The organism is Ensifer aridi (genome assembly GCF_002078505.1).
In the GTDB taxonomy this organism is placed as follows: domain Bacteria; phylum Pseudomonadota; class Alphaproteobacteria; order Rhizobiales; family Rhizobiaceae; genus Sinorhizobium; species Sinorhizobium aridi.
Map to the genome: position 1 here is coordinate 348045 of NZ_LUAV01000016.1, position 57233 is coordinate 405277.

The following is a 57233-nucleotide window of genomic DNA, read 5'->3' on the forward strand; positions in this document are numbered from 1 at the left end:
ACCGATACGCTGGCGCTCGCCCGGCGCAAGCATCCGATGGGGCCGAATTCGCTCGATGCGCTCTGCCGCCGCTACGGTATCGACAACTCCCATCGCGCCAAGCACGGCGCGCTTCTCGACTCCGAACTGCTTGCCGAAGTCTATATCGAGATGATCGGCGGGCGCCAGGCTGCGCTCGGCCTCGTCACGTCGGAGATCGGCGGTCTGACGGTCGAAGCCGACGACGGACCGATCATCGTGATGCAAAGAGAGCGACCCCTGCGGCCGCGGCTGACGGAAACCGAACTCGCGGCACATGCCGCGCTCGTCTCGAAGATCGGCGTCAAGGCCATATGGGTAAAGTATAGCGGCTAACTTCCTTACCAGTTCGCGCAAGAAGTGACGCTCAAACAAAAAGCCCGGCTTCGAGCCGGGCTTTTTTGTCGTCTGTCGGGCCGATCAGTTGGCCGTGCTATTGGTGTTGGCGACCTGCGCGCGGACCTTTTCCTCGGCCATGCGCTGGGCGAACATCTGTGCGAAATCAATCGGATCGATCATCAGCGGCGGAAAGCCGCCGTTGCGGGTCGCGTCGGCCACGATCTGGCGCGCGAACGGGAAGAGCAGGCGCGGGCACTCGATGAAGAGCAGCGGCAACATGTGCTCCTGCGGGAAACCGGCAACGCGGAACACGCCGCCATAGGCGAGCTCGACGTTGAACAGGACCTTGTCGCCGTCCTTCGCCTCGGCATTCAACGACAAGACGACGTCGAAGTCGTTCTCGGCGAGCGGGTTGGCGTTCACGTTGACATTGATGTTGATCGACGGGGCACGGTCGCGGGCCTGCAGAGAGCGCGGTGCGCCGGGGTTCTCGAAGGAGAGGTCCTTGACATACTGGGCCAGGATATTGAGCGACGGGCTCTGCTGGGCGCCGCCGTTGCCGTTGGATGTGGTATCAGTCGTCATAAGAGTGTCCTCGGACTTCGAATTGGTGAGGCCATCTAGCATTTCGGACCTGGGCTTACAACCCTGGTGGCCGACAGCGCCGCGCGTCTTATCGGGCGCGCAAAAGTCGCTGTAGCACTTTGAATTGCTGCATGTCTTGTCCTTAAATCGAGGTCAATTTGAGGAGACATGCAGCAGGCACTGCGGGGCGGAAAACACGCCCAGCTCGTCCGTCTCCGCTGCATTATAGACCCGATTGGAAACGGCATCAGGAAAAGTGTAGACCTGCAAGCCGCTCGCATCGAAGGAATTCACGCGACGCGGTTCAAGTCTTTGTTTCCATGGATGCCGTCGTCGGCAAACCGCCGCGCATTTTTCGGCGCCATGCGTCAGTGGGAAAGGCGGTTCGGGGGCGGCGAGTCGTCCCCGTCCTTTTCCTTGCGGGAGAACTCGTCCTCGTCGAGATCGATGACGGGCGGCCCTCGGTGCTCCTCGCGCCGGCTGCTGCTCGAATAATAGAAGCCGGTTCCCGTGGTGAAGATCGTCAGCCGTGTGCGCAGGAAAGCAGCGACGGCACGTCTCACCGGCGGCAGAAACAGCAAGAGACCGATCACGTCGCTGATGAAACCCGGCACGATCAGGAGAATCGCGGCGAGAAAGATCAGCGCCCCGCCGAGGACGTCCATCCCGGGATCGTTCCCCATCCGCGCTGCCTCCTGCACGCGTCGGAGCATGCCGATGCCCTGGACGCGCAGGAGCACGACACCGGCGACGGCGCTCAGGAAAACAAGCAGGAGCGTCATAGGCACACCGACTTCGCGGCCGACAACGACGAAGCCGGCAATTTCCGCGAGCGGCAGTCCGAGAAGGATCAGCGGAATCAGGAAACGCATCGCTCTTGCTCGCAAGAAGGTGAATGCAATTGGGCGTCCTCGGGTTTATGGGTGCGACATCGCCATTTGAATGGTTTATCCTTGCGGACTATATGGGACAGTAAAAGAAATTCTAGCAGCGGTTCCGGGTGGAAATGGGCTCTTTCGACTTCATCACTTTTTTTTTCCTGATCGCCGCCGTGGTCATCTTCCTGCAGCTACGCAGCGTTCTTGGCCGCCGGACAGGCAATGAGCGCCCGCCCTTCGACCCGTATTCGCCGCGGGACATCGCCAAAGGGCCGGAGGCAAGCGACAACGGTAAGGTCGTCCAGCTCCCCCGACGCGAAAGCGCTGCGGAAGACGAATCCCGTTACGCCGCCATCGAGACGGTTGCCAAGGCCGGCACGCCGTTGAACACCCAACTCAGAGCCTTGAGCGATGCGGACGCCAACTTCGATCCCTCCGAATTCCTCAACGGCGCGAAGATGGCCTATGAGATGATCGTGATGGCCTTTGCCGACGGCGATCGCAAGACCCTGAAGGGGCTGCTTTCGCGCGAGGTCTATGAGGGTTTCGACGCGGCCATCACCGACCGCGAGGCCAAGGGCGAGGTGGTCAAATCGACCTTCGTCGGCATCGAGAAGGCCGACATCGTCCATGCGGAACTCAAGGACAACGAGGAAAACATCACCGTCAGGATCATCAGTCAGCTCATTTCCGCGACCTACGACAAAGAGGGCAAGCTGATCGACGGCGACGCCGATTCGGTCGCCGAAGTGAACGATCTCTGGACCTTCTCGCGCGACATCCGCTCGCGCGATCCGAACTGGAAGCTGATCGCCACCGAATCGGAAAACTGACCGGGAAGCGGGCGATCATGGCCTTTCATATCGAGCCGGTCACCTTTTCCGAGCTGCCCGGCTGGCATACGGACGATCCGACACCAGTGATCGCCGCACTGCGCCGCTGCCATCGTCACGTGGCGACGGCAAAGCCGTACAGGACCGGCTCCCTTGGCATTTCGGTGGATGACCTGCTGCCTGCTTTTGAAGCGGCGGAATTCAGTTTTTCGGACGCCGCCGCAGCTCGGGCCTTCTTCGAGAGCCAGTATGTGCCGTTCCGGATCCGGCCCGATGAGAGACCGAGAGGCTTCGTCACCGCCTTCTACGAACCGGAAATAGAAGTCCGTTCGGTTCCGGACGGCGATTTTCGTTTTCCCTTTTACCGACGTCCGGCCGACCTCGTCGATATTGACGAGGCTAACCGGCCGGAGGGTATGGATCCCTATTTCGCCTTCGGCCGGCTGGTCGAGGGAAGGGTCGAGGAATATCCCGACCGCCGCGCGATTGAGGAGGGTTTTCTCGCCGGCCGCGGCCTCGAGATCGCCTATGCCCGCTCGAAGGTCGACGTCTTCTTCGTCCACGTGCAGGGCGCGGCGCGACTCATCTATCCGGACGGCGCGCGCCGGCGCATCACCTATGCGGCGAAGACCGGTCATCGCTTCTCGGCGATCGGCAAACTGCTGATCGATCGGGGCGAAATCGACGCGGCGACCGTCTCGATGGCGAGCATCCGCCGCTGGCTGGCGGCCAACCCCGACAAGGCGGACGAGGTTCTTTGGCACAACCGTTCCTTCATTTTCTTCCGAGAGGCGGCCGTCGAGGATGAGGCGCTCGGTCCCGTCGCTGCGGCCAAGGTGCCGCTGGAGCCCGGGCGATCGCTTGCAGTCGACCGGCTCATCCATACTTTCGGAGTCCCTTTCTACATTGCCAGCGAGAGCCTGACCCATCTCGACGGCGGTCGCCCCTTCGGGCGGCTGATGCTCGCGCTCGACACGGGCTCGGCTATCGTCGGCCCTGCGCGCGGCGATATCTTCACGGGTTCGGGCGACGAGGCGGGCGATCTCGCCGGTTCGGTGCGCAACGACGCCGATTTTTTCATCTTCGTTCCCCGCGCCGCCGCGGCCCGATATCGCCATGGCTAAGGACCGGAAGCTGTCGCCGGAGGACCGCATTCTCTGGGGAAAGGTCGCGCGTTCGACCAGACCCATGCCGGGCCGTCTGGAGGATCTCGAGGAGTTCCTGGGCGAAGCGGAACCAAAGGCCGCGCCGGCATCGCAGCCACCGGCCGCGACTTCGGCCACGGCCGAAGGCAAGACGGAACAAGGCTTTGCCTTAAGCCGCGACAAGGCAGAGCGCCGGCATCAACCGCTCGAGAAGCCGGTGAAGCGTAAGCTCGCCAAGGGCCGGCTGGCGCTCGAAGCGCGGATCGACCTGCACGGGATGATCCAGAGCGAGGCACATGGCTTCCTGCTGCAATTCCTCTTGAAGGCACATGAGCGCGGCTTGAGACATGTGCTCGTCATCACCGGCAAGGGAACGTCGTTCGGCAGCGACGGGGCCTTGAAGCGTGCCGTTCCGCTCTGGTTCTCGCTGCCGGAGTTCCGGCCGTTAATTTCGTCCTACGAGCCGGCCGCGCGCAACCATGGCGGCGAGGGGGCGCTCTATGTGCGGCTCGCGCGCGCGAAGGGAAGCGCTTCATGACCCCCTTCGGCGAGGCCGTGCGGGAACTCCGCCGCCGCAAAGGCGTCTCGCAAAAGGAGATGGCGGCGGCGATCGGCGTTTCCCCCGCCTATCTCTCGGCGCTCGAACATGGCAAGCGCGGCGCGCCGAGCTTCGATTTTCTCCAGCGCGTCGCCGGCTATTTCAACGTGATCTGGGACGAGGCGGACGAGCTCTTCCGCATTGCCCATATTTCCGATCCTAAGGTGGTGCTCGACACGTCCGGCCTGCCGCCTGGCCATACTGCCTTTGCCAACCGTTTGAGCGAGCGCATTCGCGGCCTGTCGGAAGAGGCGATCCGGGCCATGGAAGATATTTTGGAAAAAGCCACATTTCCTGATAATGAGGGGGAATGAAACCTCCCCCGGGCGCGCCCCGCCGCCGGGATTTGGAACCCGTGGACAAATTTCCTATAGTCCGCGAGGCATCTCGCGCTGTGATTCGCCGCGAATCACGACGTCCGAAAAACCTGGAAAGACCTGAAGCCGAATGACCGATATTTCTCAGACCGAAGCCGGCGTGATCGCCGAATATGGTGCCGATTCCATCAAGGTGCTGAAAGGCCTCGATGCCGTGCGGAAGCGCCCCGGCATGTATATCGGCGACACCGACGACGGCTCCGGTCTGCACCACATGGTTTACGAAGTCGTGGACAACGCGATCGACGAGGCCTTGGCCGGCCATGCCGATATCGTTACCGTCACGCTCAACCCCGACGGCTCCGTTACCGTTACCGATAACGGCCGCGGCATCCCGACCGATATTCACAGGGAGGAGGGCGTCTCGGCGGCGGAAGTCATCATGACGCAGCTCCATGCCGGCGGAAAATTCGATCAGAACTCCTACAAGGTCTCCGGCGGCCTGCATGGCGTCGGCGTTTCGGTCGTCAATGCGCTCTCCACGTCCTTGAAGCTCAAGATCCGCCGCGGCGGCAAGATCCACGAGATGAGCTTCACCCATGGCGTCGCCGACGGGCCTCTTCAAGTAACGGGCGATGCCGGGGCCGACACCGGCACCGAAGTCACCTTCCTGCCGAGCGAGCAGACCTTCTCGAACGTCGAATTCGATTATTCGACGCTCGAACATCGCCTGCGCGAACTCGCCTTTCTGAACTCCGGCGTCCGCATCGTGTTGACCGACAAGCGGCATTCGGACATCCGCCGCGACGAAATGATGTATGAAGGCGGGCTGGAGGCCTTCGTCGCGTATCTCGACCGGGCGAAGAAGCCGCTCGTGCACAAGCCGGTCTCGATCCGCGGCGAGCGGGACGGCATCACCGTCGAGGTGGCGATGTGGTGGAACGACAGCTACCATGAGAACGTGCTCTGCTTCACCAACAACATTCCGCAGCGTGATGGCGGCACCCACATGGCCGGCTTTCGCGGCGCGCTGACGCGTCAGGTGACGTCTTACGCGGAGTCTTCCGGAATCACCAAAAAGGAAAAGGTCACGCTTCAGGGCGAGGATTGCCGTGAGGGCCTGACAGCCGTTCTGTCCGTCAAGGTACCGGATCCGAAGTTCTCATCGCAGACCAAGGACAAGCTGGTTTCTTCCGAAGTCCGACCCGTGGTCGAAGGCCTGGTCAACGAAGCACTGAATATATGGTTCGAGGAGCATCCGAGCGAGGCGAAGATCCTCGTCGGCAAGGTCGTCGAAGCAGCCGCCGCACGCGAAGCGGCGCGCAAGGCGCGCGAGCTGACGCGCCGCAAGGGGGCGCTCGACATCTCGTCCTTGCCCGGCAAGCTCGCCGACTGCTCCGAGCGCGATCCGGCCAAGTCCGAGCTTTTCTTGGTGGAGGGTGACTCGGCAGGCGGCTCGGCCAAGCAGGGACGCTCGCGCGAAAGCCAGGCGATCCTGCCGCTGCGCGGCAAGATCTTGAACGTCGAGCGCGCGCGCTTCGACAAGATGCTGTCGAGCCAGGAGATCGGCACCCTGATAACCGCGCTCGGCACCTCGATCGGCAAGGACGAGTTCAACGCCGACAAGCTTCGCTATCACAAGATCATCATCATGACGGATGCTGACGTTGACGGCGCTCACATCCGCACGCTGCTGCTCACCTTCTTCTTCCGGCAGATGCCGGAACTGATCGAGCGCGGCCACCTCTATATCGCCCAACCGCCGCTCTATAAGGTGGCGCGCGGCAAGTCCGTCCAGTACCTGAAGGACGAGAAGGCGCTCGAAGATTATCTGATCACCATGGGTCTCGAAGAGGCGTCGCTCCAACTCGCCTCGGGCGAGGTGCGCGCCGGACAGGATCTGCGCGAAGTCATCAACGACGCGCTCCGCCTGCGCTCGCTGGTGGATGGGCTTCACTCCCGTTACAATCGCTCGATTGTCGAGCAGGCGGCGATCGCCGGAGCGCTCAATGTCGAGCTCAACAGTGAGCGCGACGAGTATCAGGAGATCGCGGCCGAAGTGGCCCGCCGGCTGGATGTTGTCTCCGAAGAGACCGAGCGCGGCTGGGTCGCGTCGGTTACGGCGGAAGGCGGCCTGAAGCTCGAACGTATGGTACGCGGCGTCAAGGAAGTATCCGTGCTCGACATGGCACTGATCGGCTCCTCCGACGCTCGCCACATCGATCAGTTGAAGGCGCGGCTGAAGGAGATCTACGGCGCTCCGCCGGTGCTGCGCCGCCGCGATGGAACGCAGGAGATCAGCGGGCCGCGCGCGCTGCTCGACGCGATCTTCGCCGCGGGCCGCAAGGGGCTCACCATGCAGCGTTACAAGGGCCTCGGCGAAATGAATGCCGAGCAATTGTGGGAAACGACGCTCGATCCGAACGTTCGCTCGCTGCTGCAGGTCAAGGTCGCGGATGCGACCGACGCGGACGGCCTGTTCTCGCGCCTCATGGGCGACGAGGTGGAGCCACGGCGCGACTTCATCCAGGAAAACGCGCTGAGCGTCGCCAACCTCGACATCTGACGCGCAAATGGTCCGGTTTGGACGGCGCAGGGCGGCCTTCGCCCTGCGCCTCTCTTTTTTGGCGGAATGGGAAAACGGGATGCGGGTTTCCGCCCGCATCCCCCGCGCGACGTTTCGGCTCAGTCGCCGTTGAACCGACCTTCGAAGACGAATTCGTTGATCGGCTTGCGCTGGCTCGGTTTTTCGCGTTCGCGCAGATCGTCCGGCAGAATCGACGGATCGGCTATCCTGCCGATCGCCACGGCGGCTTCCACCCGGAAGTGTTCCGGCACGCCGAGCACGCGCATCGCCTTGTCGCGGTCGACGCCCGCCATGGCATGGCCGTGCCACCCGGCAAGCTGCGTCTGCAGCGCCAGCCCGAACCAGGCGGCGCCCGTGTCGAAGGCATGCGTATAGGCGGGCCTGACCTCGCCCGCCGATGTGACCCTGTGGGTCTTCGAGAGAATGATGACGAGCGCCGAGGCGTTTTTCGCCCAGCGCTGGTTGCCTTCATCGAGAGTGTCCAGCAATGACGCGAAGTGTTCGGTACCGCGGCGCGCGTAGACGAAGCGCCAGGGTTGAATGTTGCTCGCCGATGGCGCCCAGCGCGCCGCCTCGAAGAGAGCGAGCAGCTCCTTTTCGCTGATGTCCTCGCCGGTGAAGGCGCGCGGCGACCAGCGCTCCAGGAAGATCGAATGGATCGGGTGGTCAGCTCTTCTGTGGTTGATTTCTGTCACGAACGAAAGTCCTTGTCCTATATCTGAATCCCTTGGGAAGCCTTCGACGGCATAGGTCTGCCGGTCGGCCGGATTCGGCGTGACGCTACAGAAGACGAAGGATCTTTGAAACGTACTCTCTCAAAAGTGATGTTCCTCGGCTCCTTGTTGCCTGAGGGGGCCTGACGCGGAACGAGAAGCGTAGCAAGGACGTTTTCAGCTTGATTCCCGCTTCGGTGCCTTTGGCCGTCTCCGCCGCAAAATCCGGAAACGCCAGTCGAGACGATTGTCGATCCCGAAAAAAGTTGTATAAGTTCTGTAGATTTTTCCGAGGAAGGACGCGCCATGAACCTGAAAGACCCGTCACTGTTTCGTGAGGCCGCTCTCGTCGGCGAGACCTGGATCGAAGCTGACCCGAAGAACGCGATAGAGGTGAACAATCCGGCGACGGGCGAGGTGATCGGTCGCGTGCCGAAGCTCGGCGCGGCCGAAACCAGGGCTGCGATCGAAACTGCGGCGCGGGTGCAGAAGGAGTGGGCCGCCAGGACCGCCAAGGAGCGCTCGGCCGTGTTGCGGCGCTGGTTCGAATTGATGGTCGAGAACAAGGATGATCTCGGCCATATCCTGACGATAGAGCAGGGTAAGCCGCTCGCCGAAGCGACCGGCGAGATCGTCTACGGCGCAAGCTTCATCGAGTGGTTTGCGGAAGAGGCGCGTCGCGTCTATGGCGACCTTGTGCCCGGACATCAGAAGGACAAGCGCATCCTGGTGATGAAGCAGCCGATCGGTGTCGTCGCCGCCATTACCCCGTGGAACTTCCCGAACGCGATGATCACCCGCAAGGCCGGCCCCGCCTTTGCGGCCGGCTGCGCCATGGTGTTGAAACCCGCCGCACAGACGCCGTTTTCCGCGATCGCCATCGCCGTGCTCGCCGAGCGCGCCGGCATGCCGAAGGGCCTCTTGAGTGTGATCACCGGCTCGGCCCGCGAGATCGGCGCCGAGATGACGTCGAACCCGACCGTGCGCAAGCTGACCTTCACCGGCTCGACGGAGGTCGGTGCCGAGCTCTACCGGCAGAGTGCAGCGACGATCAAAAAGCTTGGCCTGGAACTCGGCGGCAACGCCCCCTTCATCGTCTTCGACGACGCCGATCTCGACGCGGCGGTCGAGGGAGCGCTGATCGCCAAGTTCCGCAACAACGGCCAGACCTGCGTCTGCGCCAACCGCATCTATGTGCAGGACGGCGTCTACGAGGCCTTCTCGGAGAAGCTTGCCGCCGCCGTCGCCAAGCTCAAGACCGGCGACGGCATGGAGGAAGGCGTCATCCTCGGGCCGCTGATCGATAAGCCGGCTCTCGAGAAGGTCGAAGAGCACGTCGCCGACGCGCTCGCCAAAGGCGCTCGCGTTGTGCAGGGCGGCCGCCGTCACGCGCTCGGCGGCACCTTCTACGAGGCGACGGTGCTGGCGGACGTCACACAGACGATGGCGGTCGCACGCGAGGAGACCTTCGGCCCGGTGGCGCCGCTCTTCCGCTTCAAGGACGAGGCGGACGTCATCCACCAGGCAAACGACACCGAGTTCGGCCTTGCCTCTTACTTCTATGCAAAGGATCTGGCACGCGTCTTCCGTGTCGCCGAAGCGCTGGAATACGGCATGGTCGGCGTCAACACCGGCCTGATCTCTACGGCGGAAGCGCCCTTCGGCGGCGTCAAGCTCTCCGGCCTCGGCCGCGAGGGCTCGAAATACGGCATCGAGGAATTCATGGAAATCAAATATGTCTGCCTCGGCGGCATCGCCTGAGGCAGGGTCAATCGCAAACACACCGCCCGGGATTTCTGGGCGGTTTTCTTTTGCTGCGAAGACGGTAGTCTTCGTCATCGATTCTGATGGTCGGAGAAGAATGATCTGCCCCTCTCCTCGGGTTTAACCCGAGGACTACAGCGCCGCGCGTCCAATCGGACGCGCAAAGGTCGCTGTAGCGCTTTGAGTTGCTGCATGATTTTGTCCTTAAATCGATTCTGATTTAAGGAATCATGCAGTAGCCCTCTCCCCGCAGGCGGGGAGAGGGGACTTAGGAGGGTGCGGCGAGTCCCTTCGCCCCGCTTGCGGGGGAGAAGGTGCCGGCAGGCGGATGAGGGGCAAACAATGCCGAAAACATCTCGCCGCAAGCTAGAACAGATGACGCGGAAGGAGAACGATCCATGCCGGCCCCGAAAAACCCCTTTAAAGCGGCGATCCGCGAAAACCGCTTCCAGCTCGGCCTCTGGGTGGCGCTTGCCAGCCCCTATGCCGCTGAAGTCGTTGCCGGCAGCGGCTACGACTGGCTGCTGATCGACGGCGAGCATGCGCCGAACGATCTGCCGCTGCTTGCGGCGCAATACGGTGCGATCGCCGCTCGGGGGAGCCATCCGATCGTTCGACTGCCGGTCGGCGACACGGCGCTGATCAAGCAGGTGCTCGACACGGGTGTTCAGACGCTTCTGATCCCGATGGTCGACAATGTCGAGCAGGCGCGGCAGCTAGTCCGCGCCGTGCGCTACCCGCCGCAAGGGATCCGCGGCGTCGGCGCAGCGCTGGGGCGGGCGACGAACTTCGGGCGCATCACCGATTATCTCCGGAATGCCAATGACGAGATCTGCCTTCTCCTGCAGATCGAAAGCAGGGCCGGGCTGAATGCGATCGATGAGATCGCTGCGCTCGACGGTGTCGACGGCCTGTTCATCGGCCCGGCGGATCTTGCCGCTGATATGGGCCATCTCGGAAATCCAGGCCATATCGAGGTGCGGGCTGCCATCGTCCACGCCTTTGCCCGCATCCGCCGCGCCGGCAAGGCGCGCGGCATCATGACGCTCGATCCCGCGCAGGCCCGAGATTACCGCGATCTCGGTGCCGATTTCATGGCGATCGGCACCGACGTGACCTTGCTCGTCAACGCGACAGAGCGGCTGCGCCGGGAATTTTTGGGTGAGGCCGAGCCGACGCGGTCGGAATCCGGCTACTGATCGGATTTTTCCGAAACTTCAGGGAAGGGACTGCAGCAGCGTCTCGCGCGCCGATTTCAAATGCAGCCTGCAGGCCTGTTCCACTTGCTGCAGATCGCGCGACTGGAGCGCCGCTATATAGGCGAGGTGCTCTTCGAGCGCCCGGGCGTTGCGCTCGCGCGCGTTCGCCTTGTTCCACTGGTAATGATAGTGGAAGACGATGGCGATGACGTCGTAGAAGTCGATGATGAAGCGGTTGCTCGAGGACTTGTGCACCAAAAGGTGGAAACGCTCGTCGAGCTCCGAGAATTCCTTGTAGCGTCTGTCGATGTCGGCGAGCACTTCCCGGTGCACCGCTTCGATTTTCCTCAGTTCCTCCCAGGCCGGATCGTCCTCGGGAAGACCGACGAAGCGGGCAGCCGAGCGAAGCTCGAACATCTCGCGCACCTCCGTCAGTTCGAGCGCGAACTCACGGGTGAATCCCTTGAGCACCCAATGGCTGTTCGGCCGTTTCTCGATCAGGCCGAAGCGGCTGAAGCGAATCAGGAACTCGCGCACGCTCGTCGTGCCGGCGCCGATCTCACGGGCAAGCTCCAGCTCGTTGATCTGCATTCCGGGCTCGGCGCCGCCCGCCAGAATCCGGCGCATGAAGCTGCGCTCGATCCGCTCGGCGAGCGAATCGGTCTCCTCGGTCGGAAAATAGTCCGCAGGGTCGGGGGCCCTCAGCACGGTCTTCCGCCGCTTGTCCCAGGCGATCAGCCCGAGCTCTTCGCAGCGCGTGAGGATGGCGCGGACGGTCGTGCGACTGACGCCGAGCGCCTGGCCGAGCTCGGGTTCCGAAGGTAGCGCCGACGTTTCCGCGAGCGTCGTCAGACAGCGGTTGAAGGCATCCTTAAAGACGGTGTTCTGCTTCGCCATTGCGTGGTCCGGCGGTGTAGGTTGATCGAGAGGTGTCCGCGGCTCGGCGGCGCTCGCAAGCATGTTGGCTCTTGGGTCGTCCTCGGTGCGGTACCAATCATAATACCCATTGACGAAAATCTGTCTATTGTAGATAAAAGACAAAACAGGATACGCGTCGTCAACACGAAAGCCGTTCTGGGAGCCAGAGATTGCCCGCACCGTCTTCGATCCTTCTTTCGCCGGAAGACAATGTCGTCGTCGCCACTGCTGCGATCGCGCCCGGCGAAACACTGGCCGGCGGCGTGCCGGCGGCGGCAAGGATCGATGCCGGCCACAAGGCGGCGATCAGATCGATCAAGTCGGGCGAGCCGGTGGTGAAATACGGCCAGGCGATCGGCCGCGCCACCTGCGACATCGCCCCCGGCGAGCACGTTCATTCGCACAATCTCGCCTTCGACCAGGACCGGCTCTCCATTGGCGCCCCCGTTCCGCCGGAGGCGGCGAGCGAGGCCGACAAGGCGCGCACCTTCCTCGGCTATCGTCGAGCCGACGGCCGGGCGGCGACGCGAAACTATATCGGCATCATCGCCAGCGTAAACTGTTCCACCACCGTCTGTCGGGCGATCGCCGACGAGGCGAACCGCCGCATCCTGCCGAGATATGAAGGTATCGACGGTTTCGTGCCGATCGTGCACGATCAAGGCTGCGGCATGTCGTCCACCGGCGACGGGATGAAAAATCTGCACCGTACGCTTGCCGGCTACGCCCGGCACGCCAATTTCGGCGGCGTGCTGATGGTCGGGCTAGGTTGCGAGGTCAACCAGCTGACGCTTTACGGCCAGAGCGGCGCGGGCGCGGAGAAGCGGCATTTCAACATTCAGGAGGCGGGGGGTTCCCGCCGCTCGGTCGAGCGCGCGCTCGGCGTTCTCGAGGAAATCGCGGCGGAAGTGTCCACCGCCCGCCGCGTGCCGATACCGGTCAGCGAGATCATCGTCGGACTGCAATGCGGCGGCTCGGACGGCCTCTCCGGTGTCACGGCCAATCCGGCGCTCGGCGCCGCGGTCGATATCCTCGCCAGCGCCGGCGGCACAGCGATCCTTTCGGAGACCTCCGAGATCTATGGTGCGGAGCATCTGCTGCGCAGTCGCGCAGTGAATAATGAGGTCGCAGCTAGGCTCGACGGCCTGATTTCCTGGTGGGAAAACTACGCCGCGATGCACGGCGCCTCGCTCGACAACAATCCTTCGCCGGGCAACAAGCGCGGCGGCCTGACGACGATCCTCGAGAAGTCGCTGGGCGCGGTTGCGAAGGGCGGCCGTTCGCCGTTGACGGCCGTCTACAACTACGCCGAACGGGTGACCGGCAGCGGCCTGGTTTTCATGGATACGCCGGGTTACGATCCGGTCTCGGCGACCGGCCAGGTCGCCGGCGGCGCGAACGTCATCGCCTTTACGACTGGACGCGGAAGCTGTTTCGGCTGTCGCCCGACACCGTCGATCAAGCTCACCAGCAATACGGCGCTCTATCGGGCCATGGAGGAGGACATGGACATCGATTGCGGCGTCATCGCCTCGGGCGAGGCGACGATCGCCGGTCTCGGCCGCGAGATTTTCGAACTCATCATCGCCACCGCCTCTGGTCGCAAGACCAAGAGCGAGCTTTTCGGCTACGGCGACAACGAGTTCGTGCCCTGGCATCTGGGGGCTACGCTTTAAGCGAGCGAGGGGCAACTCCGCTCGGAACTGAGCATGGGAGAAACGCGCATCCTTGGAGGGAGGAGACAAGGAATGCAGACGAGAAAGATAGGCCGGACCGATCTTGCCGTGACCGAATACAGCTTCGGCACCGCTCCGCTCGGCGGCCTCTATCGCGAATGCACCCGCGAAGCGGCTATGACGACGCTCGAGGCCGCCTGGGACGCGGGAATCCGCTATTTCGACACGGCGCCCTTTTATGGGCTCGGGCTCGCCGAGCGGCGGGTAGGCGACTTCCTTCGCGACAGACCGCGCGAGAGCTTCGTCCTGTCGACGAAGGTCGGCCGCCTGCTGCAGCCGGTGCCGCAGGACAAGGTTCCGGACTACTCCTACGTCAAGCCGCTGAATTTCGACGTCACCTACGATTATAACTACGATGCGATCATGCGGTCGGTGGAGATGAGCTACGCCCGCCTCGGACTCAACCGCATCGACATCCTCTACGTCCACGATATCGGCGGCTACACCCATGGCGCCGCGAAGAACGCGGTCTACCTGCGGCAACTCCTGGACTCCGGCCTGAAGGCGCTGGAGGAGCTGAAATCGGGCGGCATCATCTCCGCCTATGGGCTCGGCGTCAATGAGGTGCCGGTCTGCCTCGAAGTGATGCGGCACGCGGACATCGACTGCATCCTGCTTGCCGGCCGCTACACGCTCCTCGACCGTTCCGCCGTCGCCGAACTCCTGCCGCTCTGCGAGAAGAAGCGGACGTCGCTCGTGATCGGCGGCGTGTTCAATTCCGGCATTCTCGCCACCGGCCCGGTGGAAGGCGCGCATTTCGACTATATGCCGGCAACGGAGGAAGTCAGGATGAAAGTGGCGGCGATGGAACGGATTGCCCGGGAGCGTGGCATGCCGCTCGCGGCGCCAGCGCTGCAGTTCCCGCTCGCCAATCCGCAGGTCGCTTCCGTCCTGCTCGGCACCGCCAAACCGGAAAGCCTGAAGCGGAATATGGAACTCACCGGACGGAAGATCACGGCCGAGGACTTCGCGGCCTTCGAACCTTATACACTGGTCGCGCCTGAGCTGGGAGCGGAGGCCGTGAGGGTGTGATGCTTCCTGCCGCGATGGCGGGGAGAGTCTCTTCATAAAGGACCGGACTGCATGCACCTGGCGGCCCGGTCTCGATAAACGGAACGAGGTGTAACTGAGAGGAGAAACCTGATGAGCATAGCCAAGTGCATTCTTTCCCGCCGCGCCTTCAACGCCCTGGCCGGCGCCGCCGTTTTTGCTGCCATGGTGCCGGCGCCTTCGTTCGCGCAGAACGCCACCATTCCGATTATCGTCAAGGATACCACCTCTTTCTTCTGGCAGATCGTGCTCGCGGGCGCCCGCAAGGCCGGCCAGGACCTGGGGGTCAACGTGCCGGAGCTCGGCGCTCAGTCGGAATCGGATATCAACGGCCAGATTAGCATCCTTGAAAACGCCGTTGCTGGTTCTCCCGCCGCGGTCGTGATCGCCCCGACCGAATTCAAGGCGCTCGGCAAGCCGATCGACGAGGCGGCGAAGTCCGTGCCGATCATCGGCATCGACTCCGCCGCCGATTCGAAGGCATTCACCTCGTTCCTGACCACCGACAACGTCCAGGGCGGCCGCATTGCCGCCGACGGCCTCGCTGCGGCGATCAAGGAAGCGACCGGCAAGGAAGAAGGCGAGATCGCGATTATCACCAGCCTGCCCGGCGTGGGCTCGCTCGACCAGCGCCGCGAGGGCTTCCTCGATCAGGTCAAGACGAAATATCCGGGCCTTAAGGTCGTGGCCGATAAATATGCCGATGGGCAGGCGACGACCGGCCTCAACATCATGACCGACCTGATCACGGCCAATCCCAATCTCGTCGGCGTCTTCGCCTCCAACCTGATCATGGCGCAGGGCGTCGGCCAGGCGATCGCCGAGAACAAGCTCGGCGACAAGATCAAGGTCATCGGCTTCGACAGCGACGAAAAGACCGTCGGCTTCCTCAAGGAAGGCGTGATCGCCGGTCTTGTCGTGCAGGATCCCTATCGCATGGGCTATGATGGCATAAAGACGGCGCTTGCCGCTTCCAAGGGCGAGAAGGTCGAGGCCAATGTCGACACCGGCGCGAACCTGGTCACCAAGGCCAACATGTCCGATCCGAAGATCGACGCGCTCTTGAACCCGAAGGTGAACTGAACCCCGAACGCATCGTGGCGTTGCTTCCGGCGCCACGATGCATTCTTTGACGCGCGGCGGTTGGATCGAGGGACCGGCCGCCGCACTCCGAATGAGAGGAGGAGGTCATGACGACAGGACTTCAAGAGGTCGCACGCCGGCACGAGGCCGAGGTGAAGGCGGTCAGCGGTCGTCCCGTCCCGAGGGGCGAGCCGATCCTGGAGCTGCGCGGCCTCCAGAAGAACTACGGCACCGTCGAAGCCCTGAAACCCGCGACCGTCACCTTTCTCTCGGGCGAAATCCACGCGATCGTCGGCGAAAACGGCGCCGGCAAATCTACGCTGATCAAGCTCCTGACCGGCGTTATTCCGCGGACAGCGGGCGAGGTGCTCTGGTGCGGCGATTCCGTGCAGCTTGCGACCCCCAACGAAGCGATCGCTCGCGGCATCAATGCCGTGCATCAGGAGGTGGTGCTCTGCCCGCACCTGAGCGTTGCCGCCAACATGTTCCTCGGCGACGAAATGAACCGTCGCGGCCTCATGCGTAAGCGCGCCATGACCGATGCCGCTCAGGGTGTCCTCGACGACCTCGGTTTCAATCTGCCGGCCAATGCGACGCTCGGCAGCCTGACGATCGGCCAGCAGCAGCTCGTCGCAACCGCGCGCGCAGCCATGCGCGGCACCCGGTTCCTGATCTTCGACGAGCCGACGGCCTATCTGACGCGGCAGGAATCCGCACAGCTTTTCCGCCTCATTCGCCGGCTGCAGGGCGAGGGCGTGACCATCGTCTATATCAGTCACCGGCTTGAGGAAGTGTTCGAGCTCGCCGACCGGGTCTCGGTGCTGCGCGACGGCACTCATGTCGGCACGCGCGCGATCTCGGAGACGAACGAGGGCGAACTGATAGCGCTGATGATCAACCGCACGATCGAGCAGATCTATCACAAGGAGCATTTTCCGCTCGGTGAGACGATCGTCGAGACGCGCGGCCTCTCGGGACCGGGATTCGCGGATATATCGCTTTCCGTGCGGGCCGGCGAGATCGTTGGCCTTTATGGTCTGATCGGCGCCGGGCGCAGCGAATTCGCACTCGGCCTCTATGGGCGCCAGCCGCTCACCGCCGGAGAAGTCTACTGGCAGGGCCGCAAGGTCGAGATCGGCAACGAGCGCAAGGCAATGGAACTCGGGATCGCGCTCGCGCCGGAAAGCCGTCGTGACCAGGGCCTCTGCCTCAACCTGCCGATCGGCCTCAATATCAACCTGCCGGTCTTCCGCAGGCTGACGCGCGGCTTGACGATCAACCGTGGAGCGGAGGCGGCCAACGCCGACCGCCAGATCCGCGACCTGAAAATCAAGACGCCGTCGCGGCGGGTGCTTGCCTCCGCCATGTCGGGCGGCAACCAGCAGAAGATCGTCATCGGCAGATGGCTCAGTCACGGCGCGAAGCTCTTCATCTTCGACGAGCCGACCGTCGGCGTCGACGTCGGCACCAAGGCGGAAATCTATCGGCTGTTCGCACGGCTTCTGGAAAAAGGCGCCGGGATCATCCTGATCTCCTCCTATCTGCCGGAGGTCTACGAACTCGCCGACCGCCTGCACGTGTTCCGGCAGGGGCGGCTGGTCGCGAGCCATGACTACCGCGCCGCAAGCCATGAGGAAGTGCTGGCGCAGGCGATCAATGCGTGAGCGGCGTTCTTTGTGCGTCTGAAAAGATGCACGGCGCTGTAAGAGGAAAAGGATCGCAGGGAGGAAGCGATGAGTGTGGAAACAGTTGAAAGTGCGGGACCGACACCGAAGAGAGGCATCAGTATCCTGTTCGGTCTGACGCTCTTGGGACTGCTGGTCGTCCTCTGGCTGCTCCTTGGTTTGGCGACCAACGCCTTCTGGACGCCGAACAACATCAGCAATCTCCTGCGCCAGGGCGCGATGACCGCGATCCTCGCCGTCGGCCAGACCTTCGTCATCATCACCGCCGGCATCGACCTGTCGGTCGGCGCGGTCGTCGGTTTCACCAGCGTGATCGTCGCCTGGCTGCTCGCTGCGGGCGTCCCGCTCTGGCTTGCGATCGTCGCCACGCTCGCGATCGGCGTGCTGATCGGCGTCTTCCATGCCTTCGGCATCGTCCGCATGGGGCTGCCGCCCTTCATCATCACGCTTGCGACGCTCACGTCGCTGCGCGGTATAGGCCTCCTGATTACCAACGGCTCGACGATTTCGATCACCGACGAGGCGTTCACCAATTTCTCGCGCGCCGATTTCCTCGGCATTCCGAGCCTCTTCTGGATGGTAATCGTCGTCGCCATTCCGGCTTACGTCTTCCTGCATCTGAGCCGCTTCGGCCGCTATCTCTTTGCCGTCGGCTCCAACAGCGAGGCCGCGCGCCTCTCCGGCGTCAACGTCAATCGCACGATCTATCTCGCCTATATCCTGTCCTCGACCTGCGCCGCCTTCGTCGGCCTGCTGCTCGCCTCGCGCATCGGCATCGGCAACGCCACACAGGCGGAAGGCTGGGAGCTGCAGGCGATCGCCTCGTCGGTCATCGGCGGCACGAGCCTCTTCGGCGCCGTCGGCTCGGTCCACGGGCCGCTCCTCGGCGCTTTCATCCTCGCGACGATCAACAACGGCGCCAACCTCTTGAACGTCAACTCGTTCTGGCAGCGCATCATCACCGGTCTGCTGATTATCGTCATCGTCTATTTCGACCAACTCCGCCGGCGCGGGTCGCGTTGACCGACTCGCAGCCGTAGCCAATCATGATGAAACTTCGGGAACCCGCATGAAGACTGTCGTCTGCCCAGAGCCCGGTCGCCTCGAAATCGTCGCCCGCAAAAGGCCGGAGACGCCGGCGCCGGGCTGGGTCCGGCTTGCCGTAAGCCGGGTCGGCATTTGCGGTACCGACTATCACATCTTCGAGGGCAAGCACCCCTTCCTCGAATATCCGCGCGTTATGGGGCACGAGATCTCGGCGACGGTGATCGAGGGCGGCCCGGACACCCGGCTCGCGCCGGGCACGCTAGTGGTCGTCAATCCCTATCTCTCCTGCGGAACCTGCGTCGCCTGCCGCAACGGCAAGCCGAATTGCTGCACGGCGATCCGGGTTTTGGGCGTTCATACTGACGGAGCGTTCTGCGAGGAAATCGTCATGCCGGAGCAGAACCTCTATCCGGCTGAGAGCCTGTCGCCCGAGGCTGCCGCCACTGTGGAGTTTCTGGCGATCGGCGCCCATGCGGTGCGGCGCTCGAGGGTCGTGAGGGGCGCCCGGTCGCTTGTTATCGGCGCCGGGCCGATCGGGCTTGGAACGGCCGTCTTTTCGCGGATCGCCGGCCACGAGGTGAGGCTTCTGGACACAAGCGCCGAGCGCTTGGCCTTCGGCACGGATGCGCTCGGCTTCGCGCCGGGCATTCTTGCCGACGGGGAAGTCGCAGAGGCGATTGCAAGGGCGACGGACGGCGAGGGTTTCGACGTCGTCTTCGACGCCACGGGCAACGCCGCGTCGATGGAACGCTCCTTCGCCCATGTCGCCCATGGGGGCACGCTGGTGTTCGTAAGCGTCGTCAAGGACGAGATCCGCTTTTCCGATCCGGAGTTCCACAAACGCGAGATGACACTCGTCGCCAGCCGCAACGCGACGCGCGACGATTTCTACCACGTCATCGCATCGATCGCCGAGGGGCTCGTGCCGGTCGACGCGCTCGTGACGCACAGAACCACGCTCGAAGAGGCCGTGCGCGACCTGCCGCGCTGGGCTCATGACAAGAGAGGGCTCGTCAAAGCCGTCATCACTGTGAGCGGTGCTTAAGCAGCCCTCTCCGGCCTTCTGCGACCCTGGGCATTAAGCCCTCAATCGAGCAAGACGGGCCGGGCGGACATTTCTGGGGACGGCGGTCCGTTTTCGGAGAATTTCCACGGCCTGAGGTACGAACGTCATAGCGCGACAGCTCTGCGCAATGCTATCTCAACATATTAGTAATATGATTCTCTGCAGGGCACCCTTCCCTGAAAAGTGAGGGGTATGTTTGTTGCACTGCACAAGAAAAATGGTAGTCTGGCTGCGATTGCGGACACCAAGACAAACACTCGCAAGGCTTGCGTCCGACTGGGAGCGGCGTTGTCGTTGATTTGAAACAAGGGGTACGCGTCCCATGTTCTACCAACTCTACGAAATGAATCATGCAATGATGGCTCCATGGCGCACGGCAGCGGATGCCATGCGGCTCGCCTTCAGCAATCCGATGAACCCCCTCTCGCACACCTATTTCGGCCGCGCGGCGGCCGCGGGGCTGGAGGTTTTCGAGCGCGCCACCCGGCGGTATGGCAAGCCGGAATTCGGGCTTCCCGAAACGATCATCGACGAACAGCCCGTGCCGGTGCGTGAAAAGATCGTCTGGCGGGCCCCTTTCTGCAACCTCATCCATTTCGAGCGCTCCCTGCCCAGGGGTCGCGCGCTGGATCCGAAGGTCCTGATCGTGGCGCCGATGTCCGGCCACTACGCCACGCTCTTGCGCGGAACGGTGGAGGCGCTGCTGCCCCATTCCGACGTCTACATCACCGATTGGATCGACGCCCGCATCGTTCCCTTGAGCGAGGGAACCTTCGATCTCGACGACTATATCGATTACGTCATCCAGATGCTGCACTTCCTGGGGCCGGACACGCATGTGATCGGCGTATGCCAGCCGGCGGTGCCGGTTTTGGCGGCGGTTTCGCTGATGGAGGCTGAGGGCGATCCGCTCTCGCCATCGTCGATGACGCTGATGGGCGGCCCGATCGACACCCGCATCAACCCGACCGCGGTCAACCAGCTCGCGGAGGAACGACCGATCGAATGGTTCCGTGACAACGTCATCATGCCGGTGCCGTGGCCGCAGCCGGGCTTCATGCGCATGGTCTATCCGGGTTTCCTGCAGCTTTCCGGATTCATGTCGATGAACCTCGACCGGCACCTGATCGCCCACAAGGAATTCTTCGCCCACCTCGTCAAGAACGATGGCGACGCCGCCGACAAGCACCGTGACTTTTACGACGAATACCTGGCGGTCATGGACCTGACGGCGGAATTCTACCTCCAGACGGTGCAGGTGGTCTTCATGCAGCATGCTTTGCCGAAGGGCGAGATGATGCACCGCGGCAAGCGCGTCGATCCGTCGGCGATCCGAAAGGTAGCGCTTTTGACTGTCGAGGGCGAGAACGACGACATTTCCGGCGTCGGCCAGACCAAGGCGGCGCAGACGATTTGCACCAATATTCCGGAACACATGCGCATGCACTACATGCAGCCGGATGTCGGTCACTACGGCGTCTTCAACGGCTCGCGCTTCCGCCGGGAGATCGCTCCGCGCATCGTCGCCTTCCACCGCGAACACGGCCGCCATCAAAAGCCGGTCAAGCAGATCATCAAGGGCGGCAAATCGGCCTGATCGCCGAGCGTTCAAGCCTCCCGTGCGCTCCCCGTGATTTCATCGGGGCCGCGGCCGGCCACCGATTTATCGGCACGGAGTCAAGGCTTTGCCCGATTCCCGTCCGGAGCATCTTGCAGACATCGCGAGGCTTTCCCACATCGTTTTCATCGGGCCGCGACGGGCGGCCCGCTGACTGCGAGGTATCCTGAAGATGAACCAATCTGCATTGATCCGTCCGGATTGGACGCCTGCGACCATTGCGTTGATGGTGCTCGGCTTCATTGTGTTCTGGCCACTGGGCCTGGCAATGCTCGCCTACATCCTCTTCGGTGACAAGCTGAAGGCTTTCAAGAAGGACGCCAACGACGGAGTGAATCGCATGTGTGCCGGCTTCCGACGCAACCATCGCTCGCACTGGGCCCACCATCATCGCACCGGCAACGTCGCCTTCGACGACTGGCGCGAAGCGGAACTTGCCCGCCTCTACGAAGAGCGTCGCAAGCTCGACGAGATGCGCGAGGAATTTGACGCCTATGTGCGTGAGCTCCGCCGCGCCAAGGACCAGGAGGAATTCGACCGTTTCATGCGCGAGCGCAAGAACGGCCGTCCCGCCCCGGCGCCCGGCGCCGAAGCGCACTGATCCGACGGAACGACATCCGGCGTTTCACGTGGAACGCCGGACGTCGCAGCGGTGCCTGCCAGAGCGGGATGAGGAAAGTATCTTCCGTTTTCCGCCCGCATTCCGCTCTACCTAAAGGGCCCGCGAATCGGCTAGAAAGGCTCAATGTTTCCTTCTCTCAAGCGGCGCCGTGGCAGTGGAACACTTCTCGATGTCAGGCGTGACATCGAGGTTGCCGGCAAGGTTCTTCCCTTGACCATCCGGCAGAACGCGCGCGCGACGCGGATGACGCTGCGCATCGAGCCCGGCGGGCGGGCGCTGAAGCTCACCATACCGACGGGCCTCCCGGACCGCGAAGTCAACGCATTCCTCACCCGCCATCAAGGCTGGCTGATGACCAAGCTCGCGCGCTTCTCTGGCGAGAGTGAGCTTGAGCACGGCGGAACCATCCTCATCCGCGGCGTTGCCCATCGCATCGAAAGGACCGGTCGGCTCCGCGGGCTGACGGAAGCCCTTGTGGTCGACGATGTGGCGGTCTTGAGGGTCGGCGGCGCTGAGGAACATCTGCGCCGGCGCATCGCCGACTATCTGAAGAGAGAGGCGCGAGGCGAACTCGAACGCCTTGTCGGCGTCTATGCCGGCAGGATCGGACGGCGGGCGCGCTCGCTCAGCCTCAAGGATACTCGCAGCCGCTGGGGCTCCTGTTCCGCCGAAGGGGACCTGAGTTTCTCCTGGCGGATCGCCATGGCACCGCCGAAGGTGATCGCCTACCTCGCGGCGCACGAGGTCGCCCATCTTCAGGAGATGAACCATGGGCCGGATTTCTGGGCGCTCTGCGAGAGGCTGTGCCCGGATACCAAGAATGCCAAGCACTGGCTCAAGCGCAACGGCACCATGCTGCACGCGATCGATTTCGGCTAGGCTCTCTCAGGATCTCCGATGAACCGGTTCACAGCTAGGCGCGATAGCGCCCGTCAAGCGCAGCCTTTATCTTCTGGTCGGTCTTGTACTGGCTCAGCGCGTAGACGGACCAGATGGCGGCAGGAATCCAGCCGATGAGCGTGATCTGGAGAATGAGGCAGATGATGCCGGCGATCGGCCGGCGGATGGTGAAGAATTGCAGCCAAGGCAGGACAAGGGCGATCAGCTAACGCATGGTACTCTCCAATGTGGTAGAATGCATATGGTGAGATGCAGACCGCCCCGCAACAGTTTTCTTCCTTCGTATCAGGGCAGATGAAGCAACGGTTTTGCTCGACTCGCGCGGCATTTCGTGCAAGGTCGCTTCCCATGAAAACGGAAGTGAAGATTTGCGGATTGAAGACGGCCGAGGCCGTGGAGCGCGCCGTAGCGCTGGGCGCTTCCCATATCGGCTTCATTTTCTTTCCCAAGAGTCCGCGCAACATCGAGCCGGATGATGCCGGCCGTCTTGCCGAGCGCGTTCGCGGCCGGACGAAGGTCGTTGCCGTCACGGTCGACGCGGACAGCGACGATCTCGACGAGATCGTTTCGGCCCTCAGTCCGGATATCTTGCAGCTTCACGGTTCCGAAAGCCCGGAGCGGGTGCTTTCGATCAAGGCGCTTTACGGCCTTCCGGTCATGAAGGCGCTGTCGATCCGCGAAGCCGGCGATCTCGACCGGATCGATCCCTATGTCGGCATCGCCGACCGCTTTCTCTTGGATGCGAAGCCGCCGGCCGGCTCGGAGCTCCCGGGCGGCAACGGTGTCTCCTTCGATTGGAGGCTGCTTGATGCGCTTGACGGCGGCGTCGATTACATGCTTTCCGGTGGGCTGAATGCAGACAATATCGGCCACGCACTTGCGCTGACCGGCGCGCGTGCCGTCGATATATCCTCCGGAGTCGAGAGCGCGCCGGGTGTCAAGGATGTGAAACTCATGGACGCGTTTTTCGAGGCGGTTCGCCGGGCGGACGTCGAGCGGCCACGATCAGGGAGCAAGACGTGAATCAGTCGCCTAAACTGAACTCCTTCAGGTCCGGACCCGATGAGGACGGCCGTTTTGGCGTATTTGGTGGGCGTTTCGTCGCCGAGACGCTGATGCCGCTGATTCTCGATCTCCAGGACGAATGGAACGAGGCCAAGAACGATCCCGCCTTCAAGGCGGAGCTCGAAAAGCTCGGCGCTCATTACATCGGTCGGCCGAGCCCGCTCTATTTCGCCGAACGTCTGACGGCCGAACTCGGTGGCGCGAAGATCTATTTCAAGCGCGAGGAGCTCAACCACACCGGCTCGCATAAGATCAACAATTGCATCGGCCAGATCCTGCTTGCGAGACGCATGGGCAAGACCCGCATCATCGCCGAAACCGGCGCCGGCCAGCATGGCGTAGCCTCTGCTACCGTCGCGGCCCGCTTCGGCTTGCCCTGCGTCGTCTATATGGGCGCGACCGACGTCGAACGGCAGGCGCCGAACGTCTTCCGCATGAAGCTCTTGGGCGCCGAGGTGAAGCCGGTGACCGCCGGCAACGGCACGCTCAAGGACGCCATGAACGAGGCGCTGCGCGATTGGGTAACGAATGTCGAGAGCACCTATTATTTGATCGGCACGGCCGCCGGTCCGCATCCCTATCCGGAAATGGTGCGTGACTTCCAGGCGGTCATCGGCCAGGAGGCCAAGCAGCAGATCCTCGAGGCCGAGGGCCGGCTTCCCGACCTCGTCATTGCGGCCGTCGGCGGCGGCTCCAACGCGATCGGTATCTTCCATCCGTTCCTCGACGACGAGAGCGTCAAGATCGTCGGCGTGGAAGCGGGCGGAAAGGGCCTCGACGGTGACGAGCATTGCGCCTCGATCACCGCCGGCTCGCCGGGCGTGCTGCACGGCAACCGCACCTATCTGCTTCAGGACGGCGACGGCCAGATCAAGGAAGGTCACTCGATTTCCGCCGGGCTCGATTACCCGGGCATCGGTCCCGAACATGCCTGGCTCAACGATATTGGCCGGGTCGAATACGTGCCGATCTTGGACCACGAGGCGCTCGAAGCCTTCCAGACGCTGACGCGGCTCGAAGGCATCATCCCGGCGCTCGAGCCGTCGCATGCGCTGGCCGAAGTCATCAAGCGTGCGCCGAAGATGGGCAAGGACGAGATCATCCTGATGAATCTCTCCGGTCGCGGCGACAAGGACATTTTCACCGTCGGCAAAATTCTGGGTATGGGGCAGTAACGAATGACCGCACGTATGGAGCAAAGGTTCGCGGACGTCGCGGCCGAAGGTCGCCCGGTCCTCGTCACCTATTTCATGGGCGGCGATCCGGATTTCGATACGTCGCTCGCGATCATGAAGGCGCTGCCGAAGGCCGGCGCCGACGTCATCGAACTCGGCGTGCCCTTCTCCGATCCGATGGCCGATGGCCCGGCGATCCAGCTCGCCGGCCAGCGGGCCCTCAAAGGCGGGCAGACGTTGGCAAAGACGCTCGAGCTCGCCCGGCTCTTCCGGGAAGGAGACAAGCGCACCCCGATCGTGCTGATGGGCTACTACAATCCGATCTATATCTATGGTGTCGACCGCTTCCTCGATGACGCGCTTAAAGCCGGCGTTGACGGTCTGATCGTCGTCGACCTGCCGCCGGAAATGGATGACGAGCTCTGCATTCCCGCTCTCGCGAAGGGCATCAGCTTCATCCGCCTGGCGACGCCGACGACGGACGACCGCCGTCTGCCCAAGGTTCTCGAAAACACCTCCGGCTTTGTGTATTACGTCTCCATGAACGGCATCACCGGCTCGGCGCTGCCGGATCCGTCGCTGATCGCCGGTGCGGTCGCTCGCATCAAGGCGCATACGCGGTTGCCCGTCTGCGTCGGTTTCGGGGTGAAGACGGCCGACCATGCACGCGTCATCGGCGCATCGGCGGATGGCGTCGTGGTCGGCACGGCGATCGTCAACCAAATCGCGTCGAGCCTGACGGAAGAGGGCCGCGCGACTGACGCGACGGTCCCGGGCGTCGAGGCGCTCGTCAGAGGGCTGGCGGCTGGCGTGCGGGCCTCACGGCTCGCGGCAGCCGAATAATTGCCGATATTGACGCGCACAACCCGAAGGGAATCTTCAGGAGTCTTTAAGTGAACTGGATCACAAACTACGTTCGGCCGAAGATCAATTCGATGCTGGGCCGCAGGGAAGTTCCGGAGAATCTCTGGATCAAGTGCCCTGAAACCGGCGAGATGGTATTCCACCGCGATCTCGAAGAGAACAAGTGGGTCATCCCGCAATCCGGCTTCCATATGAAAATGCCGGCGAAGGCGCGGCTGAAGGACCTCTTCGACGGCGGAATTTACGAGACCCTACCGCAGCCAAAGGTGGCGCAGGACCCGCTCAAGTTCCGCGATTCGAAGAAATACGTCGACCGTTTGCGCGATAGCCGCGCCAAGACAGAGCTCGAGGACACGATCGTCGCAGGCCTCGGCCTCGTCCAAGGCGTGAAACTCGTGGCCGTTGTCCACGAGTTCAACTTCATCGGCGGTTCGCTCGGTATGGCGGCGGGCGAGGCGATCGTAAAGGCCTTCGAACGGGCGATCGCCGAGAAGTGCCCGCTGGTGATCTTCCCGGCTTCGGGGGGCGCCCGCATGCAGGAAGGCATCCTGTCGCTGATGCAGCTTCCGCGTACCACGGTCGCCGTGAACATGCTGAAGGAGGCCGGCCTTCCCTATATCGTCGTGCTCACCAACCCGACGACCGGCGGGGTCACCGCATCCTATGCGATGCTCGGCGACATCCACATAGCCGAACCCGGCGCAGAAATCGGCTTTGCCGGCAAACGGGTGATCGAGCAGACCCTGCGCGAAAAGCTCCCTGAAGGCTTCCAGACCTCGGAATATCTTCTGGAGCATGGCATGGTCGACATGGTGGTCAAGCGCCATGACATACCGGCGACGATCGCCCGCGTGCTGCAGATTCTGATGAAGAAGCCGGCAGAGGCGGCGAAGCGCGAAGCCGGCTCCGACGTCGCGACATTGCCGCTGGCGGCACGAGCCTAAAGCGAGTCGCGTTGCGGCGAGGGGCACGCGACTTGTCGCGTGTTCTTCCTGGACGAGCCCGTCCTCGCTTCGGGAACGGTGATCTGAACACGGTCAAGCCAGTCCGGCTCCGGCGCGCAGCGCGGCTAAATCAGACGCGCAAAGGTCGCTTTAGCATTTTGACTTGCTGCATGATTCTGTCCTTATGTCGATATAGGAATCATGAGAGCAGTGAATCAGTTTCGGGGCCATAACCATGACGGCGGCGCAGGTTAGCGAAGCGGCGCAGGAGATCGAGAAGCTTCTCGCCCTGCATCCCAAGGGGTTCGACCTTTCGCTCGACAGGATCACCCGCCTTCTGGCGGCGCTCGGCAATCCCGAGCAACGTCTGCCACCGGTGATCCACGTTGCCGGCACCAACGGCAAGGGCTCAGCCACGGCCTTTTGCCGGGCGATCCTCGAAGCCCAGGGCCTCAGCGTTCACGTGCATACGTCGCCGCATCTCGTCAATTGGCACGAGCGCTATCGGCTCGGCGTCAAGGGCGGCAAGGGGACGCTCGTCAGCGACGGCGTCCTTGCGAACGCCGTGCGGCGCGTGGCCGAGGCCAACGGCGGTCAGAAGATCACCGTCTTCGAAATCCTGACCGCAGTCACCTTCCTGCTTTTCGCCGAGCATCCGGCGGATGTCGCGATCATCGAAGTCGGTCTCGGCGGCCGCTACGACGCGACGAACGTCATCGCCCGGCCGGCCTGTTCCGTCATCATGCCGATCTCGCTTGATCATCAGGCCTATCTCGGCGACCGTGTCGAACTGATCGCCGCGGAAAAGGCCGGAATCATGAAGCGCGGCTGCCCGGTGGTGATCGGCCATCAGGAGGACGACGGCGTACGCGAGCTTCTGGTCGCGACCGCCGAGCGACTCGGCTGCCCGATATCGGTCTACGGCCAGGATTTCATGGCGCATGAGGAGTTCGGACGGCTGATCTTCCAGGACGAGAACGGCCTTGCGGATCTGCCGCTGCCGCGCCTGCCTGGCCGGCATCAATATGCCAACGCCGCAGCCGCGATCCGCGCCGTCAGGGCTGCCGGTTTTGACGTCTCGGAGGCGGCGATCGAGAAAGGGCTCGCAGGCGTCGAGTGGCCGGGGCGGTTGCAGCGTCTTGCCGGTGGCCGGCTGTCGCATCACGGCCCACGGAACGGCGAGATCTGGATCGACGGCGGGCACAATCCCGGGGCCGGCCAGGTCATCGCCGAAGCGATGGCGACCTTCGAAGAACGCGAGCCGCGGCCGCTGTTCCTGATCATCGGCATGATCAACACCAAGGATCCGGTCGGTTATTTCAAAGCCTTCCTCGATCTCGCCGAGCAGGTCTTCACGGTGCCGATCCATGGCTCCGATGCGGGGCTCGACCCCGTCGCGCTTGCGGCGGACGCCGCCTTCGCCGGCCTGGAGTCGAATGCTGCCTCGTCGGTCGCGGAGGCACTCGGCCAGATCGCCGAGCTGACCGAAGAGGACCCCGTACCGCCGCGCATCCTGATCGGCGGCTCGCTCTACCTCGTCGGCGACGTGCTCGCCGAAAACGGCACGCCGCCGCGGTAAGGGTGCGAAAGATTCCTCGGGCACACCCTCTCCGTGGTCATCCTCGGGCTTGGACCCGAGGATCCACACGCAAGTCCTCCAAGGCTGACAATGCAGTCATGCGTCCGGAGGAATTCATCCTGTGACGTCGATAACGCCGTGATGCGACGCGACGCTTGTGCATGGATCCTCGGGTCAAGCCCGAGGATGACGATCATCAGGGATGACGCGGTGCAGCAGCGGGAGAATGAGGGTGAAGCACAAACATGACCCCGGCGCCTAGTCTCCTTTGAGTGGCAAGAAAAAGCCCGGACGAGCCGGGCTTTCGATAGCTTCAGGAGTTAACCGACGCTTCAAGCCGCCGCGTTTGAAATCCAGGAGCTCAGCGCCGTCTTCGGAGCGGCACCGACCTTGATGTCGGCGACTTCGCCGGCCTTGAACAGGGCGAGTGTCGGGATCGAGCGGACGCCGTATTGGGCTGCGAGTTCGGGGTTTTCATCGATATTGAGCTTGGCGACTTTGACCTTGCCGGCGAGCTCGGTGGCGATTTCTTCGAGGCTCGGTGCGATCATTTTGCACGGGCCGCACCATTCTGCCCAGAAGTCGACAACGACCGGTTCGGCGGAGTTCAGAACTTCTTTTTGAAAATTGGACGCATCGACTTTTACAGTAGCCATCGGTTGCTCCTTCGGAATGGCAATGTCCATATGTTGTGCCTCATGTGAGGCATCGCCACTGGATTTTCAATATCGTGTATCTCACTTTGTCGCGAGCTCTTCAAGGCTCCTGTCGAGCATCGACTCGGGAAGTGCTCGGATAGCCGGGCCCTCCGTGAAGATCAGCACGCAATGGAAACGTTTGCCGGGGTAAAGAGGTTTCAACAGCTCTCGATAGATCGCAAGCTGCGTCCGGTAGACGGGTGCAATCTCGTCGAGCGTGGAGGGCACCTGGCGATTGGTCTTGTAGTCGGCGATCGTCACGGTGTCGTCGGAGACGGCCAGGCGGTCGATCCGGCCGGAGACGGCGAACTCGCGCCCGCCGAGCCTGAGCGTGCCCATGACGGAGACTTCCGCCCGGCTCTGCTCGCCGAAGAGCCCTTGCAGCTCCGGGTGCTCCAGCACGTCGGCCACCGCGTCGGCCAGTGCCCGGCGCTCCGCCTCCGGCCAGCGCGGCACGGAGCGGCTGAGATACCGCTCCGCCGCGGCATGGCGCTCGGCGCCTTCGATCGACGGGAGAACCTGCAGCATGCGGTGAAGAATCGCACCGCGCAGCATCGAAGATTTCGGCGCAGCCTTCTCCGCGAAGATGGCCGATCCGACGATCGACTCGTTCCCCGGGTCATCAATGGCGATAGTCGTGCCGGAAGGAGCAAGAGGCCGCGGCAGGCGGGGCGACGGCGGCAAAGGAGTGAAAAGCGCTCCCGGCAAGCCGGACGGCGCCTGTCGCGGCTCGGCCCCGGCTTCCTTTGCCGGCAAGTCGCGCGGCACATGCGTCTCCCGCCATATGAGACCCGACCATTCCTCGCCGCCGGCGCTGAAGACCGTCGGCGCCGCACGGCCCTTCAGGTCCTGCGCAAGAGTTCCCTGGACCATGGCGTGCCAGGTATCGACATTTTGCCGCTGGCCGCGATAGCCGCAGACGATCAGGCGGTCGGCCGCGCGCGTCATGCCGACATAGAGAAGGCGGCGGTATTCCTCCTCCGCAAGCTGTTTCAGCCGCTCGTTGTCGGCGGCGATCAGCGAATTCGAGGCGGAACCCGGCGCGCGCCAGACCGGCACAGACAGCACCGAGCGGTCGGGCTGCGGCTTCTCCAGAAAGCGCAGGTCCGGCACCTGCTGGCGGACGAACGCCTCGCCGCCGCCGTCCACCAGGAAGACGACCGGTGCTTCGAGGCCCTTCGCCGCGTGCACTGTCATCACGCGAACCTCGTTGCGCTCCTTGTCCTGTTCGCGTTTCACCGTGGGCGCTTCGATTTCAAGCGTCGAGATGAAGGCCTGGAGGCCGGGCAAGCCGCTCTTCTCGTGATCGAGCGCGAAGGTTAGGAACTCGTCGAGAATGTCGCTGACTTCGCTGCCGAGCCGCGCCAGGAAAGCGCGCCGGCCGCCACGGGCCCCGAGGATCCGGGCATAGAAGTCGTGCGGGAGCAGGTCCCGGGCAAGGACGCGGTAGCCGGCGAGGATCTGCACCATCCGATGAAAGCGGCTCGTCTCCTCGGTGCCGAGGTGCTGCAGCCTCTCCCAGAGGCTTTCGCCTTCCGCTCGCCGCGCGGCGAGCTCGAATATGTCGTCCTCGCCGAGATCGAAGAGCGGGCTTTTCAGGAGCGCGGCGAGGGAGAGATCGTCCTCCGGAAGAAGCAGGAAGCGGCCGAGTGCCAGCAGGTCCTGGACGGCGATATGGCTCGTCAGCACGAGACGGTCGGCACCGGCAACGGGGATATTGCCCCGCCGCTTGAGCGCGCGTGTCAGTGCATTGACGAAGGCATCGCGCTTGCGCACGAGCACGATGACGTCGCCCGGGCGCATCGGTCGCCGCACGCCCTTTTCGATCACAGTTTCTTTGCCGATCCAGTCCTGGAGAACCGCCGCAATGCGCCGGGCAAGGATGTTCACCGGCGCGCGTTCGGGCGTGGCATCGAAGGGAGCCGTCCAGTCCTCGTCCGCCGCCGTCGGCTCGGGCGCGATCACATCCCACACGTCGACGGCGCCGGGATGGCCGATCCGGTTCGAGGCGTGCACGATCGCCTCGTTCCGGGCGCTGAGGCCTTTGGCGTTGCCCGGATTGGCAAAGACCGTGTCTACCGCGGAGAGAACGTCGACGGTCGAACGGAACGAAAGTTGAAGGCGTATGGGGCTGAAATATTTGTTGCCGGCGCGCACCCGCCGCTCGGTCACGATGCTCTCGCGCGAGAAACGCTCCGGCCGCGCGCCCTGGAAGGAATAGATTGACTGCTTCTCGTCGCCGACGGCGAAGATCGTGCGGACGTCCGCCCGCGCCGTTTCGCCGGCGAAAAAATCGGACGAGAGCGCCTGGATGATCGTCCATTGCGCCGGGCTCGTATCCTGCGCTTCGTCGACGAGGATGTGGTCGATGCCCTGGTCGAGCTTGTAGTGGACCCAGGCGCCGACGTCGCTGCGAGAGAGCAGGACAGCGGTGCGGTTGATCAGATCCTCGAAGTCGAGCTGGCTGCGCGCCTTCTTGAGCGCCTCGTAATCGCGGTTCAGCCGCTCGGCAAGAATGAGGGCGGCGCGCGTCGCCTCATACATCCGCACGATGCTGAGGCGATCGGCACAGGCGACCATGTGATCGCGCGCCTGCTCGACGAGGCTTGCGAGATCTGGCGCCTCGCGCCGCATCGCCGCGTTCAGGAAGGTTGATTCGGCTTTCGGCTTTCCGCCGCCGTTGAAGAAGAGCTCCACCAGCCCTCTATAGCGTTCCGCCGCGTCCTCCATGCCGCGGACGTTCCGCAGGCCCTCGGCAAAGGCGGAGGCTTTGGCACCGCCAAGGCGGAAGGCAAGGTCGATATAGTGGTCGAGCGCAGCTCCGTTGAGACCGGCAAGTGGCCAGGCGCTCGTCATAACGGTCTCGGCAGTCTCGCCTAGCTTCAGGCCGAGCGCCGCGCTGAGGTGCCTCTCCAGACCGCCGCGCCCCGAGATCCGATCGAGAAAAGCCTGGATCGGCGCCCGGTTGGCGATGATCGCCGCGAGGAGTTTCTCGAGACCGGTATCGTCGGCAAGGTCGAGGACCGTGGCGAAGGCCTCGCCCAGTTCCCTGTCGCCGGCCGAGGCCGTCGCCGTGAGCAGTGCTCGGCGCGCGTCCGCAAGCAGGACCGCTGCGGCGCGGTCGTCGAGAACGGAAAAATGCCCGGCGACATTGGCCTCCAGTGGAAACTGGTGCAGCAGAGCTTCGCTAAAGGCGTGAATCGTCTGGATCTTCAGCCCGCCCGGCGTTTCCAGCGCTCGCGCGAAGAGCCGCCGCGCCTCATGGATCTTCGCAAGCGGCGGACGCTTCCCCTCGATCGCCTCGATGCGCTTCTCGAGCGCCGCGTCATCGAGCGTCGCCCATTCGGCGAGCCGCTCGAACACCCGGTTCGACATCTCCGAAGCCGCCGCCTTCGTATAGGTGAGGCAGAGGATCGCCGATGGCCGACAGCCGGCAAGCAGCAGCCGGATCACGCGCTGCGTGAGCACATGCGTCTTGCCCGAACCGGCATTGGCGGAAACCCAGGCGGAGCGTGCCGGATCGGAGGCGAGCGCCTGCCGCGCGGTCGTCCAGTCGAGCCACGCCTCCGGTGTCTTCTCCTCCGGGCCGAAGAGATCATTCCTCATCGTCGTCCTCGCCGTCCGCGGTTGCCCATTCGGCGACCCGCGCCAGATGATCGTATTCCCCTCCGTAGTCTCGTTCCTTCTGGACGATCAGGCGCGAGGCGAAGCCGTGCCTGCCGCTCATTAGCGCGGCAAGCAGCTTCTTCAGTTCCGCAAGCGATTCCTCCGCCAGTTGATCGGTGGATTTGGCGTCCCTCGACCGGCTGTTCTCGTTGTTGACCGTGTCGACGGCAAAGCGGCTGCCAGGCTTCAGCCGGACGTAGCGTAGCGAATGCGGCCTGGCGGCCCCGATGGCGCGGAAGGCGCCGGCTTTGAGGGCCGCCGCTTCGAGCGCGAGCTGCGGGTCGAGCAGGGCCCGCGCTTCCTTGGGCGAGGGGCTCGATCCGGTCTTGTAGTCGATGATGTCGACCGCCCCACCCTTGAGCCGGTCGAGACGGTCAGCGATGCCGGTCAGCCGGATGTCGGCAAGCCCGAGCTCCATCGACGCTGGAACCTCCGTGAAGGACTTCCGGATGCCGTGGCGGCGCTCCGCTTCCCAGGCGAGGAAAGCCCTTCCGACGGCCTCGAAGCGCGGCCGCCAGATGGTGTCGATGTGCGCCGGCAGCTTCTCCTCGTCGAAGGCCTCGTGAAGAAGCCGCAGCATCGCCTCCTCACCCTCGCGCGACGCGGGGTCGAACCCGCCCTTGACGAAACGGTCGACGATCCGGTGATAGAGCAGCCCGCGTTCGGCGGCGCCCGGATCGCGATTGAACGGGTCGATGGGCGCGAGCCTGAGGATCCGCCGCGCGTAGATCGCGTAGGGGTCGCGGCGAAGCCGCGTCACCTCGCTGAAGGAATATTTGCGCGGCTGCAACTCGGCCGGCGGTCTCGGCTCCGGCCGATTCGCCAGTGGCTGGCGGTCGCCTTCGTCGAGAATGCGCATCCAATGGAGATAGGCTGCGCCGTTGGCCTTAAGCAGCTCGGTCAGTCTTTCGCCGCCGAGCGCCTGCAGGCGCTGCAGCCATCTTGAAGCGACCGTCGGCGCCGAGCCCTGGCGCATGGAGCGCGAGAAGATCAGCCGCCGCGTGCCGCAGGCCATCTGGAAATCATGCGCGAGCTGGCCGATGCGCCTTTCCGGTGGTTCAAGGCCGATCCCGGATTTCATCGTCCGCGACAGGAACGGATCGTTTGAAGTCTGGCCCGGCCAGGTGCCCTCGTTCATGCCGCCGAGCACGACGAGATCGACGCTTTGCAGGCGCGATTCGAGCGCGCCGAAGATGAAGACGCGGGGATGGCGCATCGATCGCGGCTTGACCGCTTCGCTCGCGGCAAGCGCCTCGACGATGTCGCACCACTGCGGCCCGTCGGCCTCCATCTGGCCTTCGGTCTCGATGATGCCGGTAAGCAGCGTCGCCAATGTTTCGCCGGCTTCCGAAGCCCAAAGGTCGCCGAGGCTGCCGCGTTCGTCGATGGCGACCGCCTCCAGTGCGCGGCCGGTTCGTTCTGCCCAATCGGCCAAGGTCAGCACCAGCGAGCGGTGGCGGCCACCATCCGCGCCGGGTGCGATCGCGCTCGCCAAGGGTTCGACCGCGGATGCGATGCGCCGGGCGAGCGACCGTGCCAGCGCGATATCGTCCTCCTTGATGCCGCCGCGCCATGGCGGCGGATGCCGGTCGGTGCCTTGCTTCTCGAGCGCATTTTCGAGCGTCGCCTCCAATGTCGAGATGTCAGCAACATAGGTACCGCCGCGCAGCGCCACGAGTTCCAGCGTGTCTGCAGCCTGGCGCGCATTCTCCGCCGTCTCGCCGAAGCGAGCGAGCGGATGCTTGAGGAGGGCCACCAGGGGAACCGGGTCGTCGGGCCTGAGCGTCGCTTCGACAAGAAGCCGGGTAAGCGAGCCTGCCGGCGTTGCCGAGAGCGGGACACCGGCCGAGTCGTCGGCCTCAATGCCGAAGCGGGCAAGCTCGGCGCCGACCCGGCGTGCAAGACCGCGATCTGGTGTAATGAGCGCCGCTTGGCTCTCTTCGTCGCCTTCGAGCGCCAGTCTCAGCGCGATGGCGATTGCCGTCGCCTCCTCGCGTTCGTTCGCCGCCTCGATCAGGGCCACCTCGGCGAAAGCTGAAAGAAGCTTTTCCTCCTTCAACTCCGTACGGGTCTCAGTCCAACTGTCCGTCGCTTTCGCCGGCAGAAGCGCGCGCGACAGGACGGTGCTGCGATAGTCAAGGGCGCCGTCGCCCGAGCCCAGCACCGGCACGTCGTCACGCTCGATGCCCATGCGCTTCAGGAGGCGGTGGAAACCATACTGAGGATGGGTGCGGCTGGCCGGGTCTCTCGCAAAGAGACCGGAAATCGGGCCCGCCGCCTCGCCCGCAATCAGCTCCCATTCCGCATCGCTCATGTCCTTGTCGAGGCCGGGGAGCACGATGGTGCCGTTCGGCAATGCCTTCACCGCGGCAATGAGCGCAGCGGTCGCCGGAATCGAACCGGTCGAGCCGGCGATGATGATCGGACCGGTCATCTTGCCGGCGGCGATGCGCTGGGTTTCGGCCTTGAGCACGGCATTGCGGTGGCGGGCCGGCGACGAGTGTTTGAGTTCGTTGAGCCGCTCCGGCCAATAGGTTCGGGCGATCTTGAGGAAGGCGAGCGTCAATTGCCACCAGAGTGCATGTTCGCCGCCGTCGAGCCCGTCGAGCTGATCCCAGGCAAGCTCTTCGGTCTCGATGGCGTCGATCAGTTCGGCGAGATTGCGCGCGAGCCAGATGGCGTCGGCGGGGCTTGCCGGGGCGATCAGCGGGCTTTCGGCATGGATGTCGAGGACCACCTGCGGCAGGTGGTTGCGCCAGGCGAGAATGAGACGGCCGAGCTCGATCAGCCGCGCGGTGCCGGAAAGCGGCGGCGCAAGATCGAGGATCGCCGGCACTTCTGTCTCGAAGAAGCCGCTGTCGTCGTCGGTTTCGCCGAGCGCGCGGATCACCGGCAGGATCGCAGAGCGGCCGCCGAGCAGGTCGACGAATTCGGAGCGCAGAACGCGCGCCGCGCGGCGGGTCGGCACGAAGATCGTTACCCCGGCAAGGGCGAGCGGATCGGCCGGGTCGTAGCGGAAGTCCGGCGTGAGGGCGCCGCTCAAGAGCGCTTCCGTGAGCGTCCTCAAGAAGGGCAGGCCGGCGGGAATGGTGAAGACGTTCGAGCTTCCTCCGGGCACGTCATCCTCCCGGGCGAAAACGCCGGATTGTCGCCTCGGCCTCCGCGATCGCTTCAGGCGTGCCGACCGTCATCCAATGGCCGTCGAGCATCAGGCCGAAAAGGCGCCCCTTGGCGATCGCCCGGTCGAAATAGATGTTGAGGTTGAATGCGTCGTCGGGCGCATCGGCGAAGAGCCGCGAGTCCATAGCGATCGCGCCGGCATAGACGACGGGATTTTCCATGCCCTCTTGATAACGCGTCAAAATCCCGTCGGCCGAGAGGGAAAAATCTCTCTTGCCGTTGTGTCCAGTCGTGTCCTCCAGACGCACGCAGAGCAGCGCCATGTCCATGCGCTCGGAATCGAAATAGCTGGCGAGCCTCTGCAGGTTGCTCGGTTCTCCGGCCTTCTCGCCGACCCAGAAGAGATCGGCATTCATGACGAGGACCGGCCCATCATCGAGCAATTTCAACCCCTTGGCGAGCCCGCCGCCGGAATTCATCAGCGCCTCCCGCTCGTCGGAAATAACGATATGCGGCGCCTCCCGACGGCCGAGGTGCTCCTCCATCTGATCGGCGAAATGGTGGACGTTCACGGCGGCCTTGGTGACGCCCGCGGCGGCGAGTAGGTCCAGCACGTAGTCGATCATCGGCTTGCCGGCGATGCTGACGAGCGGCTTCGGCAGCGTGTTGGTGATCGGCCTGAGGCGCGTGCCCAATCCGGCCGCGAGCACCATGGCATTAGTAATGGGCATGATTTCCTGTCAGTTGGCTGATTCGGGAGCCAGGATTCCAGCCTTAATGCACCATTCGCGCAAGGGTGTCAGCACCTCGTGGGAAAGTGCACGCTCGAGATAGGCGAAGGTGCGCGGCATATGCTTCATATAGCCGGGCTTGCCGTCGCGCTGCATCAGTCGCACCCAGATACCGGCAAGCTTGCAGTTGCGCTGCGCGGCCATCAAATGCCAATCGCGCAAGAAAGCGGCCTCGTCGAAGGCGCCGGAAGCCCTGCGCTCGGCGATATAGGCATCCATCATGCGGTCGGCCAGATCACGGTCGATCGTTACGCGCGCGTCCTGCACGAGCGCGGCGACATCATAGGCCGTAGGTCCGATCATCGCGTCCTGGAAATCGATGATGCCGATGCGCTCGAGGCCGGTGCGGCTGGCACGCCAGAGGATGTTGGGCGAGTGAAAGTCGCGCAGCAGCAGGTTTCTCTCAGCCGAGGCGAGAACGTCGATGAGATGATCCCAAACGGCGAAGTAGTCTTTCCGCTCCGCCTCGGAGGCCGGGGCGCCGCGCTTCCACGGCAGGTACCAGTCGATCAACAGACTCGTTTCAATCTTGATCGCCGTGCGATCGAAGTCGGGAATGCGATGGACCACGCCCGCCGCAATGGCAATATCGCGCTCGGCTGGCGCCGCATGGAGGCGGGCGAGCAGCCGCGCGCCCTCGATGTAGCGCTCGGGGACGGGTCGGCCGTCGGCATCGATGATGCCCTCCGAGCCCAGATCTTCGATCAGCAGCAGCCCCTGGTCCAGGTCGCGCGCGTAGATCGCCGGCGCCGCGAAGCCGCGTTTGCGCAAGAATTTTGAGATCGCGACGAAGGGAATGACGTCTTCGGCGATATGGGCGAGCTGCTGGTAGTATTTGCCGTCCTGCAGGATCGGGCCGGGCTTGTGCTTGGGCGCGTCCATCAGAATCTTCGTCGGCTCACCGTCGTGCGTTTGGATACGCTCATAGGCCCGCACGGAAGCATCGCCGCTCAAGTGCCGCCGGCGGGCGCCGGCGTGACCGGCTTCCGTCAGGAAGCTCCGGATGGCAAGCGAACGGGTGATCCGGTTGAAGGCGGCCTCGGGGGCGGCGATTCGCAAGCGCCGTCCTTCGCCTTCATGCGAGAAGGTGAGGGTGATCCGGTCGGCCGGCAGCACCTCTTCCGCCTTCTCGGGCCACTCGACCAGACAGATGCCTTCGGAAAGCGCCTCGTCGAAACCGAGCTCGTCCAATTCGGAAGCTTCGGCGAGGCGATAGAGGTCGAGATGGGCGACCGGAATTCTGAGGTCGTAGCTTTGCACCAGCGTGAAGGTGGGGCTCGGCACTTCGAGCGTCTCGTCGTCGGCCATCGCCCGGATGAAGGCCCGCGCGAAGGTCGATTTCCCGGCCCCGAGATCGCCCGAGAGGGCGACGCAGTCGCCGGCCTTCAGTGCTAGCGCCAGGTCTTCGCCGAGCTCGATGGTGGCGGCTTCGTCCTTCAGCAGAAGTTCCAGAGACTTCATCTATTCCGCCGCGATAATCTTCGGCATTTCGGCGGAGGGGATGCGGCAGGTGACCTCCGTGCCTTCACCCTCCTTGCTGCGGATCGAGACCGCGCCGCGGTGCAGGCTGACGAAGCTCTCGACGATTGAAAGCCCGAGACCGGCGCCGCCGCGCTGGCCGTAGCTCTCGAAGCGGTTGAAAACGGTGTTGAGCACGTCCTGCGGAATCCCCGGGCCGGTGTCGGTGACGGAGAAGAGAAAGTCGCTGCCTTCCCGCGAGCATTTCAGGTCGATCATGCTGCCGTCGGGCGCGAAATTGGCGGCATTGGTCAGAAGCTTGATGAAGATCTGCTTCAGTCGCTGCTGGTCGGCAATGATGCGGCCGAGACTGTCGGGGGCGTCGACGCGGAGCGAAACGCCGCTCTCGGCGAGGCGATCGGCCATCTGCTGCGCCACGTCGTCGAGCAGGTCAACGAGGTTCACCTCCGACATGTCGAGCTCGACAATGCCGGCGTCGACCGTCGCGAGATCTAGGATGTCGTTGACGATCGTCAAAAGCAGCGATGAGGAAGTGGCGATGTGATCGACATATTCCGCCTGGCGCTCGTTGAGTTCGCCAAAGGCTGGCGTCTTTAAAAGATCGGCAAAGCCGATGATGTTCGTCAGCGGCGAGCGAAGTTCGTAGGAAACGTGGTGGACGAAATCGTTCTTCAGCGCGTCGGCCTTGCGCAGCGCCTCGTTCTTCTCTGTCAGCGCCCGCTCGACGCGCACGCTGTCGGTGATGTTGACGAAGGTGAGCATCGTCTGGGCATTGGGCAGCGGGATCACGGCATAGTCGAGGATCAGTCCGGTGCGCAGTTCGAGGATGCCGCGACTCGACGGCCTCTCGTCGTCGAAACTGGTGATGATATGGGCGAAGCGCTTCCAGCCGTCCGGCTGGTCGTAGGAGGCGAGGCAGGCCTGCTCGATCGCGCGGATATGGGTGCCGGGCTGCGCCTCCGCCTCGCTGATGCCCCAGATCGCGCGGAAGGCGGGGTTCGACAGCCGAATGCGGCCGTCCGGCCCGAAGACGGCGACGCCTTCGGCAAGATGGTCGATCGTTTCGCCCTGGACCTGGACGAGCGTGTTGTAGCGCGTTTCGAGGTCCACCTTCTCCGTCAGGTTCTCGAAGACCCAGGTCGCGCCGCCCTGGGGCCGCGCGGTGGCGAAGACGCGCAGCGTCTGGCCGTTCGGCAGGTGCCAGAGGTCGGATTGCGTGTCGAGCGCCTGATAGACCGAAAGCGCGTTCGCTTTCCATTGCTTCCAGTTGAGCTGCTCCGGCAGCTTGCCGCCGGCGCGCAGGCGATCGAGAATCTCACCATTGTCGGGCTTGCGCTCGAGGAAACCCATATCGAGACCCCAGAGGCGCTGGAAGGCCTGATTATAGAATTGCAGGCGCTGATTGCCGTCGAAGATGGCGACCGGCGTCGCGAGGTGCTCAAGCGTTTCGGCGTTGCTCTTGAGCGTCCGCGCCAGTTCCTCGCGTACGGCCTCGATACCGGAAACGTCAATGGCGATCCCCGCCGAACCGGCCGGGCCGCGGGCGTCGACGACCTCGAAGAAGGTCCGGTTGCCTTTGACCACGGTCGACACCTTGTCGCGGAATGGCGTGTCGAAGGTCGAGACCGCACGGATCTTCTCGCGCGCGGCGGTTGCGAGCAGCTCGCGGCCTTCGGCGACGGCCGCGTGGGCGCTCGGCGTTTCGACCGCTTCGGCGTAAGCCGCATTGACCCATTCGAGCTTGCCGTCGGTGCCGCGCTGCCAGGCGGGAAGATCGACCGCGTCGAAGAGATTGCGGAAGGTGGCGAGCGAGGTATGCAGCCGGTCGCGCTCGAGCTTCAGTTCGGCGAGTTCCGCCCTTAGATTGTTGAGCGCGATGAAGCGCACGAAAGCCCGCCCGCCGGAAACGCGCCCTTGCGCCTCCAGAACTTCGTTGCGCTGCGTTTCGAGCACCAGATCGAAGCTTTGCGCCTGGGCACGCAGGGCCTCGATCGCTTTCTCGAGCTGACTTGCCGAATGCGGCTTGATCCAGCGTCCGAAGGCGAGAAAGTCGCGGTCGTCCTGCGGCGCCCCGGTTTCAACCGGAAGCTGACCGAGGAACTCGGGGCGTTCGGCGAGCCCGTCCCAGATAACGATGCGTCTGTCCTTGTCGGCGATAAGCGCCTGGAAGCGGGAAATACGCTGGTTCGCGTCGGAGAGATCGGAGCGCAGCTCGCGGTTTTCCGCTTCGATATTGCCGCGTTGCCGGATGAGCCAGATCGCCGAAATCATCGCCGCGGAAATGACGCCGATCAGCACCGAGAAGGTCACGACCTCGGAGGTGCCGAATATGGTTCTGGCGACCGGAGCGGACGCCTGGGCGGCCGCGTCGGTGGCCGCGAGCAGGACCGTTCCGGCGAGAAGCCGCCGCATCAACGCGGGCGCCTTCTGCTCGCTCGAAATCGTGGATCGTTCTGGTTTCACGGCGTCATCCCCGTTCGTCCGGAAATCGCCCCTGACCGCGCGCCGCCTTGCGCTGAAGCCCTCTTAGAGGGCTCCGTCAGTCCCCATCGCATTCCCGGTCCGTCTCCGTCTCTTTGCCGCACATCCGACAAGACATCCCCGTTCGCCACGCCGGCTGCTCCAGCGTCACGAATCAATGACTTAAGCATACTTGTTTGAAGAATCGGCGGAAAGTGTGCGGTCCAAAAAAGAGGCCGCGATCTCTTGTCAAGATCGCGGCCACAAGATGTTGTGGATTGGCCGGGTAAGGATTAGTACCTGTAGTGTTCCGCCTTGAACGGGCCCTGCGGCTTCACGCCGATATAGGCTGCCTGTTCCTCCGACAGCTCGGTCAGCTTGGCGCCGAGCTTGGCAAGATGCAGGCGTGCCACCTTTTCATCGAGCTGCTTCGGCAGCACGTAGACCTCTTTCTTGTAGTTCGCGCCCTTGGTGAAGAGTTCGATCTGCGCCAGGACCTGGTTGGAGAAGGAGGCCGACATCACGAAGGACGGATGGCCGGTGGCGTTGCCGAGGTTGAGCAGGCGCCCTTCGGACAGGAGAATGATGCGGTTGCCCTTCGGGAACTCGACGAGGTCGACTTGCGGCTTCACGTTGGTCCACTTCAGGTTCCGGAGCGCCGAGACCTGAATCTCGTTGTCGAAGTGGCCGATATTGCCGACGATCGCCATGTCCTTCATCTCGCGCATGTGCTCGATGCGGATCACGTCCTTGTTGCCGGTCGTGGTGATGAAGATGTCGGCGGTCGAGACGACGTCTTCGAGCTGGACCACTTCATAGCCGTCCATGGCGGCCTGCAGGGCGCAGATCGGGTCGACCTCGGTGATCTTCACGCGTGCGCCGGCGCCGCTGAGCGAGGCGGCGGAACCCTTGCCCACGTCGCCATAGCCGCAGACCACGGCTACCTTGCCGGCCATCATCACGTCGGTGCCGCGGCGGATGCCGTCGACGAGCGATTCCTTGCAGCCGTACTTGTTGTCGAACTTCGACTTGGTGACGCTGTCGTTGACGTTGATCGCCGGGAAGGGCAGGAGGCCCTTGGCCTGGAGCTGATAGAGACGGTTGACGCCGGTAGTCGTCTCTTCTGTCACGCCCTTGATGGCGTCACGCTGCTTGGTGAACCAGCCCGGCGTTGCGGCAAGGCGCTTCTTGATCTGCGCGAAGAGGATTTCCTCCTCTTCCGAACCGGGATTCGAGAGCACGTTCTCGCCGGCTTCGGCGCGCGCGCCGAGCAGGATGTACATGGTCGCGTCGCCGCCGTCGTCGAGGATCATGTTCGACAGGCCGCCGTCGGCCCACTGGAAGATCTTGTCGGTGTAGGACCAGTATTCCTCGAGTGTCTCGCCCTTGACGGCGAAGACCGGAATGCCCCGTGCGGCGATGGCGGCAGCGGCGTGATCCTGGGTGGAGAAGATGTTGCACGAGGCCCAGCGGACTTCGGCGCCGAGCGCGACCAGCGTCTCAATCAGCACGGCGGTCTGGATCGTCATGTGCAGCGAACCGGTGATGCGGGCGCCCTTCAGCGGCTGCGATGCGCCGAACTCCTGACGGCAGGCCATCAGGCCCGGCATTTCCGTTTCGGCGATGGCGATTTCCTTGCGGCCGAAATCGGCAAGCCCGATATCGGCGACAATATAGTCCTGAGTTGCGGTCATGGAGTTCTCCAGGCTGATCCTTTGGGCCGCCGGCCCTATGGCGATTGGCGGCGTGACATGCCTCCCGCGCTTCGAGATCACGGGGAGAGTGCGTTCGGTCTATCAGGAATCGCCGAGGAGGGCAACCATCATATAAAGAGGTCTTTATATGTTTATATCAGTCGCCCGCAGGCGAAGGGATATGATGGGTCGCCCCGCGTCTCCGCATGCGGGGAGAGAGCCAAAGGGGGAATTCAAATCTCTTCGCCGAATTTGTCTCGCACCAGCGCGTCGAGCGCGTTGAGGGCCTCTTCCGCCTGGGCTCCGCTGGCGGTGACGAAGACGGTGCAGCCGGTGCTGGCAGCCAGCATCATCAGCCCCATGATCGACGTGCCGCCGACCGTCATACCATCTTTGGACACGGTGATCTCGGCATCATAGGCCTCGACCGTCTGCACGAATTTCGCGGAGGCCCGCGCATGCAGGCCGCGCTTGTTGATGATGAGCAACTCGCGCGTCAGCACCGTGTCCGGGCGGTGATCCATCATTTTCCACTCAGAACGCGGCTGGCGACATTGATGTATTTGCGTCCCGCCTCGGAGGCCTCGACAAGCGCCTTGTCCATATCGCTCTCGCCGCGCACCCCCGCGAGCTTGATCAGCATCGGTAGGTTGACGCCGGCGACCACTTCGACGCTGCCGCCGCGCATGACGGAAATGGCGAGATTGGAGGGTGTACCGCCGAACATATCCGTCAGGATGATGACGCCATTGCCCTCGTTGGCTTTCTCCACGGCGTCGAGAATATCCTGACGCCGCTGATCCATGTCGTCCTCGGGGCCGATACAGACGGTCTCGATGAATTTCTGCGGACCGACAACGTGCTCTAATGCATGCCGAAACTCATCCGCCAGCTTGCCATGCGTGACAAGCACAAGTCCGATCATGGGTATCTTTGCTCCAACTGCATATGCAACTCGGTGATGGTCAGATATCGCACTGCAGCAATTTCGTCCACCTATTGGGGCGGCCATCTTGGCAAGGAAAAGGCGAAGTGCAAGCCCAAAATGCCGAAAAAGCAGCCTTCCTGCCTCGGAATAAGGCTAAAGTCCTAATTTTTCAGGCAATAGAGCGACGAGAGCATCGACCGGCGACAGTGGCCCTTCAACGGGAAGACGCAACAGCGGCAGGCTTCGCCCGATCTGAAGCGGCAGTTCCTCCTGCTCCGGCGGCAGGCGGGGATCGAAAGGGGGCCTTGATGGCATGATCGCCCCTTCGAGCACGCAGGCCGAGATGGTTTCAACCTCCGCGATGCCGCTGCCCCGAACCTCGATCAGACCGCGAATGGCGGCGGGGCAGCGCGCGACGATGCGGTCGTTTTCCAGCGAAAGATCCACCCGATCGTCGGCGACGAGTGCTGCGAAGCGGCCGCGACGCCGCACCTCGTAAATGCAGGCAAGCGCCAGTGCCGACTTGCCCGAGCCGGAAGGCCCGGTGATGAGGAAGCCGGTGGTGCCGAGAACCATGGCCGTTGCGTGGATGTTGCAACTCGTAGCGCTCACGGATGCGGCTCGGCGGGCAGCGAGAGAATGAAGCGCGCGCCGGTCACGTCGCCGCCCTTGCCGACGATATTCTCGGCTTTGAGCGTTCCGCCATGCGCCTCGGCGATCTGACGCGAGATCGAAAGCCCGAGGCCGGAGTTCTGGCCGAAATCCTCGCCCTCCGGTCGGTCCGTGTAGAACCGTTCGAAGATCCGGTCGATGTCTTCCGCCTGGATGCCCGGGCCGTTGTCTTCCACATAGACGAGGCAGCGCGAGCGCGAGCGGGTCAGCCGGATGATGATGCGGCCGTTCGGCTCCGGAACGAAGGAGCGCGCGTTCTCGATCAGGTTGGTGATGATCTGGCCGATGCGCAGTTCATAGCCGCTAACGATGAAGCTCGCCCTCGGATTGTCCTTGCGATCGACGACGAAGTCGAGCAGCACCTGTTTCTTTTTGCCGCGGATCTGACGGGAAATATCGATGAGGTCGCCGAGAAGCTTTTCGAGGTCGACCTTCTTCGCGTCGCTGCGGGCAAGCTCGGCATCGAGACGCGAGGCGTCGGAAATGTCGCTGATCAGCCGGTCGAGGCGCCGGACGTCATGCTGGATGACGTCGAGCAGCCGCTTCTTCGATTCCTCCGTGCGCGCCAGCGGCAGCGTTTCGACGGCGCTCCGGAGCGACGTGAGCGGGTTCTTGAGCTCATGGCTGACGTCGGCAGCGAAGTTCTCGATCGCCGCAATGCGGTCGTAGAGCGCTGTCGTCATCTCCCGGAGCGCCACCGAGAGGTTGCCGATCTCATCCTGCCGGGAGGAGAAGTCGGGGATTTCCTCGCGTTCCTTCGCGCCGCCGCGGCGCACGCGGATGGCGGCGGCCGATAGCCGCCTGAGCGGATTGGCGATCGTGGACGAAAGAAGCAGCGACAGGATGACATTGACGAGCGCCGCCACACCGAAGACGCGGATGATCGCCAGCCGCTCGGCATGAACGATCTTGTCGATGTCGCCCGCTTGCGTCGACAGAAGCAGCACGCCGAGCACGGCTCGGAAACGCTGCACCGGCACCGCCACCGAAACAATGAGCTCGCCCTTCTCGGTGACGCGGACGACGGCGCCGCGCACGCCGGTGAGCGCGTTCATCACCTCGGGGTAGATCGAGCCGTTGCCGCCCGGCGGCTCCTTGTAGAGCGGCAGGTCGCCCGGCTGTAAGAGCCGGTTGAACCAGGTGCTGATCCGCTCCGTGACGCTCGGAGTTTCCGGATCGACCGGCGGCAGGTCGAAACGAAGCACTTGGCCGCCGCTGTAGAGGTGGCGCGAGTCGAGGAGCAGGTCGGCATCGGCATCGAACAGGCGGGCGCGTGTGCGCGTCGGCGAGATCAGCCTTCTGAGAACAGGGGCGACACGTTCCTGGATGATTGGAAATTCGAGGTCCTCGTCGCTTGGCAGCGGCGTGATGCTCTCGCCGGCCTGCAGCTCCAGCAGCTTTTCCGGATCGATGGTGATCGAGTTGGTATCGACCGACGCGGAGGCGGAAATGGCGCCGGCGATGATCTCGCCCTGTGTCAGCAGGCTTTCGACGCGGGCGTCGATGAGGCCCTCGCGGAACTGGTTCAGATACATGATCCCGCCGACGAGAACGACGAGCGCCACGAGGTTGAAGAAGACGATGCGCCGCGTAAGGCTCGAGAAGACGGCGTTGCCGAACAGGCGTCGGATCAGCGTAAACGGATGCGCCCATCGGCGCTGCCCGCGCGACGCTGCGCTCCGTCCGTCAGAATCTTCGATCTCGCCCTGCAAGACTGCTACCAAGTCTTCCGCTCCCGCGACGGACTTCCGTCGCTTTGCCTTCCTTGCACCGGCGTTCCGGCCGGCGCGCCTCCCGCCACCGCCCTGCGCACGACTGGCCGAGGTCCGGGGCGGAATGGGACAAAGCGGACCGCAGCCACTTCCATCGCCGTCTGCGATCTGCCGTGGCTGCGGTTCTCAATGAGCCACAATCGGCGCGAAGGCAAGCCCGCGGCCGTTCAGGCCGTTTCGCGGAAGCGGTAACCGACTCCGTAGAGGGTTTCGATCATATCGAAGTCGCCATCGACCATCTTGAACTTCTTGCGAAGCCGCTTGATGTGGCTGTCGATCGTCCGGTCGTCGACATAGACCTGCTCGTCATAGGCGGCATCCATCAGCGCGTCGCGGCTCTTCACGACACCGGGGCGCTGCGCCAGCGAATGGAGGATCAGGAATTCCGTGACCGTCAGCGTCACCGGTTCGTTCTTCCAGGTGCAGGTGTGGCGTTCCTGGTCCATGACGAGTTGACCGCGCTCCAGCGAGCGGGACGGCGCCTCGCCGTTTTTGGCCGCGCCGCCGGCAGCGGCAGCGGCGGCGTCGCGAGTCGGCGCCCGCCGCAGGATCGCCTTCACCCGCTCGACCAGCAGACGCTGCGAGAAGGGTTTGGTGATGAAATCGTCAGCCCCCATCTTCAGGCCGAAGAGCTCGTCGATCTCCTCGTCCTTGGAGGTGAGGAAGATCACCGGCAGGTCAGACTTCTGTCTCAGCCTACGCAGCAGTTCCATGCCGTCCATGCGTGGCATTTTGATATCGAAGATTGCCAGATGCGGTGGGCGCGCCAAGAGGCCCTCGAGTGCGGAAGCACCATCGGTATAGGTTTCGACCTTGTAGCCCTCGGCTTCGAGGGCGATCGACACCGATGTCAGGATGTTGCGGTCGTCATCGACAAGCGCGATGGTCTGCATCGTAGTTCAACTCCGTCTTTGGGGTCCGGCGCCGGAATCCACCTTTGAGAACGGCGGCAGCGCGAGTCACGGATGCGTTACTTGAGTATAAAGGTGGAACAAATTGTGGCGAAGTACAAAAGCACCTGATCCCGTCCCCCGGAAATCCTGTGAAAAATAGCTTTCCGCGCCCCGTGATTCAACCGATTAAAAAATGCATATTTTTCTTTAAATCGATTAATGTACTGATATCATTATTGTTTTAGAAAGCCATATCTTGTCTTGCGCTGACCTTGCCGGTATGTTCCGACGAAATTCAACGCCAATGGCCAAACACGAAGGAAGCTTGACCATGGATGAGCTTGGCAGCCGCAACCCCTCGAACGGACTGGAAACGATCGGATTCTCGGACCTCTCGGTCGTTCGCTATAACTTCGAGGCGGGGCAGCTTTACGAGGAGGCCCTTCGCCGCGGCGAAGCTCAGTTGACAGCCCATGGAGCCCTCAGCGCTCGTACGGGCCAGCACACCGGCCGGTCCCCCAAGGACAAGTATGTCGTGCGCGACGCCGCGACGGCCGATCAGATCTGGTGGGACAACAACAATCACATCTCTCCGGACAACTTCGAGCGCCTTCGCCAGGACATGCTGGCGCACGCCAAGGGCATGTCGCTCTATGTCCAAGACCTGATCGGCGGCGCCGATCCGGAAAACGCCCTGCCGACGCGCGTCGTCACCGAATTGGCCTGGCATTCGCTCTTCATCCGCAACCTCCTGATCCGCCCGGAGCGTGAGGCGCTGGCGACTTTCCAGCCGAAGCTGACGATCATCGACCTGCCGAGTTTCAAGGCCGATCCGGCGCGCCACGGCTGCCGCAGTGAGACGATCATCGCCTGCGACCTGACGAACGGTCTCGTGCTGATCGCCGGCACCTCCTATGCCGGCGAGATGAAGAAGTCGGTTTTCACGGTGCTCAACTACCTACTGCCGAAGAAGTCGGTCATGCCGATGCACTGCTCGGCGAATGTCGGGCCCGCCGGCGACACCGCAGTCTTCTTCGGCCTCTCCGGTACCGGCAAGACGACGCTTTCGGCCGACCCGAACCGCACGCTGATTGGCGATGACGAGCACGGTTGGGGCGAAAAGGGCGTCTTCAACTTCGAAGGCGGCTGCTATGCCAAGGCCATCCGCCTGTCGGAAACGGCCGAGCCGGAGATCTACTCGACGACGCGGCGCTTCGGCACGGTCATGGAAAACGTCGTTCTGGACGAGCGGCGCGTTCCCGATTTCGACGACGGCTCGCTCACGGAAAACACCCGCATCGCCTATCCGCTCGATTTCATTCCGAATGCCAGTGAGACCGGCACGGCGCCGCAGCCGCGCACCATCATCATGCTGACGGCCGATGCCTTCGGCGTGATGCCGCCGATCGCCAAGCTGACGCCCGAACAGGCGATGTATCACTTCCTCTCCGGCTACACCGCCAAGGTCGCCGGCACGGAAAAGGGGGTGACGGAACCGGAAGCGACCTTCTCGACCTGCTTCGGCGCTCCCTTCATGCCGCGCCACCCGTCGGTCTACGGCAACCTGCTCAAGGAGCTCATCGCCAGGAACGGCGTCACCTGCTGGCTGGTCAACACCGGCTGGACCGGCGGTGCCTATGGCACCGGAAGCCGCATGCCGATCAAGGTGACGCGCGCCCTGCTTTCGGCGGCCCTCGACGGCTCGCTGAACGGTGCTTCCTTCCGTACGGATGCGCATTTCGGCTTCACGGTGCCGGTATCGGTTCCGGGGGTCGACGACCGCATTCTCGACCCGCGTTCGACTTGGGGCGACGGCGCTGCCTATGACGTCCAGGCGCGCCGCCTGGTCGACATGTTCATCGCCAACTTCGCCAAATTTGAAAGCCATGTCGACGGCAGCGTGCGCGACGCCGCTCCGGGCGCCAAGGTCGCCGCCGAATAATCGCGATGCCATGATTCACGTGAACCCGGCCGCCTGCGGCCGGGTTTTGCATTTGCGTGGTCGTTCTCAAGCGCACGACTCTGTGCCATAGAACGCTGAGGAGCGAACATGGCAAGCGAACCGCTTTACATCGACGAGAGTATCGTGATCGCCGGCTGGGAGCTGACGGAGCAATTCGTGCTGGCCGGCGGCCCGGGCGGACAGAACGTCAACAAGGTGTCGACGGCCGTCCAGCTCTTCTTCGATATTCAGGCTTCGCCGTCGCTGTCGGAGCGCGTCAAAGCCAATGCGCTGAAACTGGCGGGCCGCAGGGTCTCCAAGGATGGCGTGCTGATGATCGAGGCCAATCGCTTCCGCAGCCAAGAGCGTAACCGCGAGGACGCCCGCGATCGGCTGAAGGAATTGATTCTGAAGGCGGCGGAACCGCCGCCCCCGCCGCGCAAGAAGACAAAGCCGACGCGCAGTTCCATCGAGCGGCGGCTGAAGGAGAAATCCGGCCGGGGCGAGATCAAGAAGCTGCGTGGCCGTCCCGAGGGCGAGTAAAGTCTCCAAGGCCGCTTTCGGGTGGTCCTGAGCGCCCGCGGGGCGCTAGTTCATTTCGTGACGTGGAGCGGCCAGACAATGCGTGATAACGGAAGAAGCTGGCAATGCTGGTGCTGCCGAAAGGCGTGAGACATATTCCGGGCTTTCTCGACCGTCCGAGGCAAGAGAAACTGGTCGAGGCCGTTCGCGCGGTCGTCGCCGAGGCGCCGCTCTACGTGCCGGAAATGCCGAAGACCGGCAAGCCGATGTCGGTCCGCATGACGAATTGCGGTTCGCTCGGCTGGGTCACCGATCGCGAGCGCGGCTACCGTTACCAGGCAGAGCATCCGGTGACTGGCAGGCCGTGGCCGCCGCTGCCGGATATGCTGCTCGAAATCTGGCGCGCCGTTTCGGGAAGCGACAAGACGCCGGAGGCGTGCCTCGTCAATTTCTACTCGGCCGACGCGCGCATGGGTTTGCACCAGGACAGGGACGAGCGCGACCTCGAAACCGCCGTCGTCTCGATCTCGCTCGGCGATAGCTGTCTCTTCCGCGTCGGCGGCAAGACGCGCGGCGGACAGACCGTGTCGTTCAGGCTCGAAAGCGGCGACGTCGTCGTGCTCGGCGGCGAGGGGCGCCTCGCCTTCCACGGCGTCGATCGCATCTATCCGAATACCTCGACGCTCTTGAAGAACGGCGGGCGGCTTAATCTGACGCTACGGCGGGTCAACCCTTAGAACGAACAGGCAGAGGGGGTATCAACGCCCGCTTTCCCGATTTTTATCGATCGAGGTCGAAAGCCGTTCGCTACCTCGGCCATCGCTCAGAGCTTCCTGAGCGCCACCGTCTGGGTCAGGTGGTTGGGCCCCTTCTGCAAGATGAGGTCGGCGCGCGGCCGTGTCGGCAGGATGTTCTGGTGCAGGTTCTTGAGGTTGATGTTGTGCCAGAGCCCTTCGGCGATCGCCCGCGCCGCGTCCTCGCTGATCGTCGCATAGCGATGGAAGAAGGACTGCGGGTTCTGGAACGCCGTTTCGCGCAGGCGCATGAAGCGGCTCACATACCAGCTATGGATCAGACTCTCTTCCGCGTCTATATAGATCGAGAAGTCGAAGAAATCCGACACCATCGGCACGATCTTGCCGTCGGCGGGCAGATTGCGCGACTGCAAGACGTTGATTCCCTCGAAGATCAGAATGTCCGGTCGGTCGATAACCTGGAACTGGTCGGGGATGACGTCGTAGGTCAGATGCGAATAGGTCGGCGCCTTGACATTCGGCCGGCCCGCCTTGATCGCTGAGAGGAATCTGAGCAGCGCGCCGATGTCGTAGCTCTCGGGGAAGCCCTTGCGATCCATCATGTTTTCTCGCTGCAGGATCGCGTTCGGATAAAGGAAGCCGTCTGTGGTGACGAGATCCACCTTCGGACTCGAAGGCCAACGCGCAAGCAGCTCGGCGAGGATGCGCGCGGTCGTCGACTTGCCGACGGCGACCGAGCCGGCGATGCCGATGACGAAGGGCGTCTTCGTTTCGTCCGACATGCTGAGGAAGCGCTTGCGCTGGTGAAAGAGGAGCTGTGAGGCTTCGACATGGGCCGAGAGAAGCCGCGACAGCGACAGATAGATCCGCCGCACTTCATCGAGATCGACCGGGTCGTTGAGCGAGCGCAGCCGCGTGACCTCGTCGGACGTCAGCGTCAGCGGCGTATCGGCGCGAAAACGCGACCACTCCTCGGCGGAGAAGACGTGATAGGGCGAATATTCGCCGCCTTGGAGGTTGCCCGGAACGTCCACCGGTTCGATGTCTTTCGCGGCGATGCTCATGGATTCTGCCGGTTTGCCTTTTCCTGCAGGCCGGATTGGCTCGTCCGCCTGGCCAGTTCGCTCATCACATCCTGCAACGGGACGGCGGCGATATTCAATACGACCATAAGATGATAGAGGAGATCGGCACTCTCATCGACCAGATTCTTCCGGTCATCGCGGATCGCCGCTATCACTGCTTCCACCGCCTCCTCTCCGAGCTTCTTGGCGGCCTTCTGCTGGCCGGCCGCGACGAGCTTCGCGGTCCAGGAGTCCTCCGGCGCCGCCTTGGCGCGGGTCGCCACGATCTTCTCCAGGTCGGAGAGAGTGAACTCGGTCATGGTCAGATCCCTTTTCGTTGCAGGCCCCGCCTCAATCGAGGCGCATGGCGATGCCGTGCTCGGTCATGTAACGCTTAGCCTCGCCGATGCTGTAGGTGCCGAAGTGGAAGATCGATGCGGCGAGCACGGCCGTCGCATGGCCGTCGCGGATCCCTTCCACCAGATGGTCGAGCGTGCCGACGCCGCCGGACGCGATCACCGGCGCACGCACCGCGTCGGCGATCGCTCGCGTCAGCTTAATGTCGTAGCCCGCCTTCGTGCCGTCGCGATCCATCGACGTCAGAAGGATTTCGCCGGCGCCGAGATCGACGACCTTGCGGGCGAACTCGATCGCGTCGATGCCCGTCGGCTGCCGCCCGCCATGGGTGAATATCTCCCATCGATCCTCCTCGCCGTCAGCCGAAACCTTCTTGGCATCGATTGCGACGACGACGCACTGATTGCCGAACTTGTCGGCGGCCTGGGCGACGAATTCGGGGTTCTTCACCGCGGCCGTGTTGATCGACACTTTGTCGGCGCCGGCGAGCAAGAGCTTGCGGATATCGGCGACCTGACGCACGCCGCCGCCGACGGTGAGCGGCATGAAGCACTGCTCGGCGGTGCGCGCGACGACGTCGAAGATCGTTTCGCGATTGTCGGAGGAGGCGGTGATGTCGAGGAAACAGAGCTCGTCTGCGCCGGCGGCGTCATAGGCGCGTGCCGCCTCCACCGGATCGCCGGCGTCGATGAGATCGACGAAATTGACGCCCTTGACGACGCGGCCGTCCTTGACGTCGAGGCAGGGGATCACTCGGGCTTTCAGCGTCATCGGACCATCCCCTTTCTTGCTTCCCGGATCAAGGCCAGAGCCTCCCTGGGGTCTATGCGGCCGTCATAGAGCGCCCGGCCGGAAATCGCGCCTTCGAGCTTCCATGCATCGGGTTCTGTCATCCGGCGGATGTCATGCATCGAAGCGAGCCCGCCGGAGGCGATGACCGGGATCTTGACCGCATCGGCGAGCTCCAGCGTCGAGGCCCAGTTGATGCCGGTCAAGATACCGTCGCGGTCGATATCGGTGTAGATGATCGCCGCGACGCCGGCGCCCTCGAACTTCCTGGCGAGCTCGATCACGCCGAGTTCGGAGGCTTCCGCCCAGCCCTCGACCGCAACCCTGCCGCCCTTGGCGTCGATGCCGACCGCTACCCTGCCCGGGAACTTGCGGCAGGCCTCGATCACCAGCGCCGGATTGCGCACGGCAACCGTGCCGAGGATCACGCGCTTCAGTCCTCGGGCCAGCCACGTCTCGATATGCTCGAGCGTACGGATGCCGCCGCCGAGCTGCACAGGATTCTTCGTCGCCTTGAGAATGGCGTCGACGGCGGCACCGTTCACCGTCTCCCCGGCAAAGGCGCCGTTGAGGTCGACGACATGCAGCCATTCGAAGCCCTGCTCCTCGAACGCGCGCGCCTGGGCGGCCGGGTCGGGATTGTAGACGGTCGCCTGCTCCATGTCGCCGAGCTTCAGGCGCACGCATTGCCCGTCTTTGAGGTCGATCGCGGGGAAGAGAATCATATGTTCGTCCGATCAGATCGCGCGAAGCTTCAAGGCTTCCAACGCAGGAAATTGGAAATGAGGGCGAGGCCGAGCGCCTGGCTCTTTTCCGGATGGAATTGCGCGCCCGCCCTGTTGCCCCGCGCAACGAAGGCCGTCACCGGTCCGCCATAGTCCGTCTCGGCAACCACGTCCTCCGCATTTGTGGCGGCGAGGTGATAGGAATGCACAAAATAGGCGTGCAGCCCGCTCTCGCCGGTCGCAATGCCGTCGAACAGCGCGTGCGGGCGCTTGAGGCTCAGCGTGTTCCAGCCGATCTGGGGAATTTTCAGTGAGGGGTCCTCGGGCGTCATCTCGACAACGTCGCCCGGTATCCAGCCAAAACCCCCGGTAATGGTCTTTTCGAGGCCGCGCGAGGACATGAGCTGCATGCCGACGCAGATGCCGAGGAAGGGCCGCCCGGCCTTTTCGACGGCCTCGGTCAGCGCTTCCTCCATCCCGGCGGCGCTCGCCAGGCCGCGGCGGCAATCGGCATAGGCGCCGACGCCCGGAAGCACGACGCGGTCGGCGGAGGCCACCCGTTCCGGGCTGTCGGTGAGGTCGATCTCCGCGGCGACGCCGGCTTCACGCGCCGCCCGCTCGAAGGCTTTGGTGGCCGAGCGCAGGTTGCCCGACCCATAGTCAATGATGGCGACCCGCATCAGCGCTCTCCATAGGGTTCAAAGAAGCCGAGTCCGGAGGTGCCGCGCGGCCGTTTCGTCGTGGACCACTCGACCGACGGCAACGGAGTTGCCTTTCCAGGATTGTCGGCCGCCGTGTTCGAGAAATAAATCTCTTCCGCCGTTTCGCGATCGCGCGCCGGAATGATCGAGCGGAGCGTCCACTCCCGTGCCGTGAGCCTTTTGGCGATGAAAAGCGGCCCCTCGAGCGAGACGAGGAGGCTGAGCGCGATCTGCATGATGAGCGCGGCCGCAAATCCACCCTGGATCGTCGAGAGAAGGATTAACAGAATTTGCAGAACAGCAACGGCGATTCCGAGGAGCCAGGCGCGTTTGACGAGAAGCCAGATGGCGGGAAAGAAAAAGGCGGCCCAGGAAAAGCCGTCTGCGATGAACCGGGCTTTTTCGTCGTCTGCCGGTGCGCCGGGCGGGGTCATGATCAGATAGGAGGCCATGTCTTTAAGCCAGATTTGGCCGGCTCAGGCGAGTGTGCCCTTGGTCGAGGGAACGCGTCCAGCCTGGCGCGGATCGATTTCGGTAGCTGTGCGAAGCACGCGGGCGACGGATTTGAAGCAGGTCTCGGCGATATGGTGATTGTTGGCGCCGTAGATGTTCTGCACATGCAGCGTGATGCCGGCATGCTGGGCGAGCGCCTGGAAGAACTCGCGCACGAGTTCCGTGTCGAAGGTGCCGATCTTCGGCGAGCTGAAGGTCACGTTCCAGACGAGGAAAGGCCGCCCCGAGACGTCGACGGCGGCGCGCGTCATCGTCTCGTCCATGGCAAGATCGATCGAGGCATAGCGGGTGATGCCGCGCCGGTCGCCGAGTGCCTTGGCGAGCGCCTGGCCGATAGCAATGCCCGTATCCTCGACGGTGTGATGGTCGTCGACATGAAGGTCTCCGTCCGCCTTGATCTCCATGTCGATCAGCGAGTGGCGCGAGAGCTGGTCCAGCATATGATCGAAGAAGCCGACGCCGGTCGCGATCTTCGACACGCCCGTTCCGTCGATGTTGACGGAGACGGACACGGCGGTTTCATTCGTCTTTCGCGAAACCTGGCCGGTGCGGGTCTGCGTCACGTCTGCCATCAGGCTCTCCTCTACGCTCGACTCCGAAGATCGGGATCAAAAGGACCCTGCGATCGGAGCGATATCAATGAAGTCGGACGAAACGGCGACCTGCAAGGCGGCTCTCGCGTGCCCATTCCGCTCCAGAGCCGCTCCATATCAGGGGAGGCGCGAAATATCCAGAACTGCGACGGAGATTCGCGCGAGCCGGGCGCTCGGGGCGCGGTCGTCGCGAGGGGGGACATTTGCAATCGCGTGAGGCACACTTACATAGGCGTCGAGCAACAGGCCCTTTCAAGCCACAATGCCCCAATCCGGGGGCCCATGGGTATCTTCATGAGCGAACATAATCCCTACGGAACGATGCATGCGACCACCATCATCACGGTGCGTAAGAACGGCAAGGTGGTGATGGCGGGCGACGGCCAGGTGAGCCTTGGCCAGACCGTGATGAAGGGCAATGCCCGCAAGGTCCGCCGCCTGTCGAAAGGTGACGTGATCGCCGGCTTTGCCGGCGCGACGGCGGACGCCTTTACCCTCCTGGAAAGGCTGGAAGCGAAGCTCGAGCAATATCCCGATCAGCTGATGCGTGCGGCCGTCGAACTTGCCAAGGACTGGCGCACCAACAAATATCTGCGCAATCTCGAGGCGATGATGCTGGTCGCCGACAGGACGGTGACGCTCGCGATCACCGGCAATGGCGACGTGCTCGAACCGGAGCATGGGACGATCGCCATCGGCTCGGGCGGGAATTACGCCTTTGCGGCGGCGAAGGCCCTGATGGACAGCGACAAGTCGGCAGAGGAGATCGCCCGGCGCGCCCTCGAAATCGCCGGCGATATCTGCGTTTATACCAACCATAACGTCGTCGTGGAGACGCTGGATGCGGACTGAGCCGGCAGATGTCAGCTTCGAGCGCGTGGCCGAGCGCCACCTGCCGATGCTGCTTGCCTGGCTTTCGGAGCCGCATGTCCGACAATGGTGGGGCGATCCGGACGTGGAACTCGGATTGATCCGGGACGGTTGTGCGAACGGCGAGGTCGACGGCTTCGTCTTCCATGTGAAGGGCGAGCCGGCCGGCTACATCCAGTCCTGGATCCCCTCGCAATATGACGAGGAGCCCTGGGCGAAGGACCTGTCGTCCGACACGCCCGGCGTCGACATCTTCATTGGCCCGCCCGAGATGACCGGCAAGGGTGTTGCCGCGCCCGTTCTCAAGGCGTTTGCGGGAAGGCTGTTCGAAAATGGCGCCGCACGTATCGTCATCGATCCCGATGCCGGCAACCGCCGCGCGGTCCGCGCTTATTCGAAGGCCGGCTTCGTGCCCTTCGGCGAATGGATAGACAAGTCCGGTCGGACACTCCTGATGGAGCTGACGCGGACGGAATTTGAGAGGAATTGATGACCAACTTTTCACCCAGAGAAATCGTTTCGGAGCTCGACCGCTACATTATCGGCCAGAAGGACGCGAAGCGCGCGGTGGCGATCGCCCTGCGCAACCGTTGGCGTCGCCAGCAACTCAGTGACGAGTTGCGCGACGAGGTCATGCCGAAGAACATCCTGATGATCGGCCCGACGGGCGTCGGCAAGACGGAGATTTCCCGCCGTCTCGCCAAGCTTGCCGGGGCGCCCTTCGTCAAGGTCGAGGCCACCAAGTTCACCGAGGTCGGCTATGTCGGCCGCGACGTCGAGCAGATCGTGCGTGATCTCGTCGAGGTCGGCATCACGCTCGTGCGCGAGAAGAAACGCGCCGAAGTGAAGGCCAAAGCACACCAGAACGCGGAAGAGCGGGTGCTCGACGCGCTGGTCGGCGCGACGGCCTCGCCGGCGACGCGCGATTCCTTCCGCAGGAAGCTGCGCGCCAACGAGCTCGACGATAAGGAGATCGAGGTCGATATCGCCGAAACCGGCACGCCGGGCGGCTTCGAGATTCCGGGCATGCCGGGCGCCAATATCGGTGTGCTGAACCTCTCGGAAATGTTTGGCAAGGCGCTCGGCGGCAGGACCAAGAAGGTCAAGACGACCGTCAAGAACTCCTATGAGCTGCTGATCAACGACGAATCCGACAAGCTACTCGACAACGAGCAGATCCAGCGCGAGGCGATGGCCGCGGCGGAAAACGACGGCATCGTCTTCCTCGACGAGATCGACAAGATCGCCGCTCGCGATGGCGGCCTCGGCGCCGGCGTTTCACGCGAAGGCGTGCAGCGCGACCTCCTGCCGCTGGTCGAGGGCACGACGGTGGCAACGAAATACGGGCCGGTGAAGACCGATCATATCCTCTTCATCGCGTCAGGCGCCTTCCACGTGTCGAAGCCGTCGGATCTCCTGCCCGAACTGCAGGGCCGTCTGCCGATCCGGGTGGAGCTCCGCGCGCTTACCAAGGAGGATTTCCGCCGCATCCTGACCGAGACGGAGGCAAGCCTCATCCGCCAATACAAGGCGCTCTTGGAGACCGAGGGCGTCGCGCTCGACTTCACCGAGGACGCCATCGACGCGCTTGCGGAGGTCGCCGTTCAGCTCAACGCCAATGTCGAGAACATCGGCGCTCGCCGCCTGCAGACGGTGATGGAGCGCGTCCTCGACGACATTTCGTTCAACGCGCCGGACAGCGGCGGCCAAGGGGTCACGATCGATGCGGAGTACGTCCGCAAGAATGTCGGCGATCTGGCGGCCAACACCGATCTCTCGCGCTATATCCTCTGACAGCGGCTTTACGCTGCTGCGATCACCGATTTGTGGGCGCTTGTCACTCGACAGGCGCCTTCATTTTCTCTAGAGCGATCGGCAGCCGTTAAGAAATAGGGCATCAT

At 63.5% G+C, this 57233-nt stretch carries 52 protein-coding genes (1 of these 52 only partly in view); 28 read left to right on the forward strand and 24 right to left on the reverse strand.

All coding sequences use genetic code 11. The features are described 5' to 3' along the window. Positions 1-354: the 3' portion of a DNA polymerase III subunit epsilon gene (dnaQ, locus tag AYK65_RS16825; RefSeq protein WP_081159048.1), read on the forward strand. It extends 345 nt beyond the left edge of the window; 354 of the gene's 699 nt are visible here — the last part of the coding sequence; the start codon falls outside the window, past its left edge; the stop codon is at positions 352-354. An 84-nt stretch (positions 355-438) separates the two neighbouring features. Here dnaQ and secB read toward each other — a convergent pair whose 3' ends face one another. Both secB and AYK65_RS16835 read right to left on the reverse strand, forming a co-directional pair. Then, positions 439-942 carry a protein-export chaperone SecB gene (secB, locus tag AYK65_RS16830; RefSeq protein ID WP_026615285.1) on the reverse strand — a complete coding sequence of 168 codons (504 nt, stop codon included), beginning with the start codon at positions 940-942 and terminating at the stop codon, positions 439-441. A 368-nt stretch (positions 943-1310) separates the two neighbouring features. Beyond that, positions 1311-1814, reverse strand: coding sequence for an FxsA family protein (locus AYK65_RS16835; protein ID WP_026615284.1), 504 nt, complete (start codon positions 1812-1814; stop codon positions 1311-1313). Positions 1815-1948: 134 nt separating this feature from the next. On the opposite strand from AYK65_RS16835, the gene AYK65_RS16840 reads away from it, so the two are divergent. The 5 genes from AYK65_RS16840 (at position 1949) to gyrB (ending at position 7279) form a co-directional block, all read left to right on the forward strand. After that, positions 1949-2653: a Tim44/TimA family putative adaptor protein gene (locus AYK65_RS16840; RefSeq protein WP_026615283.1), complete on the forward strand. Its 705-nt coding sequence runs from the start codon at positions 1949-1951 to the stop codon at positions 2651-2653. A 17-nt stretch (positions 2654-2670) separates the two neighbouring features. Beyond that, positions 2671-3777, forward strand: a complete 1107-nt coding sequence (gene mltA, locus AYK65_RS16845; protein WP_081159049.1) for a murein transglycosylase A — start codon at positions 2671-2673, stop codon at positions 3775-3777. After that, the gene (locus AYK65_RS16850) at positions 3770-4336 is read left to right on the forward strand and encodes a Smr/MutS family protein (protein ID WP_026615281.1); all 567 of its coding nucleotides are present in this window, start codon (positions 3770-3772) and stop codon (positions 4334-4336) included. Before mltA ends, AYK65_RS16850 begins: the two co-directional genes overlap by 8 nt. Beyond that, entirely contained in the window at positions 4333-4710 is a 378-nt protein-coding gene (locus AYK65_RS16855; RefSeq protein WP_026615280.1) for a helix-turn-helix domain-containing protein, read from the forward strand. Before AYK65_RS16850 ends, AYK65_RS16855 begins: the two co-directional genes overlap by 4 nt. Positions 4711-4843: 133 nt before the next feature. Then, positions 4844-7279, forward strand: a complete 2436-nt coding sequence (gene gyrB / locus AYK65_RS16860) for a DNA topoisomerase (ATP-hydrolyzing) subunit B (protein ID WP_026615279.1) — start codon at positions 4844-4846, stop codon at positions 7277-7279. Between the two features lie 119 nt (positions 7280-7398). On the opposite strand, the gene AYK65_RS16865 is transcribed toward gyrB, so the two are convergent. Continuing rightward, the gene (locus AYK65_RS16865) at positions 7399-7995 is read right to left on the reverse strand and encodes a nitroreductase family protein (protein WP_081159050.1); all 597 of its coding nucleotides are present in this window, start codon (positions 7993-7995) and stop codon (positions 7399-7401) included. Positions 7996-8319: 324 nt separating this feature from the next. On the opposite strand from AYK65_RS16865, the gene gabD reads away from it, so the two are divergent. Together gabD and hpaI are read left to right on the forward strand one after the other, a co-directional pair. Further along, the gene (gene gabD, locus AYK65_RS16870) at positions 8320-9774 is read left to right on the forward strand and encodes an NADP-dependent succinate-semialdehyde dehydrogenase (protein ID WP_026615277.1); all 1455 of its coding nucleotides are present in this window, start codon (positions 8320-8322) and stop codon (positions 9772-9774) included. 401 nt (positions 9775-10175) lie between these two features. Beyond that, positions 10176-10976, forward strand: coding sequence for a 4-hydroxy-2-oxoheptanedioate aldolase (gene hpaI, locus AYK65_RS16880; RefSeq protein WP_026615276.1), 801 nt, complete (start codon positions 10176-10178; stop codon positions 10974-10976). Between the two features lie 18 nt (positions 10977-10994). Here the strand turns inward: hpaI and AYK65_RS16885 are convergent, their stop codons facing one another. Continuing rightward, positions 10995-11873 carry a GntR family transcriptional regulator gene (locus AYK65_RS16885; protein ID WP_026615275.1) on the reverse strand — a complete coding sequence of 293 codons (879 nt, stop codon included), beginning with the start codon at positions 11871-11873 and terminating at the stop codon, positions 10995-10997. A 191-nt stretch (positions 11874-12064) separates the two neighbouring features. Between AYK65_RS16885 and AYK65_RS16890 the strand changes: the two genes are divergently transcribed. The 9 genes from AYK65_RS16890 (at position 12065) to AYK65_RS16930 (ending at position 22680) form a co-directional block, all read left to right on the forward strand. Further along, a complete protein-coding gene (locus AYK65_RS16890) occupies positions 12065-13570 on the forward strand; it encodes a UxaA family hydrolase (RefSeq protein ID WP_081159052.1) in 1506 nt (501 codons plus the stop codon). A 72-nt stretch (positions 13571-13642) separates the two neighbouring features. Continuing rightward, positions 13643-14662 carry an aldo/keto reductase gene (locus AYK65_RS16895; RefSeq protein WP_026615273.1) on the forward strand — a complete coding sequence of 340 codons (1020 nt, stop codon included), beginning with the start codon at positions 13643-13645 and terminating at the stop codon, positions 14660-14662. 111 nt (positions 14663-14773) lie between these two features. After that, positions 14774-15763 (forward strand): ABC transporter substrate-binding protein, encoded by a 990-nt coding sequence (locus AYK65_RS16900; RefSeq protein WP_081159053.1) that lies wholly within the window; start codon positions 14774-14776, stop codon positions 15761-15763. 107 nt (positions 15764-15870) lie between these two features. Continuing rightward, positions 15871-17427 carry a sugar ABC transporter ATP-binding protein gene (locus tag AYK65_RS16905; protein WP_026615271.1) on the forward strand — a complete coding sequence of 519 codons (1557 nt, stop codon included), beginning with the start codon at positions 15871-15873 and terminating at the stop codon, positions 17425-17427. A gap of 69 nt (positions 17428-17496) precedes the next feature. Next, on the forward strand, positions 17497-18471 hold the full coding sequence (locus AYK65_RS16910) for an ABC transporter permease (RefSeq protein ID WP_026615270.1): 975 nt from the start codon (positions 17497-17499) through the stop codon (positions 18469-18471). A gap of 46 nt (positions 18472-18517) precedes the next feature. Next, on the forward strand, positions 18518-19540 hold the full coding sequence (locus AYK65_RS16915) for a zinc-binding alcohol dehydrogenase family protein (protein WP_026615269.1): 1023 nt from the start codon (positions 18518-18520) through the stop codon (positions 19538-19540). 343 nt (positions 19541-19883) lie between these two features. After that, entirely contained in the window at positions 19884-21158 is a 1275-nt protein-coding gene (gene phaZ, locus AYK65_RS16920) for a polyhydroxyalkanoate depolymerase (protein ID WP_081159055.1), read from the forward strand. A gap of 193 nt (positions 21159-21351) precedes the next feature. Continuing rightward, a complete protein-coding gene (locus AYK65_RS16925; protein WP_081159057.1) occupies positions 21352-21780 on the forward strand; it encodes a DUF2852 domain-containing protein in 429 nt (142 codons plus the stop codon). Between the two features lie 144 nt (positions 21781-21924). Further along, positions 21925-22680 (forward strand): M48 family metallopeptidase, encoded by a 756-nt coding sequence (locus AYK65_RS16930; protein WP_081159058.1) that lies wholly within the window; start codon positions 21925-21927, stop codon positions 22678-22680. A gap of 34 nt (positions 22681-22714) precedes the next feature. Here the strand turns inward: AYK65_RS16930 and AYK65_RS33650 are convergent, their stop codons facing one another. Next, positions 22715-22906 (reverse strand): YqaE/Pmp3 family membrane protein, encoded by a 192-nt coding sequence (locus tag AYK65_RS33650; protein ID WP_338031395.1) that lies wholly within the window; start codon positions 22904-22906, stop codon positions 22715-22717. A gap of 143 nt (positions 22907-23049) precedes the next feature. Here AYK65_RS33650 and AYK65_RS16940 point away from each other — a divergent pair, with 143 nt between their 5' ends. From AYK65_RS16940 to AYK65_RS16960, 5 genes are all read left to right on the forward strand, one after another. Further along, positions 23050-23724: a phosphoribosylanthranilate isomerase gene (locus AYK65_RS16940; RefSeq protein WP_081159060.1), complete on the forward strand. Its 675-nt coding sequence runs from the start codon at positions 23050-23052 to the stop codon at positions 23722-23724. Next, positions 23721-24941 (forward strand): tryptophan synthase subunit beta, encoded by a 1221-nt coding sequence (gene trpB / locus AYK65_RS16945; RefSeq protein ID WP_081159062.1) that lies wholly within the window; start codon positions 23721-23723, stop codon positions 24939-24941. Before AYK65_RS16940 ends, trpB begins: the two co-directional genes overlap by 4 nt. 3 nt (positions 24942-24944) lie before the next feature. Next, on the forward strand, positions 24945-25784 hold the full coding sequence (trpA, locus tag AYK65_RS16950) for a tryptophan synthase subunit alpha (RefSeq protein ID WP_026615263.1): 840 nt from the start codon (positions 24945-24947) through the stop codon (positions 25782-25784). A gap of 50 nt (positions 25785-25834) precedes the next feature. Continuing rightward, positions 25835-26749 carry an acetyl-CoA carboxylase, carboxyltransferase subunit beta gene (gene accD, locus AYK65_RS16955; RefSeq protein ID WP_026615262.1) on the forward strand — a complete coding sequence of 305 codons (915 nt, stop codon included), beginning with the start codon at positions 25835-25837 and terminating at the stop codon, positions 26747-26749. 235 nt (positions 26750-26984) lie between these two features. Further along, entirely contained in the window at positions 26985-28328 is a 1344-nt protein-coding gene (locus AYK65_RS16960) for a bifunctional folylpolyglutamate synthase/dihydrofolate synthase (protein ID WP_081159063.1), read from the forward strand. 332 nt (positions 28329-28660) lie between these two features. Here AYK65_RS16960 and trxA read toward each other — a convergent pair whose 3' ends face one another. From trxA to AYK65_RS17020, 12 genes are all read right to left on the reverse strand, one after another. Continuing rightward, positions 28661-28984 carry a thioredoxin gene (gene trxA / locus AYK65_RS16965; RefSeq protein WP_026615260.1) on the reverse strand — a complete coding sequence of 108 codons (324 nt, stop codon included), beginning with the start codon at positions 28982-28984 and terminating at the stop codon, positions 28661-28663. 81 nt (positions 28985-29065) lie between these two features. After that, complete coding sequence (addA, locus tag AYK65_RS16970; RefSeq protein ID WP_081159065.1) at positions 29066-32632, reverse strand: double-strand break repair helicase AddA; 3567 nt, start codon at positions 32630-32632, stop codon at positions 29066-29068. Next, entirely contained in the window at positions 32622-35810 is a 3189-nt protein-coding gene (gene addB, locus AYK65_RS16975; RefSeq protein WP_081159066.1) for a double-strand break repair protein AddB, read from the reverse strand. The genes addA and addB overlap by 11 nt, the downstream gene beginning before the upstream one ends. A gap of 1 nt (position 35811) precedes the next feature. After that, positions 35812-36543 (reverse strand): nucleotidyltransferase family protein, encoded by a 732-nt coding sequence (locus AYK65_RS16980; protein WP_026615257.1) that lies wholly within the window; start codon positions 36541-36543, stop codon positions 35812-35814. Positions 36544-36552: 9 nt separating this feature from the next. Next, the gene (gene tsaE, locus AYK65_RS16985) at positions 36553-38064 is read right to left on the reverse strand and encodes a tRNA (adenosine(37)-N6)-threonylcarbamoyltransferase complex ATPase subunit type 1 TsaE (RefSeq protein WP_081159068.1); all 1512 of its coding nucleotides are present in this window, start codon (positions 38062-38064) and stop codon (positions 36553-36555) included. Further along, entirely contained in the window at positions 38065-40494 is a 2430-nt protein-coding gene (locus tag AYK65_RS16990; RefSeq protein WP_046120630.1) for a PAS domain-containing sensor histidine kinase, read from the reverse strand. 341 nt (positions 40495-40835) lie between these two features. Beyond that, on the reverse strand, positions 40836-42236 hold the full coding sequence (gene ahcY, locus AYK65_RS16995) for an adenosylhomocysteinase (RefSeq protein ID WP_081159070.1): 1401 nt from the start codon (positions 42234-42236) through the stop codon (positions 40836-40838). Positions 42237-42469: 233 nt separating this feature from the next. Beyond that, the gene (locus AYK65_RS17000) at positions 42470-42763 is read right to left on the reverse strand and encodes an HPr family phosphocarrier protein (RefSeq protein WP_026615253.1); all 294 of its coding nucleotides are present in this window, start codon (positions 42761-42763) and stop codon (positions 42470-42472) included. Next, a complete protein-coding gene (locus AYK65_RS17005) occupies positions 42760-43161 on the reverse strand; it encodes a PTS sugar transporter subunit IIA (protein WP_026615252.1) in 402 nt (133 codons plus the stop codon). The genes AYK65_RS17000 and AYK65_RS17005 overlap by 4 nt, the downstream gene beginning before the upstream one ends. Positions 43162-43317: 156 nt before the next feature. Next, positions 43318-43776, reverse strand: coding sequence for an HPr kinase/phosphorylase (locus tag AYK65_RS17010; protein WP_026615251.1), 459 nt, complete (start codon positions 43774-43776; stop codon positions 43318-43320). Beyond that, entirely contained in the window at positions 43773-45560 is a 1788-nt protein-coding gene (gene chvG / locus AYK65_RS17015; RefSeq protein ID WP_026615250.1) for a two-component system sensor histidine kinase ChvG, read from the reverse strand. The genes AYK65_RS17010 and chvG overlap by 4 nt, the downstream gene beginning before the upstream one ends. Positions 45561-45775: 215 nt before the next feature. Beyond that, the gene (locus tag AYK65_RS17020) at positions 45776-46501 is read right to left on the reverse strand and encodes a response regulator transcription factor (protein WP_026615249.1); all 726 of its coding nucleotides are present in this window, start codon (positions 46499-46501) and stop codon (positions 45776-45778) included. A gap of 331 nt (positions 46502-46832) precedes the next feature. Between AYK65_RS17020 and AYK65_RS17025 the strand changes: the two genes are divergently transcribed. The 3 genes from AYK65_RS17025 (at position 46833) to AYK65_RS17035 (ending at position 49702) form a co-directional block, all read left to right on the forward strand. Further along, the gene (locus tag AYK65_RS17025) at positions 46833-48443 is read left to right on the forward strand and encodes a phosphoenolpyruvate carboxykinase (RefSeq protein WP_081159095.1); all 1611 of its coding nucleotides are present in this window, start codon (positions 46833-46835) and stop codon (positions 48441-48443) included. Between the two features lie 108 nt (positions 48444-48551). Continuing rightward, positions 48552-48986: an alternative ribosome rescue aminoacyl-tRNA hydrolase ArfB gene (arfB, locus tag AYK65_RS17030; protein ID WP_026615247.1), complete on the forward strand. Its 435-nt coding sequence runs from the start codon at positions 48552-48554 to the stop codon at positions 48984-48986. A gap of 104 nt (positions 48987-49090) precedes the next feature. After that, complete coding sequence (locus AYK65_RS17035) at positions 49091-49702, forward strand: alpha-ketoglutarate-dependent dioxygenase AlkB (protein ID WP_046120632.1); 612 nt, start codon at positions 49091-49093, stop codon at positions 49700-49702. A gap of 86 nt (positions 49703-49788) precedes the next feature. On the opposite strand, the gene coaA is transcribed toward AYK65_RS17035, so the two are convergent. From coaA to hisB, 7 genes are read right to left on the reverse strand one after another with little or no spacing between them, the layout of a single operon-like run. Next, complete coding sequence (gene coaA, locus AYK65_RS17040) at positions 49789-50784, reverse strand: type I pantothenate kinase (protein WP_046120633.1); 996 nt, start codon at positions 50782-50784, stop codon at positions 49789-49791. Continuing rightward, positions 50781-51104 carry a phosphoribosyl-ATP diphosphatase gene (locus tag AYK65_RS17045; RefSeq protein WP_026615244.1) on the reverse strand — a complete coding sequence of 108 codons (324 nt, stop codon included), beginning with the start codon at positions 51102-51104 and terminating at the stop codon, positions 50781-50783. The genes coaA and AYK65_RS17045 overlap by 4 nt, the downstream gene beginning before the upstream one ends. Before the next feature lie 31 nt (positions 51105-51135). After that, positions 51136-51912 (reverse strand): imidazole glycerol phosphate synthase subunit HisF, encoded by a 777-nt coding sequence (gene hisF / locus AYK65_RS17050; RefSeq protein ID WP_081159071.1) that lies wholly within the window; start codon positions 51910-51912, stop codon positions 51136-51138. After that, complete coding sequence (hisA, locus tag AYK65_RS17055; RefSeq protein ID WP_026615242.1) at positions 51909-52655, reverse strand: 1-(5-phosphoribosyl)-5-[(5-phosphoribosylamino)methylideneamino]imidazole-4-carboxamide isomerase; 747 nt, start codon at positions 52653-52655, stop codon at positions 51909-51911. The genes hisF and hisA overlap by 4 nt, the downstream gene beginning before the upstream one ends. Positions 52656-52684: 29 nt before the next feature. Next, complete coding sequence (gene hisH, locus AYK65_RS17060; RefSeq protein ID WP_026615241.1) at positions 52685-53335, reverse strand: imidazole glycerol phosphate synthase subunit HisH; 651 nt, start codon at positions 53333-53335, stop codon at positions 52685-52687. Beyond that, positions 53335-53808, reverse strand: coding sequence for a DUF2628 domain-containing protein (locus AYK65_RS17065; RefSeq protein WP_026615240.1), 474 nt, complete (start codon positions 53806-53808; stop codon positions 53335-53337). The genes hisH and AYK65_RS17065 overlap by 1 nt, the downstream gene beginning before the upstream one ends. A 24-nt stretch (positions 53809-53832) precedes the next feature. Next, entirely contained in the window at positions 53833-54441 is a 609-nt protein-coding gene (gene hisB / locus AYK65_RS17070; RefSeq protein ID WP_026615239.1) for an imidazoleglycerol-phosphate dehydratase HisB, read from the reverse strand. Positions 54442-54756: 315 nt separating this feature from the next. Here hisB and hslV point away from each other — a divergent pair, with 315 nt between their 5' ends. Genes hslV through hslU form a run of 3 tightly spaced genes read left to right on the forward strand, consistent with a single transcriptional unit; the run spans position 54757 to position 57126 of the window. After that, positions 54757-55314, forward strand: a complete 558-nt coding sequence (hslV, locus tag AYK65_RS17075; RefSeq protein WP_026615238.1) for an ATP-dependent protease subunit HslV — start codon at positions 54757-54759, stop codon at positions 55312-55314. Further along, on the forward strand, positions 55304-55822 hold the full coding sequence (locus AYK65_RS17080) for a GNAT family N-acetyltransferase (protein WP_046120636.1): 519 nt from the start codon (positions 55304-55306) through the stop codon (positions 55820-55822). Before hslV ends, AYK65_RS17080 begins: the two co-directional genes overlap by 11 nt. Further along, entirely contained in the window at positions 55822-57126 is a 1305-nt protein-coding gene (gene hslU / locus AYK65_RS17085; protein ID WP_026615236.1) for an ATP-dependent protease ATPase subunit HslU, read from the forward strand. The genes AYK65_RS17080 and hslU overlap by 1 nt, the downstream gene beginning before the upstream one ends. Positions 57127-57233: the final 107 nt, after the last annotated feature.

Coding starts and splice junctions, on each gene's coding strand:
- AYK65_RS17005 (WP_026615252.1), bottom strand. CDS start 43,161: ATGATCGGACTTGTGCTTGTCACGCATGGCAAGCTGGCGGATGAGTTT.
- AYK65_RS16895 (WP_026615273.1), top strand. CDS start 13,643: ATGCAGACGAGAAAGATAGGCCGGACCGATCTTGCCGTGACCGAATAC.
- AYK65_RS17080 (WP_046120636.1), top strand. CDS start 55,304: ATGCGGACTGAGCCGGCAGATGTCAGCTTCGAGCGCGTGGCCGAGCGC.
- AYK65_RS16840 (WP_026615283.1), top strand. CDS start 1,949: ATGGGCTCTTTCGACTTCATCACTTTTTTTTTCCTGATCGCCGCCGTG.
- AYK65_RS16850 (WP_026615281.1), top strand. CDS start 3,770: ATGGCTAAGGACCGGAAGCTGTCGCCGGAGGACCGCATTCTCTGGGGA.
- phaZ (WP_081159055.1), top strand. CDS start 19,884: ATGTTCTACCAACTCTACGAAATGAATCATGCAATGATGGCTCCATGG.
- trpA (WP_026615263.1), top strand. CDS start 24,945: ATGACCGCACGTATGGAGCAAAGGTTCGCGGACGTCGCGGCCGAAGGT.
- ahcY (WP_081159070.1), bottom strand. CDS start 42,236: ATGACCGCAACTCAGGACTATATTGTCGCCGATATCGGGCTTGCCGAT.
- AYK65_RS16835 (WP_026615284.1), bottom strand. CDS start 1,814: ATGCGTTTCCTGATTCCGCTGATCCTTCTCGGACTGCCGCTCGCGGAA.
- AYK65_RS16960 (WP_081159063.1), top strand. CDS start 26,985: ATGACGGCGGCGCAGGTTAGCGAAGCGGCGCAGGAGATCGAGAAGCTT.
- AYK65_RS16940 (WP_081159060.1), top strand. CDS start 23,050: ATGAAAACGGAAGTGAAGATTTGCGGATTGAAGACGGCCGAGGCCGTG.
- hslV (WP_026615238.1), top strand. CDS start 54,757: ATGAGCGAACATAATCCCTACGGAACGATGCATGCGACCACCATCATC.
- hisB (WP_026615239.1), bottom strand. CDS start 54,441: ATGGCAGACGTGACGCAGACCCGCACCGGCCAGGTTTCGCGAAAGACG.
- hpaI (WP_026615276.1), top strand. CDS start 10,176: ATGCCGGCCCCGAAAAACCCCTTTAAAGCGGCGATCCGCGAAAACCGC.
- AYK65_RS16980 (WP_026615257.1), bottom strand. CDS start 36,543: ATGCCCATTACTAATGCCATGGTGCTCGCGGCCGGATTGGGCACGCGC.
- AYK65_RS16915 (WP_026615269.1), top strand. CDS start 18,518: ATGAAGACTGTCGTCTGCCCAGAGCCCGGTCGCCTCGAAATCGTCGCC.
- hisF (WP_081159071.1), bottom strand. CDS start 51,912: ATGACGCTGAAAGCCCGAGTGATCCCCTGCCTCGACGTCAAGGACGGC.
- AYK65_RS16910 (WP_026615270.1), top strand. CDS start 17,497: ATGAGTGTGGAAACAGTTGAAAGTGCGGGACCGACACCGAAGAGAGGC.
- tsaE (WP_081159068.1), bottom strand. CDS start 38,064: ATGAAGTCTCTGGAACTTCTGCTGAAGGACGAAGCCGCCACCATCGAG.
- addA (WP_081159065.1), bottom strand. CDS start 32,632: ATGAGGAATGATCTCTTCGGCCCGGAGGAGAAGACACCGGAGGCGTGG.
- secB (WP_026615285.1), bottom strand. CDS start 942: ATGACGACTGATACCACATCCAACGGCAACGGCGGCGCCCAGCAGAGC.
- AYK65_RS16855 (WP_026615280.1), top strand. CDS start 4,333: ATGACCCCCTTCGGCGAGGCCGTGCGGGAACTCCGCCGCCGCAAAGGC.
- gabD (WP_026615277.1), top strand. CDS start 8,320: ATGAACCTGAAAGACCCGTCACTGTTTCGTGAGGCCGCTCTCGTCGGC.
- hisA (WP_026615242.1), bottom strand. CDS start 52,655: ATGATTCTCTTCCCCGCGATCGACCTCAAAGACGGGCAATGCGTGCGC.
- arfB (WP_026615247.1), top strand. CDS start 48,552: ATGGCAAGCGAACCGCTTTACATCGACGAGAGTATCGTGATCGCCGGC.
- coaA (WP_046120633.1), bottom strand. CDS start 50,784: ATGAGCATCGCCGCGAAAGACATCGAACCGGTGGACGTTCCGGGCAAC.
- AYK65_RS16925 (WP_081159057.1), top strand. CDS start 21,352: ATGAACCAATCTGCATTGATCCGTCCGGATTGGACGCCTGCGACCATT.
- AYK65_RS17000 (WP_026615253.1), bottom strand. CDS start 42,763: ATGATGGATCACCGCCCGGACACGGTGCTGACGCGCGAGTTGCTCATC.
- AYK65_RS16885 (WP_026615275.1), bottom strand. CDS start 11,873: ATGGCGAAGCAGAACACCGTCTTTAAGGATGCCTTCAACCGCTGTCTG.
- AYK65_RS16900 (WP_081159053.1), top strand. CDS start 14,774: ATGAGCATAGCCAAGTGCATTCTTTCCCGCCGCGCCTTCAACGCCCTG.
- AYK65_RS17020 (WP_026615249.1), bottom strand. CDS start 46,501: ATGCAGACCATCGCGCTTGTCGATGACGACCGCAACATCCTGACATCG.
- AYK65_RS16930 (WP_081159058.1), top strand. CDS start 21,925: ATGTTTCCTTCTCTCAAGCGGCGCCGTGGCAGTGGAACACTTCTCGAT.
- hslU (WP_026615236.1), top strand. CDS start 55,822: ATGACCAACTTTTCACCCAGAGAAATCGTTTCGGAGCTCGACCGCTAC.
- hisH (WP_026615241.1), bottom strand. CDS start 53,335: ATGCGGGTCGCCATCATTGACTATGGGTCGGGCAACCTGCGCTCGGCC.
- AYK65_RS17045 (WP_026615244.1), bottom strand. CDS start 51,104: ATGACCGAGTTCACTCTCTCCGACCTGGAGAAGATCGTGGCGACCCGC.
- trxA (WP_026615260.1), bottom strand. CDS start 28,984: ATGGCTACTGTAAAAGTCGATGCGTCCAATTTTCAAAAAGAAGTTCTG.
- AYK65_RS17025 (WP_081159095.1), top strand. CDS start 46,833: ATGGATGAGCTTGGCAGCCGCAACCCCTCGAACGGACTGGAAACGATC.
- gyrB (WP_026615279.1), top strand. CDS start 4,844: ATGACCGATATTTCTCAGACCGAAGCCGGCGTGATCGCCGAATATGGT.
- AYK65_RS17065 (WP_026615240.1), bottom strand. CDS start 53,808: ATGGCCTCCTATCTGATCATGACCCCGCCCGGCGCACCGGCAGACGAC.
- AYK65_RS16990 (WP_046120630.1), bottom strand. CDS start 40,494: ATGCGGCGGCTTCTCGCCGGAACGGTCCTGCTCGCGGCCACCGACGCG.
- mltA (WP_081159049.1), top strand. CDS start 2,671: ATGGCCTTTCATATCGAGCCGGTCACCTTTTCCGAGCTGCCCGGCTGG.
- AYK65_RS17035 (WP_046120632.1), top strand. CDS start 49,091: ATGCTGGTGCTGCCGAAAGGCGTGAGACATATTCCGGGCTTTCTCGAC.
- AYK65_RS16905 (WP_026615271.1), top strand. CDS start 15,871: ATGACGACAGGACTTCAAGAGGTCGCACGCCGGCACGAGGCCGAGGTG.